This window comes from Salibacterium lacus (assembly GCF_042684865.1).
Lineage (GTDB): Bacteria > Bacillota > Bacilli > Bacillales > Marinococcaceae > Salibacterium > Salibacterium lacus.
The window spans coordinates 1,780,309-1,836,464 of sequence record NZ_JBHUML010000002.1; the positions used below are offsets into that span (position 1 = coordinate 1,780,309).

56 protein-coding genes and 1 riboswitch (1 of these 57 running past the window's edge) are annotated in these 56,156 nt (G+C 49.7%); of the genes, 18 read left to right on the forward strand and 38 right to left on the reverse strand.

What is annotated here, in order from left to right; translation table 11 throughout:
• Nucleotides 1–245 (forward strand): hypothetical protein (locus ACFSUB_RS09920; RefSeq protein WP_380713021.1); only part of this gene is annotated, 245 nt, incomplete at its 5' end.
• 566 nt (nucleotides 246–811) lie between these two features.
• On the opposite strand, the gene ACFSUB_RS09925 is transcribed toward ACFSUB_RS09920, so the two are convergent.
• The 4 genes from ACFSUB_RS09925 to nagA form a co-directional block, all read right to left on the reverse strand.
• Complete coding sequence (locus tag ACFSUB_RS09925; RefSeq protein ID WP_380713233.1) at nucleotides 812–1,531, reverse strand: SIS domain-containing protein; 720 nt, start codon at nucleotides 1,529–1,531, stop codon at nucleotides 812–814.
• Between the two features lie 107 nt (nucleotides 1,532–1,638).
• Nucleotides 1,639–2,361, reverse strand: a complete 723-nt coding sequence (locus ACFSUB_RS09930; protein ID WP_380713022.1) for a GntR family transcriptional regulator — start codon at nucleotides 2,359–2,361, stop codon at nucleotides 1,639–1,641.
• A complete protein-coding gene (nagB, locus tag ACFSUB_RS09935) occupies nucleotides 2,358–3,122 on the reverse strand; it encodes a glucosamine-6-phosphate deaminase (protein WP_380713023.1) in 765 nt (254 codons plus the stop codon). Before nagB ends, ACFSUB_RS09930 begins: the two co-directional genes overlap by 4 nt.
• Nucleotides 3,110–4,303, reverse strand: coding sequence for an N-acetylglucosamine-6-phosphate deacetylase (gene nagA / locus ACFSUB_RS09940; RefSeq protein ID WP_380713024.1), 1,194 nt, complete (start codon nucleotides 4,301–4,303; stop codon nucleotides 3,110–3,112). Before nagA ends, nagB begins: the two co-directional genes overlap by 13 nt.
• 341 nt (nucleotides 4,304–4,644) lie before the next feature.
• Between nagA and ACFSUB_RS09945 the strand changes: the two genes are divergently transcribed.
• A complete protein-coding gene (locus tag ACFSUB_RS09945) occupies nucleotides 4,645–5,568 on the forward strand; it encodes an NERD domain-containing protein (protein ID WP_380713025.1) in 924 nt (307 codons plus the stop codon).
• Nucleotides 5,569–5,713: 145 nt separating this feature from the next.
• On the opposite strand, the gene ACFSUB_RS09950 is transcribed toward ACFSUB_RS09945, so the two are convergent.
• The 6 genes from ACFSUB_RS09950 to aroD all read right to left on the reverse strand — a co-directional run bounded on the left by ACFSUB_RS09950 (nucleotide 5,714) and on the right by aroD (nucleotide 11,006).
• Nucleotides 5,714–6,472, reverse strand: a complete 759-nt coding sequence (locus ACFSUB_RS09950; protein ID WP_380713026.1) for an IclR family transcriptional regulator — start codon at nucleotides 6,470–6,472, stop codon at nucleotides 5,714–5,716.
• A gap of 18 nt (nucleotides 6,473–6,490) precedes the next feature.
• Complete coding sequence (locus tag ACFSUB_RS09955) at nucleotides 6,491–7,837, reverse strand: hypothetical protein (RefSeq protein ID WP_380713027.1); 1,347 nt, start codon at nucleotides 7,835–7,837, stop codon at nucleotides 6,491–6,493.
• Nucleotides 7,838–7,921: 84 nt separating this feature from the next.
• Entirely contained in the window at nucleotides 7,922–8,560 is a 639-nt protein-coding gene (locus ACFSUB_RS09960) for a bifunctional 4-hydroxy-2-oxoglutarate aldolase/2-dehydro-3-deoxy-phosphogluconate aldolase (protein WP_380713028.1), read from the reverse strand.
• Nucleotides 8,561–8,573: 13 nt separating this feature from the next.
• A complete protein-coding gene (locus ACFSUB_RS09965; protein WP_380713029.1) occupies nucleotides 8,574–9,530 on the reverse strand; it encodes a sugar kinase in 957 nt (318 codons plus the stop codon).
• Nucleotides 9,531–9,636: 106 nt separating this feature from the next.
• Entirely contained in the window at nucleotides 9,637–10,215 is a 579-nt protein-coding gene (locus ACFSUB_RS09970) for a shikimate kinase (protein ID WP_380713030.1), read from the reverse strand.
• A 32-nt stretch (nucleotides 10,216–10,247) separates the two neighbouring features.
• Nucleotides 10,248–11,006: a type I 3-dehydroquinate dehydratase gene (gene aroD, locus ACFSUB_RS09975; RefSeq protein WP_380713031.1), complete on the reverse strand. Its 759-nt coding sequence runs from the start codon at nucleotides 11,004–11,006 to the stop codon at nucleotides 10,248–10,250.
• Nucleotides 11,007–11,495: 489 nt separating this feature from the next.
• On the opposite strand from aroD, the gene ACFSUB_RS09980 reads away from it, so the two are divergent.
• The 6 genes from ACFSUB_RS09980 to ACFSUB_RS10005 all read left to right on the forward strand — a co-directional run bounded on the left by ACFSUB_RS09980 (nucleotide 11,496) and on the right by ACFSUB_RS10005 (nucleotide 17,369).
• On the forward strand, nucleotides 11,496–13,112 hold the full coding sequence (locus tag ACFSUB_RS09980; RefSeq protein WP_380713032.1) for a putative bifunctional diguanylate cyclase/phosphodiesterase: 1,617 nt from the start codon (nucleotides 11,496–11,498) through the stop codon (nucleotides 13,110–13,112).
• 87 nt (nucleotides 13,113–13,199) lie between these two features.
• The gene (locus tag ACFSUB_RS09985) at nucleotides 13,200–13,325 is read left to right on the forward strand and encodes a hypothetical protein (protein ID WP_280139702.1); all 126 of its coding nucleotides are present in this window, start codon (nucleotides 13,200–13,202) and stop codon (nucleotides 13,323–13,325) included.
• An 80-nt stretch (nucleotides 13,326–13,405) separates the two neighbouring features.
• A riboswitch (TPP riboswitch) is annotated at nucleotides 13,406–13,513 on the forward strand.
• Nucleotides 13,514–13,637: 124 nt separating this feature from the next.
• The gene (tenA, locus tag ACFSUB_RS09990; RefSeq protein WP_380713234.1) at nucleotides 13,638–14,336 is read left to right on the forward strand and encodes a thiaminase II; all 699 of its coding nucleotides are present in this window, start codon (nucleotides 13,638–13,640) and stop codon (nucleotides 14,334–14,336) included.
• Complete coding sequence (locus ACFSUB_RS09995; RefSeq protein ID WP_380713033.1) at nucleotides 14,333–14,932, forward strand: ECF transporter S component; 600 nt, start codon at nucleotides 14,333–14,335, stop codon at nucleotides 14,930–14,932. The genes tenA and ACFSUB_RS09995 overlap by 4 nt, the downstream gene beginning before the upstream one ends.
• Nucleotides 14,932–16,608 (forward strand): ABC transporter ATP-binding protein, encoded by a 1,677-nt coding sequence (locus ACFSUB_RS10000; protein WP_380713034.1) that lies wholly within the window; start codon nucleotides 14,932–14,934, stop codon nucleotides 16,606–16,608. Before ACFSUB_RS09995 ends, ACFSUB_RS10000 begins: the two co-directional genes overlap by 1 nt.
• Nucleotides 16,602–17,369 carry an energy-coupling factor transporter transmembrane component T family protein gene (locus ACFSUB_RS10005; RefSeq protein WP_380713035.1) on the forward strand — a complete coding sequence of 256 codons (768 nt, stop codon included), beginning with the start codon at nucleotides 16,602–16,604 and terminating at the stop codon, nucleotides 17,367–17,369. The genes ACFSUB_RS10000 and ACFSUB_RS10005 overlap by 7 nt, the downstream gene beginning before the upstream one ends.
• Nucleotides 17,370–17,585: 216 nt before the next feature.
• Here the strand turns inward: ACFSUB_RS10005 and ACFSUB_RS10010 are convergent, their stop codons facing one another.
• The 5 genes from ACFSUB_RS10010 to ACFSUB_RS10030 form a co-directional block, all read right to left on the reverse strand.
• A complete protein-coding gene (locus ACFSUB_RS10010; RefSeq protein ID WP_380713036.1) occupies nucleotides 17,586–20,237 on the reverse strand; it encodes an MMPL family transporter in 2,652 nt (883 codons plus the stop codon).
• Between the two features lie 50 nt (nucleotides 20,238–20,287).
• The gene (locus ACFSUB_RS10015) at nucleotides 20,288–20,731 is read right to left on the reverse strand and encodes a MarR family winged helix-turn-helix transcriptional regulator (RefSeq protein WP_380713037.1); all 444 of its coding nucleotides are present in this window, start codon (nucleotides 20,729–20,731) and stop codon (nucleotides 20,288–20,290) included.
• Nucleotides 20,732–20,973: 242 nt separating this feature from the next.
• Nucleotides 20,974–21,852, reverse strand: coding sequence for an SMP-30/gluconolactonase/LRE family protein (locus tag ACFSUB_RS10020; protein WP_380713038.1), 879 nt, complete (start codon nucleotides 21,850–21,852; stop codon nucleotides 20,974–20,976).
• Between the two features lie 3 nt (nucleotides 21,853–21,855).
• A complete protein-coding gene (locus tag ACFSUB_RS10025; RefSeq protein ID WP_380713039.1) occupies nucleotides 21,856–22,812 on the reverse strand; it encodes a 2-hydroxyacid dehydrogenase in 957 nt (318 codons plus the stop codon).
• 39 nt (nucleotides 22,813–22,851) lie between these two features.
• The gene (locus ACFSUB_RS10030) at nucleotides 22,852–23,937 is read right to left on the reverse strand and encodes a GGDEF domain-containing protein (RefSeq protein ID WP_380713040.1); all 1,086 of its coding nucleotides are present in this window, start codon (nucleotides 23,935–23,937) and stop codon (nucleotides 22,852–22,854) included.
• A gap of 176 nt (nucleotides 23,938–24,113) precedes the next feature.
• Between ACFSUB_RS10030 and ACFSUB_RS10035 the strand changes: the two genes are divergently transcribed.
• Nucleotides 24,114–24,308, forward strand: a complete 195-nt coding sequence (locus ACFSUB_RS10035) for a CsbD family protein (protein WP_380713041.1) — start codon at nucleotides 24,114–24,116, stop codon at nucleotides 24,306–24,308.
• Nucleotides 24,309–24,364: 56 nt separating this feature from the next.
• Here the strand turns inward: ACFSUB_RS10035 and ACFSUB_RS10040 are convergent, their stop codons facing one another.
• From ACFSUB_RS10040 to ACFSUB_RS10055, 4 genes are all read right to left on the reverse strand, one after another.
• The gene (locus ACFSUB_RS10040) at nucleotides 24,365–25,117 is read right to left on the reverse strand and encodes an alpha/beta hydrolase (protein WP_380713042.1); all 753 of its coding nucleotides are present in this window, start codon (nucleotides 25,115–25,117) and stop codon (nucleotides 24,365–24,367) included.
• Nucleotides 25,118–25,222: 105 nt separating this feature from the next.
• Nucleotides 25,223–27,085, reverse strand: coding sequence for a cytochrome c oxidase subunit I (ctaD, locus tag ACFSUB_RS10045; RefSeq protein WP_380713235.1), 1,863 nt, complete (start codon nucleotides 27,083–27,085; stop codon nucleotides 25,223–25,225).
• 287 nt (nucleotides 27,086–27,372) lie between these two features.
• Nucleotides 27,373–27,567, reverse strand: coding sequence for a hypothetical protein (locus tag ACFSUB_RS10050; RefSeq protein WP_380713043.1), 195 nt, complete (start codon nucleotides 27,565–27,567; stop codon nucleotides 27,373–27,375).
• 1 nt (nucleotide 27,568) lies between these two features.
• Nucleotides 27,569–27,976: a hypothetical protein gene (locus ACFSUB_RS10055; protein ID WP_380713044.1), complete on the reverse strand. Its 408-nt coding sequence runs from the start codon at nucleotides 27,974–27,976 to the stop codon at nucleotides 27,569–27,571.
• Nucleotides 27,977–28,203: 227 nt separating this feature from the next.
• On the opposite strand from ACFSUB_RS10055, the gene ACFSUB_RS10060 reads away from it, so the two are divergent.
• The gene (locus tag ACFSUB_RS10060; protein ID WP_380713045.1) at nucleotides 28,204–28,413 is read left to right on the forward strand and encodes a hypothetical protein; all 210 of its coding nucleotides are present in this window, start codon (nucleotides 28,204–28,206) and stop codon (nucleotides 28,411–28,413) included.
• 50 nt (nucleotides 28,414–28,463) lie between these two features.
• On the opposite strand, the gene ACFSUB_RS10065 is transcribed toward ACFSUB_RS10060, so the two are convergent.
• The 4 genes from ACFSUB_RS10065 to ACFSUB_RS10080 form a co-directional block, all read right to left on the reverse strand.
• Nucleotides 28,464–29,360, reverse strand: coding sequence for a cation diffusion facilitator family transporter (locus ACFSUB_RS10065; protein ID WP_380713046.1), 897 nt, complete (start codon nucleotides 29,358–29,360; stop codon nucleotides 28,464–28,466).
• A 5-nt stretch (nucleotides 29,361–29,365) separates the two neighbouring features.
• Nucleotides 29,366–29,758, reverse strand: coding sequence for an ArsR/SmtB family transcription factor (locus ACFSUB_RS10070; RefSeq protein WP_380713047.1), 393 nt, complete (start codon nucleotides 29,756–29,758; stop codon nucleotides 29,366–29,368).
• 81 nt (nucleotides 29,759–29,839) lie between these two features.
• Nucleotides 29,840–30,256, reverse strand: a complete 417-nt coding sequence (locus ACFSUB_RS10075; RefSeq protein ID WP_380713048.1) for a DUF3021 domain-containing protein — start codon at nucleotides 30,254–30,256, stop codon at nucleotides 29,840–29,842.
• Between the two features lie 2 nt (nucleotides 30,257–30,258).
• A complete protein-coding gene (locus ACFSUB_RS10080) occupies nucleotides 30,259–30,792 on the reverse strand; it encodes a LytTR family DNA-binding domain-containing protein (protein ID WP_380713049.1) in 534 nt (177 codons plus the stop codon).
• 105 nt (nucleotides 30,793–30,897) lie between these two features.
• Here ACFSUB_RS10080 and gvpU point away from each other — a divergent pair, with 105 nt between their 5' ends.
• Entirely contained in the window at nucleotides 30,898–31,287 is a 390-nt protein-coding gene (gene gvpU / locus ACFSUB_RS10085) for a gas vesicle accessory protein GvpU (protein ID WP_380713050.1), read from the forward strand.
• Nucleotides 31,288–31,836: 549 nt separating this feature from the next.
• Here the strand turns inward: gvpU and nadA are convergent.
• Genes nadA through nadB form a run of 3 tightly spaced genes read right to left on the reverse strand, consistent with a single transcriptional unit; the run spans nucleotide 31,837 to nucleotide 35,340 of the window.
• Nucleotides 31,837–32,934 carry a quinolinate synthase NadA gene (gene nadA, locus ACFSUB_RS10090; protein WP_380713051.1) on the reverse strand — a complete coding sequence of 366 codons (1,098 nt, stop codon included), beginning with the start codon at nucleotides 32,932–32,934 and terminating at the stop codon, nucleotides 31,837–31,839.
• Nucleotides 32,931–33,788 carry a carboxylating nicotinate-nucleotide diphosphorylase gene (gene nadC / locus ACFSUB_RS10095; RefSeq protein ID WP_380713052.1) on the reverse strand — a complete coding sequence of 286 codons (858 nt, stop codon included), beginning with the start codon at nucleotides 33,786–33,788 and terminating at the stop codon, nucleotides 32,931–32,933. The genes nadA and nadC overlap by 4 nt, the downstream gene beginning before the upstream one ends.
• Nucleotides 33,769–35,340 (reverse strand): L-aspartate oxidase, encoded by a 1,572-nt coding sequence (gene nadB / locus ACFSUB_RS10100; protein ID WP_380713053.1) that lies wholly within the window; start codon nucleotides 35,338–35,340, stop codon nucleotides 33,769–33,771. Before nadB ends, nadC begins: the two co-directional genes overlap by 20 nt.
• A gap of 105 nt (nucleotides 35,341–35,445) precedes the next feature.
• On the opposite strand from nadB, the gene ACFSUB_RS10105 reads away from it, so the two are divergent.
• The 3 genes from ACFSUB_RS10105 to ACFSUB_RS10115 all read left to right on the forward strand — a co-directional run bounded on the left by ACFSUB_RS10105 (nucleotide 35,446) and on the right by ACFSUB_RS10115 (nucleotide 38,093).
• Nucleotides 35,446–36,564 carry an IscS subfamily cysteine desulfurase gene (locus ACFSUB_RS10105; protein ID WP_380713054.1) on the forward strand — a complete coding sequence of 373 codons (1,119 nt, stop codon included), beginning with the start codon at nucleotides 35,446–35,448 and terminating at the stop codon, nucleotides 36,562–36,564.
• Nucleotides 36,565–36,696: 132 nt separating this feature from the next.
• Nucleotides 36,697–36,900 (forward strand): hypothetical protein, encoded by a 204-nt coding sequence (locus ACFSUB_RS10110; protein WP_090928674.1) that lies wholly within the window; start codon nucleotides 36,697–36,699, stop codon nucleotides 36,898–36,900.
• Between the two features lie 104 nt (nucleotides 36,901–37,004).
• Entirely contained in the window at nucleotides 37,005–38,093 is a 1,089-nt protein-coding gene (locus ACFSUB_RS10115) for a branched-chain amino acid aminotransferase (protein WP_380713055.1), read from the forward strand.
• Between the two features lie 218 nt (nucleotides 38,094–38,311).
• Here ACFSUB_RS10115 and ACFSUB_RS10120 read toward each other — a convergent pair whose 3' ends face one another.
• The 4 genes from ACFSUB_RS10120 to ACFSUB_RS10135 form a co-directional block, all read right to left on the reverse strand.
• Nucleotides 38,312–38,476: a hypothetical protein gene (locus ACFSUB_RS10120; protein ID WP_380713056.1), complete on the reverse strand. Its 165-nt coding sequence runs from the start codon at nucleotides 38,474–38,476 to the stop codon at nucleotides 38,312–38,314.
• A 73-nt stretch (nucleotides 38,477–38,549) separates the two neighbouring features.
• Nucleotides 38,550–39,545, reverse strand: coding sequence for a 2-hydroxyacid dehydrogenase (locus ACFSUB_RS10125; RefSeq protein ID WP_380713057.1), 996 nt, complete (start codon nucleotides 39,543–39,545; stop codon nucleotides 38,550–38,552).
• A 15-nt stretch (nucleotides 39,546–39,560) separates the two neighbouring features.
• Nucleotides 39,561–41,603, reverse strand: a complete 2,043-nt coding sequence (locus ACFSUB_RS10130) for a thioredoxin domain-containing protein (RefSeq protein WP_380713058.1) — start codon at nucleotides 41,601–41,603, stop codon at nucleotides 39,561–39,563.
• 372 nt (nucleotides 41,604–41,975) lie between these two features.
• Nucleotides 41,976–42,998: a hypothetical protein gene (locus tag ACFSUB_RS10135; protein ID WP_380713059.1), complete on the reverse strand. Its 1,023-nt coding sequence runs from the start codon at nucleotides 42,996–42,998 to the stop codon at nucleotides 41,976–41,978.
• A 307-nt stretch (nucleotides 42,999–43,305) separates the two neighbouring features.
• Between ACFSUB_RS10135 and ACFSUB_RS10140 the strand changes: the two genes are divergently transcribed.
• Genes ACFSUB_RS10140 through ACFSUB_RS10150 form a run of 3 tightly spaced genes read left to right on the forward strand, consistent with a single transcriptional unit; the run spans nucleotide 43,306 to nucleotide 45,061 of the window.
• On the forward strand, nucleotides 43,306–44,178 hold the full coding sequence (locus tag ACFSUB_RS10140; RefSeq protein WP_380713060.1) for a PIN domain-containing protein: 873 nt from the start codon (nucleotides 43,306–43,308) through the stop codon (nucleotides 44,176–44,178).
• A gap of 27 nt (nucleotides 44,179–44,205) precedes the next feature.
• Nucleotides 44,206–44,679: a hypothetical protein gene (locus ACFSUB_RS10145; RefSeq protein WP_380713061.1), complete on the forward strand. Its 474-nt coding sequence runs from the start codon at nucleotides 44,206–44,208 to the stop codon at nucleotides 44,677–44,679.
• Between the two features lie 58 nt (nucleotides 44,680–44,737).
• Complete coding sequence (locus ACFSUB_RS10150) at nucleotides 44,738–45,061, forward strand: hypothetical protein (RefSeq protein ID WP_380713062.1); 324 nt, start codon at nucleotides 44,738–44,740, stop codon at nucleotides 45,059–45,061.
• A gap of 36 nt (nucleotides 45,062–45,097) precedes the next feature.
• On the opposite strand, the gene ACFSUB_RS10155 is transcribed toward ACFSUB_RS10150, so the two are convergent.
• From ACFSUB_RS10155 to nagZ, 8 genes are all read right to left on the reverse strand, one after another.
• Nucleotides 45,098–45,445, reverse strand: a complete 348-nt coding sequence (locus ACFSUB_RS10155) for an AbrB/MazE/SpoVT family DNA-binding domain-containing protein (RefSeq protein WP_380713063.1) — start codon at nucleotides 45,443–45,445, stop codon at nucleotides 45,098–45,100.
• A gap of 326 nt (nucleotides 45,446–45,771) precedes the next feature.
• Entirely contained in the window at nucleotides 45,772–46,263 is a 492-nt protein-coding gene (locus tag ACFSUB_RS10160) for a glycosyl-4,4'-diaponeurosporenoate acyltransferase CrtO family protein (RefSeq protein ID WP_380713064.1), read from the reverse strand.
• 15 nt (nucleotides 46,264–46,278) lie between these two features.
• Entirely contained in the window at nucleotides 46,279–47,409 is a 1,131-nt protein-coding gene (locus ACFSUB_RS10165) for a glycosyltransferase family A protein (RefSeq protein WP_380713065.1), read from the reverse strand.
• A complete protein-coding gene (locus tag ACFSUB_RS10170) occupies nucleotides 47,409–48,917 on the reverse strand; it encodes a phytoene desaturase family protein (RefSeq protein WP_380713066.1) in 1,509 nt (502 codons plus the stop codon). Before ACFSUB_RS10170 ends, ACFSUB_RS10165 begins: the two co-directional genes overlap by 1 nt.
• Before the next feature lie 22 nt (nucleotides 48,918–48,939).
• On the reverse strand, nucleotides 48,940–49,749 hold the full coding sequence (locus ACFSUB_RS10175; RefSeq protein ID WP_380713067.1) for a phytoene/squalene synthase family protein: 810 nt from the start codon (nucleotides 49,747–49,749) through the stop codon (nucleotides 48,940–48,942).
• Complete coding sequence (locus ACFSUB_RS10180) at nucleotides 49,733–51,286, reverse strand: phytoene desaturase family protein (RefSeq protein WP_380713068.1); 1,554 nt, start codon at nucleotides 51,284–51,286, stop codon at nucleotides 49,733–49,735. Before ACFSUB_RS10180 ends, ACFSUB_RS10175 begins: the two co-directional genes overlap by 17 nt.
• 376 nt (nucleotides 51,287–51,662) lie before the next feature.
• Nucleotides 51,663–53,354: a putative bifunctional diguanylate cyclase/phosphodiesterase gene (locus ACFSUB_RS10185; RefSeq protein ID WP_380713069.1), complete on the reverse strand. Its 1,692-nt coding sequence runs from the start codon at nucleotides 53,352–53,354 to the stop codon at nucleotides 51,663–51,665.
• Between the two features lie 83 nt (nucleotides 53,355–53,437).
• Nucleotides 53,438–54,664 carry a beta-N-acetylhexosaminidase gene (nagZ, locus tag ACFSUB_RS10190; RefSeq protein ID WP_380713070.1) on the reverse strand — a complete coding sequence of 409 codons (1,227 nt, stop codon included), beginning with the start codon at nucleotides 54,662–54,664 and terminating at the stop codon, nucleotides 53,438–53,440.
• A gap of 120 nt (nucleotides 54,665–54,784) precedes the next feature.
• On the opposite strand from nagZ, the gene aldA reads away from it, so the two are divergent.
• On the forward strand, nucleotides 54,785–56,156 hold the 5' portion of the coding sequence (gene aldA / locus ACFSUB_RS10195) for an aldehyde dehydrogenase (RefSeq protein WP_380713071.1). It continues 77 nt past the right edge of the window; only the first 1,372 of its 1,449 coding nucleotides appear in the window; the start codon lies at nucleotides 54,785–54,787; its stop codon lies off the right edge, out of view.

Here is a 56,156-nt window from a genome sequence, read left to right on the forward strand (position 1 = left end):
TCGGCATTCTTTATTTTGGAGAGGTACCGCTGCGCCAACATACTTCGCTTTTACTCCAGAGCACAAGGGAGGCATCGATTCGCCGGGGCTCATCGTGTCTTCTTTGCACCCGGCCGTTTCAGGACCCGTTGGCCGGCATCGAAACAACACCTGAACGGATCCGGCCGTACGGACGCAGAAAATGCGGGCGTTTGTTTGCTGTGTTCAGATTGGGGGGACGGACATTCGTTGCAAATGGGTTCTAAGGCACTTTAGGGGGAAAAGGGCCCCCTAAAACGTCGTTGGGTACATCGCCGAAGGCACTTTATAGTATCCGGTGCCCTTCAAAACGTCACTATGAATGATTCCGAAGGCACTTTAGAGGGGTTTGGTGCCCCGGTAAACGTCATTATGAACGAATCGAGACTGCGTGCAGCGGAAAATGAACGGGTCGACGCAGCAAAGAGCCCGCGTCATTGCAGGAAAAGGGAGAGAAATAGTCCCGAAGGCACTTTAGGGGGAAAAGGACCCCTTAAAACGTCGTTGGGTATATCGCCGAAGGCACTTTATAGTATCCGGTGCCCTTCAAAACGTCACTATGAATGATTCCGAAGGCACTTTAGAGGGTTCCGCGCCCCGGTAAACGTCATTATCCTGTGGAAGTACGTCACGTGCGGGCGCTGACCTGACCGCACATCCTGCGGGGACCCGCGACTCGTGCTGTTTGGAGCAGGAGTCAAAGCATGTAGGCTCCGCTGCTGGACGATGGTTGAACAACGTCGCCGGACATTCGTGTTTTTCCTCCACCTATTTTACTTTTGTCCCAGACTCTTTATTTTAACAGTGGAATCCGCTCTTTATATTTTTCTACGAGGTGTTGATTATGTTCATCGGCCCCGTCCACATTTCCAGATAGAAAAACCGGAGGCTTCTCTCCATTTTCAGCAAGGTGTTCAATCACACCGGCAAACACGGTCTGAAGAATGACGGCTCCTATTACCGTAGACGTTGCTGCATACGGCTCCGGAACGTTGGGGTGTGTGAGCAGCGCGTCCCCTTTTCGACACAAGTTGTCGAGTACCATATCGACCGATTCATACAGCCGCTTCCCGCTTTCATGCCGGGAAGGCTGGCTTTTAGAATAGTCTATCGACGTAATCGCCACCACTGTCAGTCCTTTTTCTTTTCCGTACTCCGCAGCATCAATAGGTACAGGATTGCGTCCGGATGTAGAAATAACAATAAGAGCATCCCCGGTTTCAAGCGAATGCTGCTCCAGAAAGTCCCGGATATAATGATGTTTCCGCTCATTACGCGACGCCTGGACCGCTCCTTCATGAAGCATCAATGATTCCTCCAGCAGAGGATTCACAGGTACCAGCCCTCCCGAACGATAAAACACTTCTTCGCTTAGCAAGTGGGAATGGCCGGCGCCGAAAACATGAATAACACCATCTTTTCTTATCGTTTCCGCCAGGTATTCCACCGCTTTTTTCAATGATTCCGCCTGGTTTTTCTGCAGCTGCTCAAGGTCTTTTTGAACCTCCTCCATGTAACGAAACACAGGTACCGTCCCCTTTGATAAACAAGCTTGGTATTGTATACAGGTTATCACAACAAGCATGTAAAAAAGAACCGGTATAACATTACCGGTTCCTCTCATCTCGGCATATTAATGGTGAACTTATATCTGTCTCCCCGGTAGGCGGATTTCACGTATTCCAGCGGGGTGCCATCTTCAAGATATGTAGCACGTTGAATAAGCAGTACCGGAGCCCCTTCTTCTATCGCCAGGTTTTCTGCTTCTTCTGTATTGGCAAGCGACGCTTCGAAGGTCTGCTCGCCGCCGCCGATTTTCAGATTCTTCTCTTGTTCCAGAAAGGAGTAAATGGACCGGTTTTCCACGTCTTCCGGAAGGTCGCCGGCGATTTCCTTATTAATAAAGGTCGTTTCATACGCCATCGGAACATCATCGGCCATCCGGACCCGTTTAATTTCATAAACCTGGGTGTCCGTACTGGTCTGCAGGGCTTCCGCCACTTTCTTCGGTGCTTTGCGCAGCTGGTATTGCACCAATGCACTGCCGGGTTTGAGCCCCCGTGCTTTCATATCTTCTGTGAAACTCGTGAGCCCCTGCAGCGGCTGTTCTATTTTGGGTTCGGCGACAAAGGTGCCTTTTCCTTTTTCCCTCTGAAGCACACCTTCCTTGGCAAGCTCTGTCACTGCCTGACGGACGGTCATCCGGCTCACGTCGAAATCTTCAGAGAAAATTCGTTCGGAGGGAAGCATATCCCCCGGCTGCCACTGGCCGGTATCTATCTTTTTTCGTATCATTTCCTGAATTTGATAGTATATCGGCAGAGGTGAATTTTTATCAATCATTTCGTTTCCCTCTCCCTTCCTTCAGAAACACTCTTATGTGTTGAAACACCTGATAGAGCGGATTCATCCGCAATTATTGTAACATATGGATGATTCTGAAGGACGGATGCAGGAAAATTTTCGGTTTGTTTTCCCTCGAGCAGGGCGGTGAGGGCTTCTTTTTTACGGGATCCGGAAGCAAGCAGTAGAATGCGCCGGCTTTCCATAATGGTTGCGATTCCCATTGTCACAGCTTGATGCGGCACGTCTTCTTCCGATTCGAAAAACCGCGCATTTGCTTCTCTTGTGGAAGGTTTCAATTCCACAACGTGTGTCCGTGAATGAAAAGAACTTCCGGGCTCGTTAAACCCGATATGACCATTTTCTCCTATGCCAAGCAATTGTAAGTCGATGCCCCCGCTTTGCTGAATCTGCTTTTCATACCTTCGGGCTTCTTCCTGAAGATCTTTGGCATCCCCTCTTGGAAGGTGGGTCTGCCCCGGACGGAGCTGCAGCGGCTGAAAGAGCCTTTCTTTCATATAGCGGTGATAACTATTTGGATGATCCGGGGAAAGTCCTGCGTATTCATCCAGGTTGAACGTCTGCAGCTGCGACAGGGGAAGACTGCCGGCCTGGTTAATCCATTCCCGGTACGTTCCTTCCGGTGTTCCCCCGGTAGCAAGACCGAGCACAATCCCGGGCCTGTCCTTTATTTCCGCTCCAATCAGAGAAGCCGCTTTTTCGCTCATTTCCTGATCGTCTTTTACCGCTATGACTTCCATGTCATTCCCTCCTGTTCATAAGCGAGTATGCCCCGGCACCACGTCCGGCTCACACCGCCGCTTCGCGTGAGCAGCACCAAATCCGCATCCATTCCCGGAGCCACTCTGCCTTTGCGTGTCAGTCCCAGTTTATCCGCTGCATTTTTCGAGGTCATCGCCACTGCTTCTTCCAGGGAGCAGCCTGTAAATGCCATCACGTTCTTTAATGCTTCATTCATCCTAAGCATGCTTCCGGCGATTGTTCCGTCCTCAAGATACGGCCTGTTTCCCTCTACGGTTACGGTCTGGCCGCCGAGGTCATAGACACCGTTCTGGAGACATTTGGCCCGCAGGGAATCTGTGACTAAGAGGAGCCCGGACGCCCCTTTCATCCGAAAGGCGAAGCTCACCATCGCAGGGTGGACGTGCACCCCATCGGCGATGATTTCATTGGTAAGAGCGTCGTTTAACAGCGCGGCAGAAGCAAGACCGGGGTCCCGGTGATGCAGACCGCTCATGCCGTTAAAAAGGTGCGTCACATGGGAAATCCCATCTGCCGCCGCCTGATCGACCTCTTCCAGGCCTGCACTGGAGTGCGCAGCCGACGTTACGATGTCCTGCTGGGACAAATAACGGATAAGTGCGTGGTCCGGATCCTGCTCCGGCGCGAGCGACACCCATTTGATAAGCCCCTGGGCAGCCTCCTGCCACTGCTTGAATAAGGCAGTATCTGCCTGCTGCAGATGCTCTTTCGGCTGTGCCCCTGCTTTTTCCGCCGTGAAAAAAGGACCTTCCAGGTGAACGCCCAGCATCTTTGCACCTGCTTCAGGCTGATCCACCGGGAATGCCGCCGCATTTTCCAGTGCGTTTGTGATGGCGTCCTTCTGCTGCGTAATCGTTGTCGCCAGAAACGATGTCGTTCCTTCCGAGGGAAGGGTTTCGGATATGATCTGAAGGGCTTCCGGGGTCCCGTCCATCACATCGGCGTTATTGGTGCCGTGAATATGTACATCGATCATGCCGGGAACAAGTACTTCCTCCGGTCCGGCTTCGATTTCCACGGTTCTTTCTGACTTCACTGTACCAGCATCCCGGTCTTCCCCAACTGAGGAAACAACCCCGTTTTTCACGTGTACATACGCATGTTTCCGGGTTTGATCCGGGTTAACAACGGTAACATTCCGAAGGATAAAATCTTCCATTCCACGCCCTCCCCATCATGTCTATTGATTTTATTTTAACAGCAGGAAATATAGTTGTCTATACCATTTGTGTTATATAATCTAACTTCAGCATCACCGTGGAGAGGTTTTACGGACATTTTGCTTCGAGAAATGTCTGTAAAACTATGGTTAGAACCAAAATCATCAAGAAAATTGATGAAAGTGTCTCTAATATTAATTTTACAGCCATCTCCCTATTCAAAGTGTCCAGTAAACTATAATACTGGACACTTCCCCCCCTTAAACTGTCCAGTACATTGCTGACAACAATACTTGTATTATACAGAGGTTTTGATAATATAAAGAAAAAGGAGGACAAGATGATAAAGAAACCATGCAAGCCATCCAAAGAGCTTCAGGCCCTCCGTATTTTAAATAAACGGATGAATCTGAATGTTCATGACCAGCAATATTATTATGGACTTGAAAAAGGGCATGAAGGAGAAAAAATAATGAATCAATGGCTGCTTCAATTACAGCAGGATGCCATCATCATTAATGATCTGATGATTGAGCAGCAGCACAGTTTTTTTCAAATCGATATATTGGTACTCACCCATGGGCAGGCCCATCTATTCGAAGTAAAACACTTTGAAGGAGATTATTATGTCAAGGATAATCGCTTTTATCTCATGAATGACCGGGAAGTGAAAAATCCATTCCACCAGCTGCAGCGAAGCGAGGCTCTTATCCGCGATACTTTTCAGAAAATACATCTCTCTCTTCCAATCAAAGCACAAGTAGCCTATACTAACCCGTCTTTTTCCCTCTATCACGCTTGTCCTGATTTTCCTTTATTATTACCCGGACAGATCAAACGATTTATTCAGAAATGGAATAACGAGCCTTTTGCTCCTCTTCCCGATTATTATCATTCTGCCGCTGAAAAACTGCTGAAGCTGAACTGGGAATATTCTCCTTATACCCGCCTGCCGGATTACGACTACCACTCTCTTAAAAAAGGGATTACCTGTCCTGCATGCAGCAGTTGGATGCTTGAAAGAAAAAACAAACTCGTGTGCTCCAAATGCGGCTGTACAGAGGACCGGCGAAATGGCATCCTGAGATCCGCTGAAGAATTCAACGTGCTTTTCCCGAGAGAAAAGATAACAACCAACGGTATACATCATTGGTGTGGACTTCAAAGCAGCACGAAAAATGTCAGCCGGGTTCTACTTTCCCATTATCAGCGTTTCGGGAAAGGGAAGGGCTCTTATTATCAGGCGCCGCCAGTGGGGTTATAGACTTTTTTACATTAAAAATGTCCAATAAAAAAATGTTAGGGACATTTTGTGAGAAGATGACCTCCAAATTGTCCAGTAAAATTAAATTAGAGACATTTCGCTTTTCAAAATGTCTCTAATCAACCACCCCAATCAATAACTCCAATCAATACCCATACCCGAGCTTCCGCGACACGTCCATGGCGGTTTCTTTAAGCTTTTCAATACAGCCGCCCATCGTGTCTTCGTCGGTGCGCATGGTGAGGGTGGACATGCTGATGGCGGCGGTGACACGGCCGGTGTGGTCCCGGATCGGCACCGCTGCACAGCGTACGCCGGGTTCGTTTTCTTCCTTATCCTCAGCGTATCCCTGTTCCCGGACGTTCTGAATCTCTTTACGGAAGGCGGAGGAGCTTGTGATCGTGCGCTCGGTCCGGCGGGTGAATACGTAATCCTCAAGCAGAGCGTCAATCTCATCGTCAGGACAAAAAGCGATCAGTGCTTTACCGACACCGCTGCAGTGCAGAGGCACACGGCGCCCGACCCGGGAATAAAAAACAACCGCCGACGGCTGCTCCACTTTATCAATATAGACTCCTTCATGTCCGTCCTGAATCACAAGATGAACCGTTTGGCGCACGGCACGGGAAAGCTCATATAAAGAGTCCTGCGCCGCGCTTCGAAGATCACGGCTGCGGATCACATGGTTGCCGCGTTCAAATAATTTCATGCCGAGGGCGTACCGGCCGGATTCACCCGCCTGTTCTATGTACTGATGTTTTTCCAGTGTTTTTAACAGCGAATGGACGGTGCTTTTATGAAGATGGAGCCGTTCGCTGATATCGGTGATTTTAAGCTCCGTTTCATCATCATCAAATAAATCAAGAATCTGCAGGGCGCGGTCGACGGATTGAATAATCGGCATCCAACCACCACCTCCTTTCTAAAACACGTATTGAATAAGCAGCGCGAGCGCCGTCCCGCCACTGCTGAATAACAGGGCGGCAGGAAGATTCCAGAGCGAGATGCGGTATGGATTCTGGTGAAGAAGCATACCGGTCAGCGAGACGGTGATATTAAATGGTCCTGCCATGACCGTGGACAATCCGGACGTAATCAGAACCACCGCTGCCCCGGCCGGCGCGATATCTCCAAGCAGCGGCTGCAGCATCTCCCCGGCCAGGGTTATGGTAACAATCGGATGAAAACCTATCATCGCAAGCGCCAGAAACATAACCTGAATGGATACGAATAATAGTACCGGACTATTCTCCAGAAATAAAAACGGGTACTGCAGCCAATTCATCCACACCGTTTCCTCGAGCACACTGATGAAAAAACCGACGGATAAAAACAGCACAATGTAATTCTGCATAGACGATGTCCGGTTTTTCCAGTTTCTCCCGGCATAGAGCATAAAGGAGCGTATTCTCCCTATGACAAGCGCCCACCCAAAAGAAAAAGGAACAATCACGAGCGCAACGGTTTCAAGAAAGGATACCGGCATCAGCCGCTGCAGGAGAACCACAGATGCAATAAATAAGATCAAAAAGAAGGACAACCCCGCAATTTTGCGGTACACCTTATTCATGTCCACAGGGCGGGTTTCGATGGACGTTTTAATATGCCGGTATTTCCGTCCGCTGAACAGCGTGATCAACAAGAACACAGCGGCAAAGAGGAGCAGAAGCGGCAGCAGCTCCAGATATCCAGCCCCTGTTATGTCCACCGATATGGCAACAAGCAGCTCCATCGGGCTCCACACAAGACACAACGCGTAGCCGCGCAGCATGGCCGAGCTGATAAAGTGGGCAGATAGCCGGGTCCTCTGTTCACGCAGATTGCGTCGTAGGACATGAACCACGAGCGGGAGTGTGCTGACATTCAAAAATGTGCCGATTAAGAAGGATACTCCTGCCGCACGCCGGTACAACTGACCAAGGTGAGTGACGTTTGTTTTCAATAATTTATTAACTTTTTGGTCATAACGGCCGACCACGATCACACTGTTAATAAAGGGCAGTACATAAAATACCATTATCAGCATAACCATGGACGTCATATAGTACGGAAATTCACGCACCGGGAGTCCTTCCGCCCAGGAAGCCGCAAGTGCTGTGACGAGAAATACCGCAGCCGTTCCTTTGTACAGGCGCCCCGCCTTTGGAAAAGAAACGACAACAGACCCTGCGGCAGCCAGGCCTGTCAGATAGGACAGCCATTCTGCATCTGTGAAAAGGGAAACAGCGTAAGACCCGACCAGTACGCTGTATAACAATATATACATCATAGCAAACGTTCCTTTAAAACCAGAGCTTAAAAAACAAAGCAGCGCGTCCTCCTTTTTCGAAAACGCCCTGCTGTATTTTCCGGCTTATTTTACGGCTTGATGGAAGGCGTCGGTGAAAGCCTGGGCCCGTTTGGTGAGAGCCGCTTTTTCCCCGCTGTTCCAAGGATTCTTCGTATTAACAAGAGCACTTCCCACTCCGACGGCAACAGCTCCCTGATCCATGTAATCCTTCAGGTTTTCCGTGGTGATCCCGCCGGTCGGCATCAATGGAATATGAGGAAGGGGCCCCTTGATGTCTTTCAGGTAGGACGGGCCGAACTGGTTGGCCGGAAAGACTTTAATAACGTCTGCCCCGTTTTCATAGGCATTCAGTATTTCCGTCGGGGTCATGGCACCCGGAATGCTGATCACCCCGTACCGCTTGGACATCCGGATCGTTTCCGGATTCACGGTAGGGGAAAAGATGAACTGGGCTCCTGCCATAATCGCCGAACGTGCCGTCTCAGGGTCGAGTACCGTGCCGGCTCCTGTAATTAATTCATTTCCATAGGATTTGCGCAGCTTCTCAATAGCAGCCAGTACGTTCGGTGTTTCCATCGTGATCTCAAGCGTCCGCACGCCGCCTGCCAGAAGCGCTTCCGCCATATCTTCAATATTGTCCGGGTCTGCTCCACGGATGATCGCCACAACGCCGTTTTCTTTAATGTCCTGAATAGATGTCATATCCGTATCCTCCTTAACGCCGCACATCTTCTGTGCCGCTGTCTTTGTTCACTAATGCTTCCACATCTTCGCGTTCCGGCAGGCCTTCCACGTCCCCTTCGGCCTGGGTGACAAGCGCACCCACCGCATTACCGCGGCGTACGGCGTCTCCCGGGGAAAGCCGGTCGAGCAGACCGGAGAGATAACCGGCGGCGAAGCCATCACCCGCTCCGACCGGATCAACGACTGTCTCCACATCAAAAGCCGGAATAAATTCCGATCCGTTCTTATTGAAATAATACGTTCCTTTGCTGCCGGCTTTCAGTACCACTTCAGCAGCTCCCTGCTGTAAAAAGAGACGTCCGAGTTCGTCGGGATCTTCGGTGCCGAATAGAAAAGCGCCCTCATCAATTCCCGGCATGATAATATCCGCCTGCGATGCGATATCAAGCAGGGTGCGGCGCGCTTCTTCTTCGCTCCATAAAGAGCGGCGCAGGTTGGGATCGAAGACAACGACGGCACCGTGCTGTTTCGCCATTCTGACGGCCTCCGGCAGCATATCCCGGCAGCTGCTGCTCAGCGCCGGTGTGATGCCGCTGATATGTAAGTAATCCGCCTGTTTTATATACTCTTCCTCGAGGTCAGCTGTACTCAGGCGGCTTGCTGCCGAGCCTTTCCGGTAATACTGCACCCGTATATCCCCGGCTTTTCGGAATTCCTTGAAATACAGGCCTGTCGGGGCTTCTGTATCGAATGTAACGCAGTCGGTATTCACTCCTTCGCCCCGGATAAAGTGAAGCATCGCTTTCCCAAGTTCATCGTCGCCGACACGGCTGATCCAGCCCGCCTGATGACCAAGCCTTGCCAGCCCTATGGCCATATTTGATTCCGCTCCTCCGAATTTCCGGGAATAGGAATGAGCGTACCTCATTAACCCGTTTTGATCCGGGGTGAACAGAGCCATCGTCTCCCCTATCGTTACAACATTCATTCCCGCACCTCCGTTTGTTTTATAATATAAAACATCGTTCTGTTATGATAATTCTATCGTATACCACCGCAAAAGAATCGTCAATTTCTATACAAAAGAACTCCCCCTAATGGGAGCTCTCTTCATCCGGCATGTGCGCGGGATACCAGTCCCAGCCGAGCTTGAGCAGATGCACGATTTCATCGGCAGCCGCTTCTTCGCTTTTTCCGTCTGTGTCAATCTCTAATGTGTTCAAGGAATAGATCTGCTTCCGCTCATAGAACAGAGTTTCCATTTCCTCCATCGTTTTATTCAGCAGAACAGGGCGGTTCTCCTGAATGAGGGGGAGACGTTCTTTCCATGTCTCAAAGCTTAGGTTTAACAGTATCACAATACCGTATTTCATACAGACTTCTCTTATTTCAGACTGGCTGTATGCTCCTCCGCCAAGGGCCAGAATCTTCAACCGTTCTTTTTCACAAAGGTGGACCGTTGCTTCCTTTTCCATTTCCCGAAACATTTCTTCTCCTTTTTCACGGAAAATATCCGGAACACTCATGCCCTGCTGCTTTTCAATATATGTATCAACATCGATAAAATCCCTGTACAATTTTTTTGACATCAGGTTTCCGATCGTGGATTTACCTGACCCCATAAATCCTATTAAAATAATATTTCTTTCCCGTAAAGCCGGCAGCTGTTCCATTTTCCTCCCCGCTTTCTATCATCATTTATCCATTATATCAAGTACGTTTCCAGCTCTCTCATGACTTCAATCGGTATCTGGCCGGGCGCGGAACTGTTCCCTCCCACTGCAAATGCGAACAGGGAACCGAACTGCCATCCGGCTATCCTTGAGACGGCTCCCAGCTTCCCCATCGACATCGTAATGACAGGAATGTTCAGCTGTGCTTCTGCGTCACGTGTTACCTTCAGAAGGGACAGCACATCATCCATCGTTTCAGGCATCACAGCAAGCTTGGCAGCATCCGCCCCGGCCTGTTCCATTTCTCTCAGCTGATTCATCATGTCCTCTTCGGAGGGGGTGGCAGAAAAATCGTGATAGGAAACAATAAAAACCACACCATTTTCTCTGCAGATCGTTTGAACTTCCTTCCGTTCCGCTTCGTCATGCTGCAGTTCATAATCCAGCATATCCACGTATCCGCTGGAACACAACTGTTGATACAACTCGATTTTGTCCTGTTCTTCCATATATGATTTCTGTCCGCCCTCCTTTTCAGAACGGATGGTGAATAGAAGAGGAATCCCCTGCAGCGCTGTCTGCAGACGCGAAGCGGTGTGCACCACCTGCTTTGGATCAGAAAGACTTTCATAAAAGTCTGCCCTCCATTCCAGGAGATCCGGCTTTTTCTCCTGCGCAGATGCTGCTTCTTCCAAGAGCCCGGTTTCTGTTCTCCCTGTCAGTGGCAGGCAGAGAGAAGGTTGCCCGGTTAAAAACGTGCGGGTGCTGGTTTGAATTTCTTTTGCCTGCATCTCAACCTCCTGATCTATTTTTATCCCCATACCTAAAAATTTCGTCGATATATGTTACATTTCTTGTGAAATATAAGCTATAATAGAACTATTATACTACATTTACTACTCTGAATGGCAGGTGTGCACTTTGGCAAAAGGGGAGTATGTTAACGCAAACCGGTTAGAAAAATCTCCGCTGCTTGTTTTTCTGATGGTTTTTCTGTTCACAACAGTCGGATGTCTCTTATTCATATTCGTGCCGCCCGCTGCAGAACCAGGTCTGCTTTTCACCCTTATAGGATCCTTTGTTTTATTTGGCGGAGTCCATTTATACCTGCCATGGAATGGGAACTATTATATTTCGCTTGCTCCTGTCATTTTCTTTGGTTCTTATTTCGCCGCAGGACCGCCGCGGCTTATTTTGTGCTGGCTGTAAGCTCTATCGTATTAAGCATATGGTTTCACCGCAAATCCTTTGCGCTTCTGGGCTTGATACGGATGAATATCATGCTTTCATTAAGCACACCCCTGCTCATGGTGTTTCAGCACTACAGCATGGCCCTGTCTTTTGACAACCCTTCTAGTCTTATCATAACAGCTTTTCATTTGATTCTCACCACTACTATATGCCTGGCTGTATTTTTACTCTGGCAAAAATTTTATTCCAAAACAAGAGTGACCATATCGATAGTATGGATAAGCACCGGTATCATCGTATTTCTCCCCAGCTTTGTAACCGCTATGATTTTATTTCATGCAGCACTCGGCTGGATGGGAGTGCTGTTCTTTGACATTCTTCTTTTTCTCGTTAACCTGTTTTTACAGATTCAATACCGGATATACAGCGAATATTATGAAGCAGCCTACTATGACAATCTAACCGGACTTCCCAACGCCCGTAGTTTCGAAAAACATCAAAAGGACAGAACAATCTGCAGTCCCGGATATTATTTATTTCTTATTAACATAGACGATTTCAAGCGGATTAACAGCTTTTTCGGTAATGAGGGGGCTTCCTATATTTTAGTATCCTATGCCAACCGGCTTCTGTCACTGTGCGGACCCGGCGGAAAGGTGTACCGTATGAATGGGGATGAATTTGCTCTATTAGCGCCTCCTGGTACGTATAAGGATCTTAAGGAGGAGATTCCGGCTGATGTCGAGGAACCCTTTTTGTACCATCATGAACCTGTTTACCTGGAAATCAGCATTGGTGTGAGCGCACAGACAGTCACGGCGGAAAAACAGCCTGCGCAGCTGTTGCAGGAAGCGGATCTCGCCATGCAGAAAGCAAAAGAAACCGCGGGCACCGCGCTTCACTTCTATAATAAAGCGTTGGCCGATGCTTCTTTGAATGAAGTTAAACTGCGTCAGGATCTTCATCACGCACTGGATTCAGAAGAAATGTACCTGATTTTTCAACCGCAGCTGTTTCTGACAAATGGCAGGATATATGGTTTTGAAGCTCTCCTTCGGTGGGAGCACCCGAAACAGGGCTATATTTCTCCAGGCCGCTTTATCCCGGCTGCTGAGGATTCAAGCATGATTCACCCAATCGGCCGCTGGGTTTTCAAAGAGACATGCCGCCTCTTAAAAGAAAGACAGGACCAGGGAGAGACCATGTACGGCGTTAGTGTGAATGTATCGTTTCGTCAATTTCATGACCCGGGCTTTGGACCATATGTTAGTCATACGCTGACCTATTACGGCATTGATCCAGGCCTGATCACACTCGAACTGACAGAGTCTGCGACCATCGACAACCTTCATGATCTTGTCCCGACCCTGACCAGATGGAAGGAGGCCGGCATCAAACTGGCGCTGGATGACTTTGGTTCGGGCTATTCTTCGATGAATTATATCGGAACGCTCCCGTTTGATTTGATTAAGATTGACCGTTCCTTTATTCAGGACCTTCCTGCCTCCTACTCCAAAGGATCCATCGTGCGGGCAGTACTGGGCCTTGCTCACGACCTGGATATGACAGTCGTTGCTGAGGGCGTGGAAACAGAGGAACAATGGGACTGGCTCCGTGCTCACTCCTGTGATGCCGCCCAGGGCTTTCTCATTGGAAAAGGCAGTCCTTCCATCAACGCCTGTATACAGGAAGCCTTTTCTTCCTGAAAACGAATCGTTTTTTCCGCGTTTATGCTTGATGATGCCGGGGAAAAATATTTACACCGAATACGATTAATAGAAAGGAGCATACCAATGAGTCTGAAAAAGAAACTCTTCAGTACCGCCAAAGAGTATTTAAAAGACGAGAAAAACCGGGAAAAAGCAAAGCAGATGGCCAACACTGCTGTAAATAAAGCAAAGCAGATGAAGAAAAAATAAGCCTGTCTCCCGTATGTATTTCACAAAACTATTTTGACAATACATCATCTTCATGATACGTTAAAAGCAATCGCATACAAAGAGGCCGCTGGGGGCGCTGTAAAGCTGAGATAAGGAATGCCGTATTCCTTGGTCCCTTAGAACCTGCTCTGGTTAGCACCAGCGAAGGGAAGTGGAGCCGGCATATCTGTCTGTGGATGAAAGACGGTCTTTGCGCCGTCTCAACCATAATATCTCCTACCAAGCAGAGCCGCTCCATTTCCGGAGTGGCTCTTTTTATGTGAAAAATCACAGAAAGGCAGGAGTTGAATGATGAGATTTTCAGAGAAATTGAGACAGAACACGGATCATATTTTTGAGGCCTGCTATGACCACCCGTTCATTCAGGGTATCGGCAAAGGACACCTGGAAAAGGAGCAGCTCATCCATTATGTGAAGCAGGACTATGAATATTTGAATGCCATGATTCAGGCACGCGCCCTCGCCATAGCCAAAAGCAGAACCCGGGAGGAAATGGAATTATTCCATTCCGGAATCGGATTTATTTTAAACAGTGAAATTCACCCCCACCACAATTTGTGTGACCAGGCCGGGGTCGGATACGATGAACTGCACGGATATCCGCTCGCTCCCACCGCCCAACACTATGCTAAACATATGCTTCACACAGCCTACGAGGGCAATATCGGGGATATCATCGCAGCTACCCTGCCATGCCCGTGGATTTATCTGGATGTCGGCCGCCGGCTTATTGAGGACTATCAACCGGATGAAACCCACCCTTTCTACGACTGGATTACATTTTACGGACAGCAGGAAGAACCCCGCATGCAGGAATACCTGGATAAACTCGATCAGATGGCAGAAACCGCATCCGACGAGGAAGTAAAACGCTGGGAAGAGCACTTCCTGGACGGCTGCCAGCTGGAATATATGTTTTTTGATATGGCTTATAAAGCCCATGACTGGCCGTTTGCCGAAGATAAAAAACCGGGGCATGCAGCCCAATGAGACAGAACCATACAATGAATCTCCGCGAAATCGTGGTGATGGCGTTTATTTCTGCTGTCTTCGGGGTCCTTTATTTAGTCTGGATATTTCTCGGACAGCTTGTGACAGGCATCCTGGGTCCGGTAGGCGGCGGCTTGATGGCGGGCTTTTGGATTATGGCCCCCATTGTCTGTGCCCTGATCATTCAAAAACCCGGGGTGGCCCTGTTTGCTGAGCTTATCGCAGCCGGCACCGAAATTATGGTTGGATCGGTCAACGCCGGATCGGTGCTGATCCTCGGTTTCACCCAGGGACTTGGCGCAGAGCTTGTGTTTGCTGTGTTCCGGTACCGCAGTTTCAAGCTGCCTGTGCTGATGCTTGCAGGAATGGCCGGTACAGCCGCCAGTTTTCTGACCGAGTTTGCCATGTTCGGATACAGTCAGTTTGCAGCAGGCGTCGTCTGGTTCATGCTTGGTACAATGCTGCTGAGCGGTCTGCTGCTTGCCGGCTGGGGAAGCCATTACCTGACGTGGGCACTGGTGCGGACCGGTGTTCTTCATAACTTTGCCATCGGCCGCAGCATCCGCCAAAGGAAACAGGAGAGGGGGGCATCATAATGAGTGGTGCATCCATCCACGGGTTGAGCATTACTTATCCTGCAGATAACCAGCCTGCCCTTCCACCTCTCGATCTTGAAATAAACACCGGCGAAAATATTCTTATTACCGGGCCGAGCGGCTGCGGCAAAAGTACACTCGCTCTTGCGCTGCAGGGCTTGATTCCAAGAGCCATCGAGGCTGAAAAAACAGGAATTCTCACCGTAAACGAAACAGAACCGGAACACTGGACAATAGCACAAGCCTGCCATCACGTCGGCATATTGTTTCAGGATCCGGAAACGCAGTTCTGCATGGAGACCGTGGAAGACGAAATTATTTTCGGCATGGAAAACATCGGCCTCCCTGCCGCCGAGATAAACAGCAGACTGGAACACGCCCTTCAAGTGACCGGATTAAAAGAACGGCGCTCCAGCCGGCTCACAAGCCTCTCCGGCGGTCTGAAACAAAAAGCAGCGGCGGCCTGCCTGCTGGCCCTGGCGCCGGATATGTTTATCCTGGATGAACCGACCGCCAACCTGGATCCAAAGAGCAGTGAAGATATTGTTTCGTTGTGGATTGACACTGCCGCCCGCGGCAGCAAGACCCTTCTGTTTATCGAGCACAACATGGAGACCGGTCTGGAGCATATCGACCGGGTGATTGCGCTCCAAAAAGAAGGAGGGGTCCTGCTCGACGGTTCTCCCCGCTTTCTTTTCCGGGAAAAAGCACACGTACTGGAACAGGAAGGAATCCGGGTCCCGGAAGTATGCCGGACAGCACGCCACGTGGAACAGGAAGGGCATATGACCTGGGATCTGTTTCCGCTCAGTATGAACGAATGGGAGACACAATGCGCGCAGCATGGCATTCGAAAAACGGAAGAACCAGTGCCGAACCTTTCGCAGAACACTCCAGCTGCGCCTCCTTTGATAGAAGCCGAAAACCTGACTTTTTCCTACGGAGCGGAGCGTATTCTGGAGAACGTCTCCTTCACACTGCATGCAGGAGAATTCGCCGCCCTCTGCGGTTCCAACGGAGCAGGCAAAAGTACGCTGGCCCACCTTCTGACCGGCCTTGAGCAGCCAGGTGGAGGAACATTGTTTCGAAATGGAAAGGAAGCAAGGCGTTACAAAACAGAGGAAATCATGAAGCAGACCGGGTTTGTGTTTCAAAATCCCGAGCATCAATTCATCTGTGACTCGGTGGAAGATGAATTAACCTACGGCTGGCGGATGGCAGGCATTAATCCAGCGTCCCGTCGTGCAGAACTTGAAGAAATGCTCCACTTCTTTCAACTGCAGGAGAAGCGGGCGGCCAACCCTTTTTCCCTGAGCCAGGGACAGAAACGCCGTCTATCGGCTGCTGTCATGCTGGCGGGGGAGCAGGATCTGTTGATTCTCGATGAGCCGACATTCGGTCAGGATGAAACCGGCACGAACGCGTTGATGGAGATGCTGAAGAAATGGCAGCAGCGGGGCGGCACGATTCTGATGATTACCCATGATATGGAACTGGTGGATCGTTACGCCGGCAAAGTACTCCTTCTTCATGAAAAAAGTACCGCCTTTGAAGGCGGTACGGACGCATTCTTTCAGCAGAATGATCTGCTTGAGAAAGCTTCAGTGAAAGTTCCGGTTTCCCGAAAATTGAAACCCTGGGTTCATTCCCTCGAAAGGCAGGAAGCACCATGTTAGAACAGTATCAGCAAAAAGACCGTTTCCTGCAGAAGGTCAATCCTTCCCTGAAACTGGGCGCTGTCCTGGTCATCATTATCATGATGGTACCCGTGTTTGACCCTTGGACCCCGCTGTTTTTATTCGGGTGCACGATAACGATGATCATCGCCCTCGGCGGGGTATCGTTTCGTTTTCTCGGGCTGCTTTTGCTTCCTTTTCTGTTATTTGCATTCAGCTTCGTCTGGATTCAGGTTGTGTTTCCGGATGAACGCGGAAGCACGATTTTATTTACCATCGGCAGCCTTCCGGTATCCCTTGAAAACGTATCGACCGGCGTCTCGCTCGGCATGCGTGCGCTTGTTTTCGGATCCTGGTCGCTGCTTTTCGTTCTTACGACAGAACCGTCCCGGTTTATGCTCAGTCTCATCCAGCAGTGCAAACTGCCGCCCCGGTTCGGGTACGGGATGATGGCGGCTTATCGTTTCCTTCCTTTGTTCCGGGATGAACTGCGGCAGATCCGTACCGCCCACCGCATCCGCGGCCTCGGCGAAAAGCGGGGGCTCGGTCAGATGAAACGGTATTTTATCCCGTTAATGGCAGGAGCCATCCGCAAAGCCGAACGAACCGCTGTCGCGATGGAGTCCAAAGGATTCGACGGAAGCCGGAACCGCACGTTTTACCACCGTATACACTGGAACCGTTATGATGCGTATTTCACCGGATTATTCCTTCTATTGCTGACAGCGGTCTGGTTTGTCAGCAGCCCCTGGTCCGCTTGACCAGGGGCTTTTTTCTTTGTCTCCGTTATGCTTGGAAACCTGCGGAACGCGCCTCGTTTTCAGGGAGACCGTGCTGCACGCGGTGTACGTAGCCGCTGCATAACTTAAGGATGTCTTTAGTGTCCATAAAAGCTGGATGCGTAGACACTTACCGGGCCGCCAGGAACAAATTGGAATTCCCGGAGAGACTCTTTTGACACTTCCTCCGGTTTGCCTTTATTTTTCCTTACGCTTTGACAAAGAAGGAGGAGAGTCATGGAGACTCACTACTGTCGGTATGAAGAGCGGCAGTATGATAAGGCCGAAGAGCAGCAGCCCGGTTACAACGACAGTGCCGACCTGCATGAGCGTCAGGACGCCGGACGGAATCATCGCGCCGAATGTGCCGGATAGAATAATAGCTGCCGTAATAATGACAGTCCCCATTTTCTTCATGGCCTTCAGCAGACCTTCCTGAACGCCGAGTTCGGCCTCTTCACGGTAACGATCAAACAGAAAGATTGAATAGTCAACCCCGAGTGCTACGAGCATGACAAACCCGAAGAACGGAACCGGCCACATCATACCTGGGTAATCCAGCCCTTGAACGAAAATCATTTCCGCCGCTCCCATAGCAGTGTAATACGCCAGCATCAGTCCGCCCAGAATGAAGACAGGCTTCACAAGGGAACGGAGAAGAACAGCCAGAATCAAAAACAATCCAATCAATATGATAATGATGGTGTTCGTAAAATCTTCGGTGGAAATGTTCTCAAGATCCGCATTGGTTCCAGGAACACCGCTGTAGGTGATCGTATCCTCCTCAAGTGGTGTCCCGGCAGTCTCCATCGAAACAAGCTGTTTCACCTGATCCACTGCCTCAATCGCTTCGACCGAGTACGGATCCTCTTTCAGGCTCACTTCCATCGTCATGCCGGTTTGATCTTCAAATGCATACTGACGGACACCTTCCTGAAAATCTTCATTTTCAAGAAGATCATCCGGTACAAATACGCCGCTTCCGCGGATATAGGAAGCTCCGGAAGCCTCTGCTGTGTAGGTTTGGGCACTTTCCAGTCCTGATTCAATATCCTCAAGACCATTGATGGCTTCCTGTACCCCGTTGGTCAGCTCATCAAGGCTGGATGCCAGGTCGTTTGCCTGCGCCTGCTGTTGATTGCTCATCTGCTGACTGCCCTGCTGCAGCCCGTTCTGCACTTCCGTCAGTCCCTGCTGCACCCCACCGAGTTGCTGGGCCGCTGCCTGGGTATTACCTGTCTGCTGCAGCTGGGTGGAAATAGTGCCGACCTGGCTGTTGATGTCCTGGATGCCGGAGACTGCTTCATTCAAGGATCCTCCGCTGCCGGAGGCGCTTCCCTGAACCTGACTGTTCATATCCTGCAGGCCGTTACGCACTTCGCTTAGACCGTTTTGGACTTCCCCCAGGCCGTCACGGGCATCTGAAATACCGGTTGATACATCTTCCAGCTGGTTGTCGACATACATTTCATCCAGCACAGAGCCGGTCGGCCGGGTTACCCCGCGCACTTCATCCACTGCACTCGACTGTTCCAGCGTACGGGCCAGTGACTCAACGGCCGCAAGTTTTTCTTTTGTTATCATGTCATTTTCCGAATCAATAACCATTTCAAGAGGCAGTGCATCCCCCATACCAAAGGCACTTTCAATAACGTGCAGACCTTCAACCGACTGCGCATCGGATCCTATTTCATCGGTATTATTGTAGGAGATGTCATTGTCATAGGTTAATAGAAAAGGAAGCGTTACAACAGCGGCAATCAAAATGGAGAGGACCGGCCGGAACACGGACAGCCGTCCCATTGCTTTCCAAAGTTTATTATCCTGATGCTCGGCTCCTTTTTTCGAAGGCCAGAATAGTTTATCTTTCAGCACCGCCATGAAAAACGGCATCAGCGTGTACAACACAAGGAGCAGCACGGCAATACCGACCGCCACACCTACAGCCGACTGGAAAATCGCAAAGTCTGCAAAGCCTATCGCCGCAAAACCAACAAGTACGGCAATACCGCTGTACAACAGTGTTTTACCAGCTGTGCTGTACGTGTTTACAATAGCATCCTTGACTTCCTGTCCATTAGACAGCTCTTCTTTATACCGGCTGAGAAGGAGAATACAGTAATCCGTCCCTATGCCAAACAATACCGCGACGAGAAAGATCTGCGTGTACGTCGACAATGGAAAACCAAAACCTTCCGCCAGCAGCGCAATGATGGACTGGCTCAGCAGATAGGTCACCGCGACCGAAATAAGCGGTACAAACGGAGTGACCACAGCCCGGAATACAACAAGCAGCAGCACAAAAATAAGAACGACAGTAATTCCTTCTGTACGCTCAAGTCCGTCCTGTGTCGTTTCGTCCACGTCATCGCTGATGATCGCGTCTCCTGTCACATACTGCGTCATTCCATCTGGAACAGACAGAGACTGCAGTGCTTCTCCGGCCTGGACCGCCGCTTCCTGTCCTCCATTAACCGAAACGGGCACAAGCACCACGCCACTCTCTTCAGACACCAGTTGATTCCGTACCTCCTCCCGTTCAAACGGGGAAGTCACTTCTTCAATATTTTCATCAGCTGATCTGACGTCTTCTATATATCCTGTGATATTCTGTTCTTTCTCTTCCGTCAGTGATCCATCAAGTTCCAGCACCAGACTGAGGGACTCCGCTCCTTCTCCGGCATCTTCGAGTATAGTATCTGCCTGCTGGGAAGACATCTCTTCAGGAAGCTGAAAACTCTCTTCCTCCCCGGCCAGGCGGGATAAATCCGGCGACAGGAAAAAGAGCAGCACTGTTACAGCCAGCAGCGCCGCAGCAATCACCCACCGGAATCTAAGTATCGTACGCATGTTTCTTTCCTCCTTTTTTCTGTAAAACAGATGAAAAACAGAGGCGGCTTTTATGCCTCGCTTCTCAGCAGTGATTTGACCTTCTGGAAAATATAAATGAATTCATCCACTTCTTCTTCATTGATTCCGGATAGTATGGAACTTAAGTATTCATTTACCTGCTGATTGGCCTGTTTGTATGCCGTCTCTCCTGCCTCCGTGAGCTGCACGTATTTCACCCGTTTATCGTTCTCATCCGGAATGACGCGGACATACTCTTTTTCCACCAGTTTCTTCAAACGACTCGATGTGGCACTCTTATGCCCTCCCTGCAGTTCCGTTAACTGCTTGGAAGTCATCGGGCCGTGTCGTTCGAGCAGATTCAGCATTTTGATCTGTTCCATCGAGAACTCTTTATGGAGTTCGTTTCCCACTTTGCGGAACACTTCGTTCTGACCGTCAATCATCACATCTGTGAACAGACGGATCGCTTCCTCCATTCTACTTTCACCCATATGAAGTTCACCCCCTAAACTATAATATAGTTTACCCCTTGAACTTTTAACTTGTCAATCGATATGCTATGTATTCTAAGCCTCACATTCTCCTTTCCGGTGCTGAAATGTGAGGTTTACATTACTTCTACCCGTCACTTTTTCCCTCCCTGCCGGTAAAAGTGACGCTGAAAGCGCCACACCCATCCCTGCAGGCAAAAAAGGAGCTGCCCCGCGGGACAGCTCCTGGTACTATTCATCTTTCAGGCTCCAAAGCGGTGGGAGGGTGTTCCTTCCACTCCCGGATTCACAGCAAACAGCCCGCCGGCGTGCGGCTCTTTATCAAGCTGTTCTTTTTCCAGTTTATTGCGGGCGGTGGTAATATACAGCGTCTTCAGATCTTCCCCGCCGAACACGCAGGATGTCACCTGGCTGGCGGGTACATCTATTTCTTCCAGACACTGTCCCGTTTCAGGATTCCAGCGGCTTACTTTCCAGCCTCTGAAATGCGCAATCCAAAGCATTCCTTCCGCATCAATCGTCATGCCGTCCGGCCGGCCGTCGTCTCCTGAAAAAGTGATAATCGGCCGGCGGTTTGAAATTTTGCCTGTGGCAATATCGTAATCAAACGCACTCACTTCAAGCGTGGGAGTGTCAATGAAATACATCGTTTTGCAGTCCGCACTCCATGCCAGGCCGTTGGAAATCCCTATATGACTGACTTTTTGGCTGCAGGTGAAATCAGGAGTCAGACAATACAGCGCTGCCTGATCTTTCTGTTTGCTGTACGCCATCGTCCCAGCCCAGAACCGCCCCGCCGGATCCACTTTTCCATCATTAAACCGATTGCCGGGCAGATGCTCTTCCGGATCCACAACCAAATCAAATGTTTCCCGGTCAAAATCAATCCTGTAAAAACCATGCTGCATAGCACCGATCAGCTCGGCGTCTTTATGTACCACAACAGCTCCTGGTTCCTGCCCGGCATGCAGCGTTTGATTGCTTTGCTGTTTTGGATCAAAGCGATGGATATTCTCCCCCATGATATCCACCCAGTATAATACGTTTTGATGTCCGTCCCAGGTCGGCCCTTCGCCGAGCAGGGCTTTTTCATCGACAATAAGTTCTGCTTTTTTATTCATTATTCATCCTCCCGGTATGACGTGTTCGGGTGTCCGGCCTTTCACTCCATCTACACACTGCCGTGCTGCATCCATTGCCATCGCATGCCTTGTCTCATAGGTAGCGGTCCCGATATGCGGAAGTGCGACAACGTTTTCCATGCCCAGTAATGAATGATTGGGATCCACCGGCTCCTGCTCAAACACATCCAGGCCGGCAGCAGCGATCTCTCCTTCTTCCAGGGCCTGGATCAGGTCTTCTTCCACAACGACTTTCCCGCGGCTGCCGTTTAGAAACACAGCGTGCTGCTGCATGCTGCCAAACGCTTCGGCATCAATGAGCCCGTGCGTTTCATTTGTAAGCGGCGTGAGCACCATGACAAAATCCGAGGATTGGAGCAATTCTTTCAGCTCCGCGTAGGCAGCGCCGGTATTCGTTTCTGCTTCGGGCTTCCGGCGGCGGTTGTAATACATCACTTCCATATGAAAACCAAAAGCCGCGCGTCGAGCCACTTCTTCTCCAATCCGGCCCATGCCGATAATCCCCAGCGTCTTATGGTGCACATTGGCACCAAAATGCTCTGAGGTCAGCGGCTTTTTCCAGTTCCCGTTTTTCACCATGTTGTTCAGCTCCGGCATACGGCGGGCGGTGGCGATCATCAAACCTGTCATCGTGTCAGCCATCGTATCAATCAAAACGGTCGGAGTGTGGGTAGCAGTAATGCCTCTTTTTGAAATCGCTTCCATATCAAGATTGTCGTAACCGACCGACACATTGCTGATAACCTTCAGTTTCGGTGCATGCTTTAAAAGGTCTTCATCCATGCGCAGGCCGGCTCCATACAAGGCATCTGCTTTTGAAAGCTCCTCATAAAACCTGTCTTCTTCTTTCTTTGGACGGACAACACTCACTTCTGCATGTTCCTTCATAAATGCGAGAACGTCTTCAGGCGGCTCTACATAAGACAGAATCTTCGGCATTCTATTCATCCCTCCCCTGTAAACTATGCTTTCATTTTATCATAATTCCGCTTTCACAGGGTGGGAGTAGACCGCTTTGTTCTTCCCGGATTTTTTCGCTTCAAACATCAGCGCATCCGCTCGTTCCACCACCGCTTCAGGCGTCTCACCCCAGTCAGCGGACAGAGCAGTTCCGATAGAGACCGTCATATTCCAGCTCTGATCCCCTTCCAGACACGTGAACGGAACCTGCATCCGCGAAAGAAGGGATTCTGTCAGTTCATAGGCAGCAGTGTTCGTCTGGTCTTCCAGAATAACGACAAATTCTTCTCCGCCGTAACGGTACACCGACCCCTGCTCGCGGATGGTTTCGTTGATGCGTCCGGCCGTTTCAATCAGTACTTTATCCCCAATATGGTGTCCAAAGTCATCATTAAATGATTTAAAATTATCCACATCAATCATCATGACAGTAAACCTGCGTCCGGACACACCCAGATACTCCAGATACTGCTCCAGTTCATGGCGGTTGTATACCCCCGTCAGCCCGTCAATTTTCGACCGTTCTTTATACTGCCTGTTCATCACAAAGAACTGGATGATTTTTTGAAGAACATAGTAAAATAACAACGAAGCAGCCGTGCAGGCTGTGATATAAAGAAGTCCTTCCCCCCAATCCCAATTGCTCAAGGTAAGAAAAGAAATCACCATGATATTTTGAACAGTGTAGGCTGTGCTCACAATGATGAAAGACAAAAATCGGCGCGGAATGAAAAAAGCAAGGGCTATCAGCACCGTTCCAACAATAAGAATGTCCAACGTTCCAAGCATGGAGCCAATATCCTCTTGATTAAAAAAGTACCTCCCCAGCGCTGCAGTAAGAACCGTGCTTCCGCTGACCAGCGGGGAATAAAAAAGAGCTGTATATGTAATAGGAATATGAAAAAAAGAGAGCAGCACATTCTCACTGATCTGGTAGGCATTCATCATTAAAAGAATGCAGGTTATCCCGGCGGAGATACCAAGAATAACCTGCTTTATTTTTAGAAAACCGGGTTTTCGCAGCACCGGCAGGTACAGCACGTAGTTAATAAGCACTGTACACGTGAACAGTAAACTGAAACTGACTATAAAACTATTAATCAACTGAATCCCTTCTTCAACGAAACCTCTCCGAAATTCTTTGCCGGAGAAAGCAGAGTCTTCACCAAAAGTATCATAATACAGAATGCCGCGGCTGTAAATGATTCGCGTCCTTTTGTTTAAAGGACCGCAGACGCGGGAAAATGAGTACTAACAATTCTTAGAGAGGTGGTAGTAACATGGCAGATCAAGAAAGCTGGAGTAATAAAATTAAAGGCGCTGTCAACAAAGTAAAAGGCGAAGCAAAAGATCAAATCGGCAACGCCAAAGAGGATCCTGAACTTCAGGAAGAAGGCAGAAAAGATAAATCCAAAGGCAATACCCAGCAGGACATCGGCGAAATAAAAAGTGAAAAAGAAAATAAAGAGAAATAAACGATAAAAAACCGTCGCCCTTTTTAACAAAGCGGGACGGTTTTTTTAAGAACATATCATCCAGACGTGGAAGTCAATCCATTAATAAATGCAATACTTTCAATGGCAATCATTTCTTTGTCGTTATCAAGCACGGCTGTATGATAGCTGTCGTGCATCGGAATCATCCGTTTATTTTCAGAAGAGATTGTATGATAAATATCTTCACTGTTGGCAGGCGGAACGACATGATCAACATCCGACACAAAAATCCTCGCCGGAACCGTGATGTCCATCAGGTTGCTGCGGGTTTCAACCATCAGCCCGAAAAGTTCCCCGTAAGCCTTCACAGGCGTCTTTTCGTAAACAGCTTCCTGCTGGATTTCTTTTTTTATATCGGGAGGGGCGGTCTGTACAAATCGTTGATCCGGCAGCTCCTCAGGATTGGCATCCGGAATTTCAATGGCTGCGTTGATTACAATAATCCCTTTCATTTCCGGGATACGTTCTGCCAGGTACAGTGTCAATGTTCCTCCCATGGACAACCCTGCTACATATATATCCTTACAGGTTTCCTTTAAAAATCGAAACCCTTCTTCCACGTTGTCACACCATTCCTGCCAGGAGGTATCTTCCAGATCTTCCGGATGTGTACCATGACCGGCGAGCCGCGGCCCGTACACCGTGAATCCGGCCTCATGAAAACTTTCCCCCAAAGGACGCATACTCTGAGTGCTTCCGGTGAAGCCGTGAATCACCAGTACGCCGGTATCATCCCCTTCAAAATAGAAAGACTCCGCATCTTCCATTACCGGATAACGTTCCGCCATCTTTCTCACCCTCCCGTAAATGGTATAATACTACTTTTCCCACAGGATAGCGTAAAATCAGTATTTTGTCATGTAAAATGTTTTATTTTTCACAATTTCTTTATGTCAACGGCCCTGCTCTATGTTTTTTACTGTCTCTTTTGGAATATGATGACCATGATCTTCTTTTACCGATCTTACGGTCATGGCGCCAAACGTGAGAACGGCCCCTGCTGCTATGACGATAAACGGCGGCAGCCAGGGCTGTTCCATCGGCATCATCGTCATCCCAAGCCCCCACCAGAACAAACCAAATGCCATCATAAACGGCAGGATGGAAGGATTGGGCATGTGTATATCGTCTAGAGGGGCGGCGGCTTTCATACGGCCGTCTCCGTGCACTTTTTCATAAAACCAGGGATCCAGTGCGCGGACCTGAGGCACCTGCGCGAAATTATATTCCGGCACCGGAGAGGGAACAGCCCATTCCAGTGTCCTCGCTCCCCACGGGTCCCCGCTCTGCACCCGCTCTCCTTTCCGGGCGGAGTACACAATATTAATAATCAGGAGGAGCACCGCCGCTGTCATCAAAAACGTTCCCATCGTCGAAATGAAATTATACGTATTCATCCCCTGACCGTCCATATAGGTGAAATACCGTCTCGGCATGCCGATAAGACCGAGAATATGCTGCACGAAAAACGTTATGTGAAAGCCGATGTACATCAGCCAGAACATCCATTTTCCGAGGGTCTCATTCAGCAGGTGCCCGAACATTTTCGGGTACCAGTAATACAGACCGGCAAGCAGCCCGAGAATAATCCCGCCGATAAAAATATAATGAAAATGAGCTACGACAAAGTACGTATCATGATAAAGGTGATCCACCGGGGCCATCGCCACCATGACACCGGTGATACCACCGAGTACAAATGTCGGGACAAACGAGGACGCGCACAGCATGGCTGTAGAAAACGTAATTTTGCCGCCCCACATCGTGAACAGCCAATTGAAGATTTTAATTCCGGTTGGCACGGCGATCGCCATGGAAGACAGAGCAAACACCGAATTGGCAATCGGACCGAGTCCCACCGTAAACATGTGGTGAACCCACACCATGAAACCAAGAAACGCAATTAAAAGCACCGCAAATACCATTGTTGTGTACCCGAACAAGCGCTTCCGCGAAAACGCCGGTACAACTTCAGATATAATGCCAAACGCCGGGAGCACGAGAATATAGACCTCCGGATGCCCGAATACCCAGAAAATATGCTGCCACAAAACCACATTCCCTCCGGCATCCACCTGAAAAAACTGCGCTCCGAAAAGGCGGTCCAGCATCAGCATGGCAAGTCCGGCTGCAAGTGGTGTGAAAGCAAATACGATGAGAATCGATACAATCAAGGTGGTCCAGCAGAACAATGGAAGGCGCATCATCGTCATCCCCGGCGCCCGCATATTAATTATTGTAACAATAAAGTTAATGCCGGAAATCAGTGTGCCGAGGCCGCTTACCTGCAGGCCGAGCACGTAAAAATCAATTCCCGAAGAACCATATTCCCGGGTGGAAAGCGGAGTGTAAGCGAACCACCCCGCATCCGGTGCTCCTCCGAGAAACCAGCTCAAACTGAGAAGAAGTCCTCCAAAAAAGAAAATCCAGAATCCGAGCGCGTTCAAGAACGGAAACGCAACATCACGCGCTCCTATCTGCAACGGAACAATGTAATTCATAAAGGCAAAAATCAGCGGCGTTACCGCAAGAAAAAGCATAATCGTCCCGTGCATCGTTAATAGTTCATTGTATGTCTGTCCGGACAGCAGAGACTGTTCCGGATACATGAGCTGTATCCTCATAAGTACGGCCATCACACCTGCTTTCATAAAAAACAAGGTGCCGCCGATTAAGTATAGAATAGCTATTTTTTTGTGATCCACCGTCGTCAGCCAGTCCCAGATTACACTCTTATTCTGATAAGCGGTCTCCATCATCTATTCAACCTCCCGGGTTCATTGTTTCCAACACGGAAGGCTTCTATACCGGAAAACCGCCACCAGCACACATCGCGCGGCAGCGTTCTGCTCTGGACCATATCATGTGCAGCACCCTGTTGACGGATATAAGGTAGACTTTGACTGATAACAGGTCCCGGTTGACGGATCACACTGCAGCCAACAAAAAATCCGAACGCGGGAACAGACGGCCCAAAAGCGGCCTTCTGCTTCTTCGTTCGGATGATACGCTGCCTTCTATTCTTTCCTATTTATAAGTGCTGTTATGGTTCCTTGATTGTCATCAACTTTACAGAGTGCGGAAACAGTTCTTCTTTTACTTTATCATAAAAGACTCTGGCCTGTTTCTTGCATGCAAATGTTACTTCGTCGTTCTCAATATGTCCTGCGTAAGGCGCAAGACCTATTTCGTACCCCTGTTGATCAACGGCCACAATCAAATATTTTTCATTTTCCATTCTATCCCTCTTCTCTCTCCTTCGTTTCTTCGCATGTTACATGTCCGTTTATAAAGGTTTCGATGTCGGACTGGTCCAGCGATCCTTCATATTTATCACGGAGCTCTGTTCCCTTCATTACATAAAGAGATGGATAGCTGCTGACGCCGAAATATTGAGAGATGTCTTCCTCCTGGGACGAAATAATCCTTATATCCATTTGATCCGTGCTGCAATTATTGCTTTTATTTAATAATGCTCTATAAAAAGGCCGTTCCGCATTCAGATTCTTCTCATCGGAAAATAAAAGCATGGACGTTTCCGCATGAAGTTCCTGGATCATAGCGGGCTGGCTTTGAGCGGTACAGGCGGTCAGCGGAAGAAGCAAACAAATCACCGCTGCCAGAAACCGCTTTGCATAACCCGGCATATTCGTGTTCTCCTTTTCTTTATTACCTTTATAAAGATCAACATGATGATTTCTACAGCATAATACCTTCTTAAAAGAGAAATAAAACATACCGGATAAGACGTCTCTTAAATTTGATTCTTTTTTATCACAAACGCTGCCGTATTACGATATGATGTTTATGAATCAAAGGACATGGGTATATAGGCATCAGAAAAATCAGATGAAGCAGATAAAGGAGAAAGGGTATGATGGAATACATTCACCGACAAACCGTATCCTACTGTAAAGTGGTACAGCGAAACGTGAAAATGGAGTTCTCCATCTTTCTCATGGAAGGCAGCCTCGAAATGTGTACATCATGCACCGGCATTGAAGAAATCTGCCAAAACTGTCCTGTTATACAATTTAACGACCAGTATCCCCCTGCCTCGCAAAAAAGGCTGCCACCAGTGTGACAGCCTTTTTATCATGAGCAGGAAAGTAAAAAGTATTGGCATGCACTTTTTTAATGATGTACCGTTGTTAAGCTGCAGTCATCCGTCGTACATTCGGTTTCGATCGTGATATGCTCGAGCGGATAGGCTCCAAGCGCTTCTTTTATTGAAGCTTTCACCTGCATCATATCCGCTTTGCTGATATCCTCGTTTAGTACCACATGCGTGGAAAGCACGTGCTGCTCGCCATCGAGCGACCAGATGTGCGTGTGATGGGTATCTTCTACACCAGAAATACTGCGGATGCTCTGTTCGATCTGCTCTGTATCCATTTCTTCAGGCACTGCGTCTAGAAAGAGAAACAATGTTTTCTTCAGGTTTTTCAGTACATTCATCAGAATATACAACGTAATCAATACCGACAGAAGCGGATCGAGAATGGCAGCATCCCAGAACATCATAACGACACTGACGACGAAAACGGCAACCCATCCCAGAACATCTTCCAGCAGGTGCCAGGATACCACTTTTTCATTCATGGACGCCCCGGATTTCATTTTCAGCACCGCCGCGCCGTTCACGGCCATGCCAAGAAGCGAAAGCAGGAGCATCCCGCCGGCGTGGGCCGGTTCCGGGTTTAAAAGACGCGGAACGGCTTCGGACAGTATAAATAAGGAACCAGCCACCAGCACGAGACTGTTAATAAGGGCGCCGAGCAGGGAAAACCGGCGGTACCCAAAGGTGAAGGTCTGGTTGCTTTTCTGCTCGGATTTATTCTGGAGAAACCAGGATGTTCCAAGAGACAGGGAATCGCCGAGGTCATGAATCGCATCAGAAATAATCGCCATACTGTTTGTCAGAACACCACCGATTAATTCGATAATGGTGAAGCCGAAATTCAGAAAGAAGGCGGTTTTGATATTGGAAGGACTATGATGGTGATGGTCGTGATGATGATCGTGTCCCATCAGCTTCAGGCCTCCATAACGGACTCTTCCGTTTCCCGGTCCGTGATTTCCTGTTGATGGGCACCTGCGAGCTTAATCATGTCTTCCACATGACTGTCCTCGAGTGAATAATAAACGAGCTTGCCTTCTTTCCGGTATTTCACGAGACCCAGTTTCCGCAGATACCGCAGGTGGTGGGACGTGGAAGCTGTCGAAGCGCCGAGTAGATGGGAGGCATCACAAACACATATCTCGCCTTCCGATGCCAGTGCCTGCAGCACTTTCATCCGGCTTTTATCGGCCAGTCCTTTGAACATGACAGCCATCCGGTCCATCTTGTCATCATCGATAGAAGCTTGCAGCCGCGCTACTTTCTCTTCGTCCACACAGGTGACTTCGCATACCTCTTCCCGCTTCATAGACTCTCACCTCTTTTTACTCGATCGTTTATTCTTTCATTATACTACATTCAAGTATAAATTTGAATGAGTGATACCCTGTCACGAATTTCGATCCGCCAGCGCTTCATTTAATTTTCTCATTTCATTATAAAAGTAAACGAAAAAGCAGATCCATATTACAGCGTAAAGAACCAGATAAAGTGCCATTCCAATCACAAGTCCCCAAATGGTGAAAGGAATCCAGCCGATGACAACAGCGAGGACAAAATACAGCATCGTCATCGTCACAAAATGAATTCCGGTACGTTTTGTCAGACTCCAGCTTTCTTTTGCGAAAATAAGCCCCCCAACGCTGAAAAACCATCCGCAGAACATGCTGCCGAGCGAGTCCGTGACAAATCTTCCGGCATCAAGCTCTTCAATACCACCGAAAAAAATGACACCGTAATAAATGAGTATGCTGACAAGAGCGCCGAAACAAATACCGACAAAACTTTGAAATACCAGCGTTTTCATCTTTATCCCCTTCCTTTCCAGTGGATTTTTTCCTTGATTCTGTTCACGTATTTTCGTGACACATATTCTTTATCTCCGGTACGAAAATAAACACAAAGAGAACCATTAAAGGATGCTTCGAACTGCTTCAGTTCATCCAGGTTGGCAACAGCGGATTTGGACAGCCTCACAAACCGTTCGGGCGGGAGCTGTTCTTCCAATTCATACAGCCGCTCTTTCATCTGAAACGTCCCCTCTTTTGTCTTGGCCATGACGATTTTGTCTACGGTATACAAATATATAATGTCCTGCGGCTGGAAGATATAACGTTGCTCCCCCTCTATTCCGGCAAAGTAGACCCGTTCTTCTTCCTTAAGCCGGTTGAGAAGCCGTTCCACTTCTTCATCCCATACGTTGGAACGGATCAACACTTCCTTCTTTTCAAGCTCTTCATCAATCTCCACATGGATTTTCACCGGTCTTCCCCCTTCCTCTGCTGCTTTCAGTATATAAAAGAAAAAGTCATTCCGTACAGCAGATTCTTCCAAGTGGTTCAAAACGCTTTCCGTCCTGCTTGGATCAAGCACTGGAAAGTTGGATTAATAAGGAGGGGTTTCCGGGTAAAGCATATATAGTATATACAATAAAGGGGTTGGAAGAGGATGAAAGAAGTACAAGAAGACAAGCACAGTGATTATGTCCTTCGGTATCTCGTACGGCTGGCGGATAATGGTGCAGAAATGGATATCACGCTGAATGTCGGCGGGGCCACCATCACCGGAATATTAATCGGCAATGTGAAATATCTCGAAGAACTCGAACGGACCCTGCACAGGGGAGATAATGATCTGGAAGATAAAATGTCCACGTTTTTTGAAAAAATGGCGGATAAGTTCCAGAGCGAAACCGATCAGAACGAGTACGAAAGCGGGTATCTCCACCTGCGCAAAGCAAAGCTTGTTGATTCGCAGGGGAAAGTTCCTATTCACGGAAGTCTCTGGAGAGGAAAAATTTCCGACGTCAACGGTTTCAGTTTCGAGTCCGTGCAGTAAAAAGAGTCTGGGACAGAAGAACATGAGGCGGTAGATAACACGAATGTTCCGGGTCACTGATCAAAAGCCGTATAGAAGCGGAGCTAAAATGCTTCGTCTCCTGCGGGAACAGCACGAGTCTCAAGACCCCGCAGGAAACGGTTTTCTTCCGAGGAGGCTTGAGCCGTGCCCGCGGAAAGCGAAGCATTTTGGCGCAGCGGCTTGTCTCAGCAACGAAAAAAACCGAACGATTTCAAAAAATCGTTCGGTTTTTTTCTATCTTATAGAAGTTTTGTCCCAGACTCTTTTTATGCCGTGGATTATGGACATATGGTAAGGCAAAGTGTCTATAACCCTCAGGTTATGGACAGAATGTGGCATTCTACTGCCGAAAGTAGCTGATACCCGAATATAGGGGAGACCTTTTCCCTCTTTTCATCAAAAACTGTCCACTAACGCGATATAGTGGAGAGTTTTTGATCCATTTGGAATTTTTCTGCTTTATAGTTCCGCTCCTTCGTTAAAGCACCCATGAAAAGCCGCCTCACCGAAAGAGGCGGCTTCGCTTTGTTACTGCTGCAGCATACGCTGAAGGGCGGTGGTAGCTTCACGCGTTGTTTGTTCATCCACTTCGATCCTGTGATGCGGTTCGGCACTGAGGATGCTTTCCAGAGACCAGAGCAGGTGCGGCAGGTCGATACGATTCATCGTTAAACAGGGGCACATATTCGGGTTCAAGGATTTCACCGTCTTATCTGTCTCCTCCTGTGTCAACCGGTTGACCAGGTTCATTTCCGTGCCCACTGCCCACGTACTGCCGGACGGCGCGTTCCGGATGGTGTCGATAATCTTGTTCGTCGATCCGGCCGCATCTGAGGCCTGCACTACATCAAACATGCATTCCGGATGAACGATAATGTTTGCATCCGGTTCTTCTTCTCTTACCTGCCGTACGTTATCCATCGTGAATTTTTCATGAACCGAGCAGTGCCCTTTCCATAAAATCATCCGGAGCTGCTCCGGGTCCCCGTCATATTCCAGCACCTGCCTGACCGGATCCCATACCGCCATCTCCTTAAGCGGGATCCCCAGATCATATGCCGTGTTACGCCCAAGGTGCTGATCGGGCAGAAATAAAATCCGTTCCTTTTGACGGAACGCCCACTCCAGCATCGATGGGGCATTGGAGGACGTCAGCGTCGCTCCTTCATGCCTTCCGCAGAATGCTTTTATCGCGGCTGTGCTGTTTACATACGTAAGCGGGGTGATGGTGTCACAAAAGGTATCCTGCAGTTTCTCCCAGGATTTCTCCAGCTGCCCGATTTCCGCCATGTCCGCCATCGAACAGCCGGCACGCAGATCCGGAAGCAGCACCGTTTGATAATCCTCCGATAAAATGTCCGCCGTTTCCGCCATAAAGTGAACCCCGCAAAACACGATATATTCCGCTTCTTTATTAGCAGCGCCGATTTTGGCAAGCTGGAGGGAATCCCCGGTTTCATCGGCAAATTGAATCACTTCATCTTTTTGATAATAATGCCCGGGCATGAACAGCCGCGGCCCAAGTTCCCGCTTGATCTCACGCACCCGGTTCTCCATCTCTTTCTCACTCATCCCTTGAATAAAATCCGGCAGGGACAGTGCCTGGAACTGTTCCAATACACTCATCGATACCTATCCTCCCTTTTCATAGTATGAAGCTGGAAACTAAGGTCGAGCGGCTGTGCCGAGTGGGTCACAGCCCCGGCAGAAATCACATCCACCCCTGTCTTCCGGTACACACCGATCGTCTCCCGGGTGATATTGCCGGAGACTTCTGTTTGAATCGAGGAGGGAACGAGTCCGCTCCATGCTGCAGCCTCCTCAGGCGTACAGTTATCAAACATAATCACATCAGCTCCGGCCTCCGCCGCTTCTTTCACCTCTTTAGCAGATGTCGTTTCGATCTCTATTTTCACCATATGACCAATCTCCGCTTTCACTTTCGCGGCCGCTTCGGTAATGCCTCCAGCCGCTGCGATGTGGTTATCTTTAATCATCACCGCATCATACAGGCCGTACCGGTGGTTCACACCGCCTCCGCAGCGCACGGCATACTTGTCAAACAGCCGCAGACCCGGCATCGTTTTTCTTGTATCACAGACCTGAATACGCGCGTCATCCAGCGCTTCCACGGTGCGCCGGGTTTCTCCCGCCACCCCGCACATCCGCTGCACCAGGTTCAATAGCACCCGTTCGCCGCTGAGTAACGCCTGCACCCGGCCTTTTACGGTTAGAAGCGTCTGCCCCTGCCGCACTTGTTCCCCTTCTCCGGCATGCACCGTGACTTCCACCGCTTCATCGAGCATCTTCCAGCCTTCTTCAAGCACCACAGCACCGCAGAATATCCCGTCATTTTTTGCTTTGACGATGCCTTCCGCTGTATCTGTTTCAGAAAAAACAGCCTCGGTTGTGATGTCGCCGCTTCCGATATCTTCCTGGTAAAACCGGTGTATGGCATCTCTAACCTGATACCGCTGCATACCCTTCCTCCCTTACTCCGTGGACAACAGTGAACCTGCCGCTTTCGCACCTGATGACTGCGCCGGTCCATTCTTTTCTCTGCTCCGGAATATCGCGGCGGATATGAGCGCCGCGGGATTCCTGCCGCAGCAGGGAAGCACCGGTCATCATCCAGGCTGCGGTCAGCATGTTTTTCACCTCAAGCTGTTCCAGGCTCAGCGAAGCTTCTGCCGGGGTGAAGATATTGCTTTCATACGCTCCCAGCCAGTTCTTCATCCATTCGAGGCTTTCCCTATCCCGGATGATGCCGCACCACGCATCCATCTTTTCCTGAAGTTCTTCCCGCTCAGGGAGCACAGCCTGCCTACCGCCCTGAATAACGGGAAGGCTCAGCGGCCGGGGTGTTGTTACGTCCGGGTCCGCTGCTATCCGTTCGGCAAGCAGAAATGCTCCCGCTGCCGCTTCCAGAAGAGAATTGCCGGCCAGTCTGTTGGCTCCGTGCATCCCGCTGCAGGCTGCCTCCCCGATAGCATACAGTCCTTTTATACTCGTCTGTCCGGCAGCGTCTGCGGCAATGCCGCCCATCATGAAATGAGCGCCGGGCCGAACGGGAAGAAATCCTTTTTCCGGATCGATCCGCTGTCTTTCGGCCTGCTCTGTAATCCTGGGGAATTCTTTTTCAAACCTCGGTATGCTTCGAATATCAAGAAATACTTCCTTCCCGGCTTTCAGTGCTTCCCGGACAACCCGTGCCGTCACCGATCGGGGCGCAAGGTCTTCCAAAGGGTGCCTGCCTTTCATCAGGCGGTTTCCGTGTTCATCCACCAGGACCGCGCCTTCTCCACGTACGGCTTCCGATACAAGACCTCCTCCGGTAAGCATGGTCGGATGAAACTGGAGGAATTCCATGTCCTGAAGGACTGCCCCGGCACGGAAGGCCATGCCAAGTCCATCCCCGGAAGCTTCCGGGGCATTGGAGGTCACCGGAAATAACCGGCCGCAGCCACCGCTTGCCACTACCACAGCCCCGGCGGTCCACACGCAGCATTCTCCGCGGTTGTCTCTGCCTGTCACGCCGGCACAACGCCCATCTTCCATGACGAGATCAAAGGCTGTGAAAAATTCCAGAACCCGAAGATTTGCCGGGATATTCTTTTTCAGCTGTTTCATCATGTAATGACCCGCTGCGTCCCCGCCGGCGCGGAAAATCCGGCGGCAGCTGTGGGCCCCTTCTCTTGCCAGCAGAAACTCCCTCTTTTCATCTCGGTCAAACGGGGTCTGCCAGGACATAAAAGTATTCATCACCGAAGCTGCTTTCTCGATTACTTCCCCTGCTGCGCGCCCGTTCGTGTGCCCGTATCCGGCGGCCAGAGTATCCTGTTTATGCGAAAGAACAGCCTCCCCGTAAGAAGCAGCGATACCACCCTGTGCTCTTTCTGAATTACCAGAACCAAGCGCAGTCTTTGTTACGAGCGTCACATCATGCGTTTCAGCCAGCTGAACGGCTGCCATTAATCCGGACAGGCCGCTTCCGATAATGACTACGTCTGTGTCTTTCCTCTTTATATTCAAACCGACCACCCTTTATATTACATGTGTCTTGACACTTATATTTACATAAAATTATACTGAATACAACCGTTTTTTGTGAAATTTTGAACAAGCGAGGAGAAAAAAATGATTTATCTGGATCACTGCGCCACCACCCCGATGAGTGCAGCGGCGCTGGAGGGGTACCGCAAAACAGCAGAGCGTTTTTACGGAAATGAACAAAGTCTGCATGATTACGGGGAAGAAGCAGCACAGTTGGCTGCCCACTGCCGGAAACAACTGGCTGCCATTATCCACGGCAGCGAAAAGGGGATCTATTTTACAGGCGGAGGTTCTGACAGCAATATCACGACGCTGCTCAGTCTTGCTTACGGCAGAAAAGACCGCGGACATCATATCATCACCTCTCCATTCGAACATCCCTCTGTCGGCCAGGGGCTGGAGAAGTTGAAAACAGAAGGGTTTACGGTCAGTGTAGTGGACGGCCGCCGCAATGGCGAAATCTGCCTGGATTCGCTCGCTTCGCTGCTCCGGGAGGATACGATTCTTGTTACGATCTGTCATGCCTCAAGCGAAACCGGCGTGCTGCAGCCTCTCGAAGACATCGGAGAGCTCCTCCGCAGCCACCAGGCCCTTTTTCACAGTGACTGTGTGCAGAGCTTCACGAAGATACCGATTGATGTCACAGCTGCCGGCCTGGATGCGGTTTCTATGTCTGCTCACAAAGTGCAGGGGCCAAAAAACACCGGTGCCTCCTACATCGCCCCGGGTACGGACTGGGAGGCGGTGTACCCGGGGAGCGCACACCAGCACGGCTTTAAACCGGGTACCCTTGATATACCAGGCATTGCTGCTTTCACAGAGGCTGCTGTGGAAGCTGCCGCTGTTATGAACGAACAGGAAGACCGGTGGCGTGCCATGCAGCAGTGGTTTCTCAGAGAACTTGATCCGGCGGCCTATCAACTATTTGGCGACCGGGATAAAAGGCTTCCCCATCATCTTGCGCTGCGGGTGGTGCACCGGGAAGGGCAGTGGATCATGCTGGAATGCAGCCGGCGCGGCATTGCCGTTTCCTCGGGAAGCGCCTGTAAAACCGGTGCTTCTTCCCCTCCTGCGAGTCTGGCTGCGATGGGGCACACGCCCGAAGAAGCACACGGCCTGTTCCGCATCAGTTTCGGCCGGACTACCACTTACAGAGAACTGTGGGAAACTGCTGATATTTTGAATGAACTCGCCGGCGTGTGAGAAGAGATACAGTGATTTTTGGAAACATAGATTAATCCGGGAGTGTCAACGGGTAAAGGAGAAAGGCAGCTCTTTACAGGCTGCTGCGGCCCGGTTCGTTTCTGTTCATTATGAAAAAGGGGGAAACAGGAATTGAGCATCGTTTGGCACAGCATACAGATGATGATTGTTGTCCTTGTTATCACCAGTGTCACCGGCGTTGTATTGTTTGCATTCATGAAGGAACGTATCAGAAATGACCTCCGGTATGCGGCAGGCTGGACTATCGTTACGGTTCTCGTATTTATCGTGTCGCTCCTTTTCGGACTTCAGTCGCTTCCCTTCTCCTCTTCGTAACGCTGCCCGGAAGTGTAAATTCGATCAGTTCATCTGCTGAAAAACAATAAAAATTAGAGTACACTAAAAGGGTGACGTAATTTCTTAGAAGAGAGGGATGGCACATGGAACACGATATAACGATAAAGCAGGTGACAACGGGAAAAACAAAACCCGACTACAATCATTTAAGCTTCGGCAAATATTTTACAGACCACATGTTTGTGATGGATTACAATGAAGAAGACGGCTGGTTTGATGCGCGCATCACGCCGTACGAACCGCTTCTGATGGACCCTTCCTCCCTCATGTTCCATTACGGCCAGTCCGTATTTGAAGGGCTTAAAGCATATACGTCCAAAAAAGGCGGCATCCAGCTGTTCCGGCCGGAAAAGAATTTCAACCGTATGAATATATCCAGTGAACGGATGAGCATCCCGGAAGTGGATCCGGAGTTTCTGGTGGATGCTCTGAAAAAACTCTTACATATCGACAGAGACTGGGTTCCGGTCGAGGAAGGGCAGTCGTTGTATATCCGGCCGTTCATCATTGCCACCGAACCGGCTCTAAGCGTAAAACCCGCTTCCCAGTATAAACTGATGATCATTTTATCGCCGGTAGGATCCTACTACGCGCAGTCCGATCAAATGAGTCCGGTCAGCATTTACGTGGAAGATGAGTACGTCCGCTCCGTCAAAGGCCTCGTCGGCTTCACGAAAACAGCCGGCAACTATGCAGCCAGCCTTAAAGTCCAGAAAAAGGCAGAAGAACTCGGTTATGACCAGGTACTGTGGCTCGATGCCATTGAGAAAAAATACATCGAAGAAGTCGGAAGCATGAATATCTTTTTCAAAATCAACGGGGAAATTATTACTCCCGCTCTGAACGGAAGCATTCTCGACGGCATCACCCGCGACTCCGTCATCGAACTTCTCCGGTACTGGGGCTGGAACGTGCACGAGCGCCGTATTTCGATTGATGAGGTCAAACAGGCGCACGTGGACGGCGAGCTGGAAGAAGTGTTCGGAACCGGAACGGCCGCCGTCATTTCACCGGTCGGCAGGCTGAAGTGGAAAGACGAAGAGCTTGTTATAAACGGCAATCAGACCGGTCCTGTATCCTATGATCTGTATGATACGATTTCGGGTATTCAGACCGGTGCAAAAGAAGATGTTCTCGGCTGGACCGTGCCGATTCAGGGACAGGAAACGTAAGAAAACGACGCGCCCCGTTCAAAAGGCCCGGACGATTCACGGAAGAATCGATCCGGGCCTTTTTGTGTATCATTCATGTAGGGAGGAAAAGCAAATGAACACGACGCGGCGATTGGTTTGCGGCCCTCGGATTGTAAGTCTGGTTATTTGGATTGTAAATTACCGGATTCGGATTGTAAACGCCTCCGTTTGGACAGTAACGCATGGTTCAGACAGTATTACACTGGATTTGGCATGTAAACAGCAGTATTTGGCTCGTAAATGTCCATGTTTGGCAGGTAAGTATCGTTGCCCTTCTTTTTCACCGCTGTTCTGTACCGGAAATCAACAAAAAATCCGACCGAGGAAGTGGAAGCCTCAAGTGCTGCATTCCAATCCATCATTCGGATAATCTTTTTTCCGAAAGTGCCGGCCATTATATTTATAATACAATATACATGTAGAACATACAGATGTTTATTCTTTCCCGCCGCTCTCCCACACTTCAGGGTTCAGCAGATTCGGCGGACGCTGCCCCTGGAGTGCAGCATCTGCATTCTCGGCAGCAAGAAGCGACATCTTGTCTTCCGTAGCACCGGTGGAGGAGCCGATGTGCGGCGTCGTGACGACATGGGGAAGCTGCAGGAGCGGGTGGTCCGCCGGCAGCGGCTCCTGCTGGTAGACATCCAGGCCGGCGGCAAGAATGTCTCCATGCTTCAGTGCCTCAACAAGCGCATCTTCCTTCACCGCCCCGCCGCGGGATCCATTGATGAAAATGGCGTCCTGTTTCATCTGCTGAAACTCACTGCGCCCCATCAACCCTTCTGTTTCCGGTGTTAACGGCGTCATCAGGCAGACGACATCCGCTTCAGAAAGCAGTTCATCCAGGGTGCAGTACGACGCATCGTACGTCTTTTCCACCTCCGGCTTCCGCGACCGGTTATGATACAGAATCTCCATATCAAAACCGAAATGCGCGCGCTTAGCAATCGCTTCGCCGATCCGACCCATGCCGATGATACCGAGCTTGCGGTGGTGTACGTCGCTGCCGAATTTATCTTCGGGGAGATCCCCTTCCTGCTCCCACTCTCCTTTTTTCACAAACCGGTCCAGTTCCGGAATCCGGCGCGCTGTCGAAAGGATCAGACCGAAAACGGCGTCGGCAGTCGTGTCATTCAACACTTCCGGCGTGTTCGTGGCTGCCACTCCGTGTTCGGTAAGTGCTTCCAGATCGAGATTATCATAACCGACCGACACATTGCTTACGACTTTCAGATTCGGCGCATGACGAAGAAATCCGTCGTCCGCCTGTATTCCGAGTCCAACGATACCCTCTGCCTCTGCCAGGACTCCGGCAAACGTTTCATCCGACACCTCTTCTTTCCCGGAAAAAACATGCAGCTCATAGTTCTCCCGCAGTTTCCGCTTTGCTTTTTCTCTTACACGACCATAGGCGATTACTTTTTTCTTCATGCTTATTTCCTTCCTTTACGCGTTATCCAGCATCCCGAGTGCCTCCACTGCCTCGGTCACCGGCTGCCGGCAGGCAAAATTCCGGCACACGTAGACGGTCGTTTTTCCTTCGACTTTATGATAATGGGAGGCAAACGGCGCTGCTTCCGCCAGGAGATTGGGATCCTGATGAATCAGATACGTCACTTCCGGGTAAAACCGCTGCTGCAAAGCGTTTGTTACAGTACGGGCTTCTTCGTCCTCCCCTGTCAAAACAACCACTTCTTTCATATCGCTGCACAGCAGCAGGTAACTCTGCAGAAAGTGAAAGTGCGCCCCGGGAATCTCCGTCAGTTCACGGGCGAATGCATCCTGGGCGCTGCGCACTTTTTCTTCATATGCGGTATTCCCGGTGAAACGGGCGAGCCGCAGCAGTTCGCGGACAGCGGTACTGTTTCCGGACGGCATCGCGCCGTCAAACGATTCTTTCGGCCGTGCCAGCAGCTCCTCTGCGTCCGAACCGTAGAAGTAAAAACCGCCGTTCTCCTCATCCCAGAACAAGTCAATCATCTGATCTGCGTAATACCGGGCTTTTGTCAGGTACTCCGGCTTCAGCGTGCTTTCATACAGCTCAAGGAGCGCCCAGAGAATATTGGCGTAATCATCAATAAATCCTTTATGCTTCACATCTCCGCCGCGGTACCGGACCATCACGCGGCCATCCTGGATGAGGTGCGATTCGATAAACGCAAACGCACGCTCCGCCGCGTCAACATAACGGTCCGAATCAAAGGCGCGGCCGGCGCGGGCGAGGGCTGCGGTCATGAGCGCATTCCAGGACGTAAGCATTTTGTCATCCGTATGAGGGTGAATCCGTTCTTCGCGCGCTTCGAACAGTAACGGCTTCGCCTGCTCCACCCGCTCCCTTACCTGTGTTGGATCGAGGTCATGGCCGCGGGCGAACGCTTCCGGCGACTGCCCGATCAGGTTCGGAATGTTTACCCCCTCAAAGTTGCCATCTTCTGTGATATCGTACACTTCGCAGAAAAGGGAACCGTTCTCCTCTCCCAGAATCTGTTTGATCTGCCCGGGCATCCAGAGATAGAACTTACCTTCCACCCCTTCGGAATCCGCATCTTCTCCGGAGTAGAAACCGCCTTTGGCGTCCTGCATACCGCGCAGGACGTAGTCCAGCACTTCTTCGGCTGTCTGCCGGAAGCGGGATTCTCCTGTCACCTGCCATCCTTCGGTATACGCGATTGCAAGCAGCGCGTTGTCATACAGCATTTTCTCAAAGTGCGGCACGAGCCATTTCTCATCCACCGAATAACGGGCAAACCCACCGCCGATGTGATCATACATGCCGCCTGCCGCCATGCCGTCCAGTGTTGTCCGCGCCATGTCGAGCGCCTTCTCGTCACCGGACCAGCGGTAATACCGGAAGAGATACATCAGCACGTGCGGCGTCGGGAATTTCGGCGCGTTTCCGAAACCGCCGTACGTGGGATGAAATGTCTGCTGGAGCTCGTGAAAGCCTTTTGCGAGCGCTTCTTCGGACAATACGCTGTCATGGCCGGCGGTTTGGGGCTGCACCACATCCGCCATCTGTTCGCTCACTTCTTTAATTTTCTCCGGATCGTCCTGGTACCGGTCGTAGAGTTGTGTGATGACATCTGTCATGCCCGGCATGCCGCGCATGCTTTCTTTTGGGAAGTAGGTGCCGGCGTAGAATGGCTTTTGGTCCGGGGTGACGAATACGTTCAGCGGCCAGCCGCCGTGTCCGGTCATGGCCTGGCATGCGGTCATGTAGATGGCATCGACGTCCGGTCGTTCTTCGCGGTCGACTTTAATGGCTACAAATCGGTCGTTCATCAGCTTTGCGATATCTTCGTCTTCGAAGCTTTCCCGCTCCATGACGTGACACCAATGACAGGTGCTGTAGCCGATGGAGACCATGACGGGCTTATTTTCTTTCCGTGCTTTCTCAAAGGCCTCTTCGCCCCACGGGTACCAATCCACGGGGTTGTGGGCATGTTGCTGCAGATACGGGGATTGTTCATGAATCAAACGGTTTGCCAATGCCACCACATCCTTTCCAATCACTCTTTCTAAAAGTGTAACCTATATGTTCCAATGAAAAAACCGAACCCTTTTGTGTGGATTCGGTGTGGGGTTTGCTGCATGAAGCAAAAAACGGGCGGTGTGGGACTTTCTAAGGTGCACAATTGCGCCGCGCGGTGGGGATTGTGACGCTTAGCCTGCGTCTAACATTTAAAATCGCAGTCCGATCAGGAAAAAGGGACGCTTAGCTCGATTCTAACGTGCACAATCCAGCAGGCAGCGGTCCATTTTGAGGGTTAGACATACCCGACGTCCTTCCCTCCCGTGTCACCCATGTATCTTAAAACCCTCTTACGTGGATTCGGCTTGGTTTCTTAAAATTTAACAATACTATTCTTTGTTATTCAAGTTTTCCTTTACCTTTTCTGCAAAGTGTGTGGTGTTTGATCGCTCTGAGGTGATTTCTCCTCTGACGTAATAGTTAAGGTCACGGAAGATTTCCGCCAGTCTCTGTATGGATTCGTTCTGGGCATAGTTTTCCATATCTGCCGCATCATCTTTAAGCCCCTGCATCAGCTTTTGCACTTCTTTCAGATCTTTTTTGAGCGTTTTATCCTCCACGACTTTCAGAGCGCGTTCTGTCCGGGGAAGTAAACTTTGCAGTGTCTTGTCCAAATGATTGTAGTAAGATAAATCTTCCCTATCCCCGTACTCTATATAGCCATTCATTCTTATGTGGCCGCGCCTTATAAGCTGGTCCACTTTTTCTGAGACTGTGCCGTTGTTTCCCGTAATCTCGAGAAACTTCGGATGAGGCTGGAGTCGTTTCTCCATACCTGCCTCTTCCAATGCGCTGACACCGCCAAAATAAAACCTGTCATCCAGCAGGTGATGCTGCACCGCTGCATCAATAATGCCATTTTCATAGCCCGAATGTTGATAATGCTGAACTAATATTCGAATATCACCAACAAAATAATATTCACTGACAGGATTCTCTTGTTCGATAATATCTCTCACGATGTCTTCAAACGCAAACCCGGTCTCTTCCGGCGATTCCATGGAATACTTCAGCAGCGCGACGTATTCTTCCAGCCATTGTTGATCTGCCGGACCGGAAAACTGCGTGCGCAGCGGGGTATTTTCTCTGTCCAAAAACATTCGTTCTGTCGTCTGTTTTAGGTGTAAATCATCTGTTATATTCATTTGTATGCTGCCATCTTCCCCGTGGTATTCGGAGATATCTTCTTCCGTGAAACCGCTGTTCTTGAGGAACGTATCAAATCGTTCCTCCATGTCCACCTGAGCAAACGCAGCCTGTCTGATCGGACTTCCGAAAAGTTCCACCACCAGCACAAGCAGCCCGGCGCCTCCAATAAATAGCAAGGTCCGCATCCATCCCGACCGTTTCATCGAATCCCCCTTACGCGTAAAGTGCCTTTTTCTCTGTCTGATTAGTCGGCACGAGTTCCTTATTTGTTACAATATTATTCAACTGCCACACGCAGAAAAATATCACCTTTTATCTGGGTAGTAATACTCGAAACTGTTGAACAACCACTGTTGATATCAAATGAGACACGGGAAATTAGTTTTATATCCCGCTATCTCTAAATAAGTATTAAAAAGTAGAGATCTTTATGGAAATTTTCCACTCTTTCCAGTATACTATTACTTAATTCTTACGACATAATTGAAAACGTTTTGGGAGAGTAGATTCATGCTTGCTAATATCACTAGTACTACTACTTTAGTTTCAATCATTTTTATCTTAATGATGCTTATCGTTATTATACCCTTCCGCAAAAAAACATCACGGTTTTTAAATTTTGTATTATCTGTCGCATTTCCTGGTTTGGGGCAAATCTACAACAGTCAATATATAAAAGGATTTATTATTTTATCAACTTTGTTAGTACCAATGATTATAGGTAACTACATACCAGTCAGTTCATCCAGTGATAGTGCAGAAGATAATCCAAATAATGTATTGGCTGCTATAAACCTTTTAATATTCGCGGCTGTCATTGCTGATGGTCTTATATTCACAAATACTACGAAGAAATTACTGAAAAAGAGAAGACACGTAAAAGAGCTATTGGCAAAGACTCAAAAAAAAGCTTACGCTGATGCAGTGATTGACAATATAAAAACTGATTTTCAACAGGGATTTGCAATTGGTTTAGATACGAATGTGCTCATGCATGAAGAAGATCAAGTCATTAATTCTCTCGCTCAAGGAAAAATAATTATCAGTAGAACAGTCCTCAACGAGCTCGATGGGCTTAAAAAAAACAATGAAAGCCACACGCGGAAATTAGCTCACAAAGCATTTGACCGTATCGAGAAATTACAGACTTCGACTTCGGTAACCATAAAAAAAGTTCCCGACAACAAGTTTCTCGCAGAGCAGGAATTAAATCCCCAGGATAATGACGACAAAATTATAGGAACTTATTTAAATACTGAACATACAGATGAATCCATAAAAATGTTTGCAATAGACAGAAATGTTCGAATCAAGTGCCGAAACCTGCATCTTCCCGTTTTAGATGTATCACTTAATGATAATGACGTAACAGAAACAGCTTAATTACTTAAGAGAAAGGAAGAAGCTTATATGGATTTTGTGTTGTATATCGCCGGTTCTATTTTATTTTTCACATTGGTGAAAAAACGACGAAATGAAAGAAAAGAATTGAATGAAATGAATAAAATCCTTAAGTCATCTTCTCCTGATACGGAAAAAATCAGTAAGCTTAAGTCATTGAAGATGAGTGGGGCAGCTTTCACTGTTTCTTCTAATGGTGCAGCAGCATCTGAAGCAGACATTCTTTTTCAAGATTTTGATGACTTTTTTCCTACGAAGAACCATACTATGATGCGAAATGAAATGCATGGTATGAATCATGGAATGCGTACCGGAGACCCGGATCATCATGGGCCGCGACCTGGGGAAGATATGATAAAAGATGAATCTCATTTCGGCATCGATCATGGGCTGGGTATCGCTAACCCGGAACATAATATGCCGGATCATAATCATGGCATGCCGGACCATAACCACCCTCCCAATCACATGAATGGCATGTGATAATTACCTGTGATAATAAAAATATTGTACTTTTCTTATGTAATGAGGTGAAGATAAGATGGCAGTCCTTTTTCCCATCTTCTTTCTAATCGTTTTTGTGCTCATTATTATTCAAATCACTTACTATATAAAAATTAAGAAAACCGCACAAGATGTTTTGGACAAAGATACATACGACACGTTATATGATGAAGATGCTTGGTTTTATCATAATAAAATATCAAAAGTATGGTATATTCCAAATAACCCCAAAATGTATAATGTTCTTCGTGATAGTTATTATGCTATTTTGAATAGCAAATATGTATCGTCGAAATGGAAGAAAGAAATATTTATTATGTTACGCGAAAAAAAAGTACATGGTTTGAAAAAGCCTTTTTAATTTATATTAACACGACTCTATCAGCGACACCGTTCGTCAGTCGTCTTCAAACTCGTTCAGATACTCATCGAGCAATTCAGTGACGGCTGGCTGCTGCAAAGCTTCCTGTTTGAGAGCGTCCAAAGCTTCAGGTATGTCCGATTTAGCTTTTAAAAACGCCTCAATCAATTGTTCTCCTTCATACCCTCTGCTGATGAGATCTTTTAGAATATCTTCAGAAAAATCCACCGATTCTGGATCGGCTGGTCGAATGATGATTTCTTTCCCTGTAAACTCAAGGAACACTTCATCTTCTAATGGCAAAGCTTCGACGAAGTCTTTCGGAATGCTGATCTGCCGCTGCGGAGACATTTTAACCCGGCGATGTGATTTCCCGCTTTTCATAGTACGTCGTCCTTCTTCCCACATACTTACCATTTATTTTACTATAGTTTACCACACCCCGGTTATTTCTACATGAATTTATTCACTATAATACTTTGAATGCTCCTATTGTAAAAAAACCGAACCCTTTGGTGCGGATTCGGTGTGAGTGAGGTCTGGATGTAGAGCGGTTCGGGACTTTCTAAGGTGCACAATAGCGACAGCACGGGGCAATTGTGACGCTTAGCCTGCGTCTAACATTTAAAATCGCCGTCCGATCAGGAAAAAGGGACGCTTAGCTCGATTCTAACATGTACAATCCGGCAGACATCGATCAATTTTGAAGGTTAGCGGCCTGGTTTCCGCCGCGCAGTGACTCGTTCGAGGCGGGCGCGGTTGGTGCGCTGCAGGATGATGATGGGAATATTCAACGCCAGCGCGTAGAAGACGTTGATCCAGGCGGCCCAGAGCGGGTTCCATAGAAAAAACAAAGCACCGGGCAGGATGGTGAGCCAGTGGGTCAATTCAGCGCGGCGCGACTCCAGTACAAATACGCCGAGATAATCGGCGTCCTGCTGCTGGAGGTGTTTCTTGGCGAACCCGTTCTGGAACATGGCGGCGCCGTCCGGTACAAGATGCTTCCAGCTCTTTACCCGCAGGTATTTCTGCCAGAAGCGCCCTCCGCGCTCCCAGTTCCGGATGCGGTACAGACCGGCAGGCTCACTGAACCAGCGCGCGGGCATATAGTAACATGCGGCTGATGCGGCCATATGGAACACACCCCAGGCGGCGATATCGAGAATAGCAATCCAGTACAGCGGAAGCTCAACAAACGGCATAGCAGGAGCCCTTCCTTACACGTTAATTTTACGTCCGCGCCATGTGACGGTGCCGCGGACATTCGTCAGATACAGCGACCAGAGAAACAGCCCAAGGAAGAAGAGTAGCAGCACCGGAAAGAATGGAAAAATCCAGCGCGGGAACGTTCCGGTACGCCGCGCCAGCCAGGCCGTGTGCATTACATACACGCCGTAAGCGGCGGCTGCTGCGAAGGCGGTCCATCCCGGAAGCGGAAAAAGAAGCGCAGCGAGAGGGAGAAGCATCCCCGCCATGCCTCCGCTGATCCACAGGCTGATAAGCACGGTTACAAAAGGATGCGTCGCCTGCGAGGCGGTGCCGAAGTTCTTCGTCCATCCTTCGACGAGGGAACGAAAGCCTTCCGGATACATTCGAAAATCAATGATGCCCCGCCCCCCATAACAGAAAACGGGGAATCCCGCGCGGCGGAACGCGGCGCCAAGCTCCAGATCATCCATGACGGCTTCACGCACCCCTTTATGTCCGCCGGCGTCGAAGTAATCGTTGCGTGAGCAGATGATGCACGGCCCGAAAGACCCGGCTTCACGGATCGCGGTCCCGCGCGGCGTGAATACGTTCATCCCCGCCATGACAATCACGTTAAACCAGGCGGACAAATACTCATAGCCCTCATGCATGACGTGATACGGCTGTACGGACAGAAGACCGCGGCCGCCGTTCCCATCAAATGCCGACCGGATCCGGTGCAGGCTGTCTTTCTCTCTTAGAACGGTATCCGCATCGAGAAACAGCAGCCTGTCCCCGGCGGCCCGCTGCGCGCCGAGCCAGCACGCGGCCGATTTTCCGGTCCAGCCTTCTTCGAGTTCTTTATTCGGCAGCACCTCCGCCCCGTAAGAAGCCGCGATTGCCGCTGTATCATCAGTGGACGCATCATCCACGACGAGAATCTCAAGCGGCTGCACTGTCTGCCGCCGCATCGATTCCAGCAGCGGCCGGATCCTGCGTGCTTCATTGCGCGCCGGAATAATAACGGTGACATCCGTTACACCTTTTCCCGGCACAGCGGCGTTCGCTGCCGGAACCGGTATCCGCCAAAGCATCCATGCGCCGGCTGCCGTGCCAACTGCAGCCAGTACCACCGCCGCTCCAAAAAGAAATGTAAGCATTATCTGCTCCTTCCTCCGCGGTCCCGTTCCACAATCAAATCACGAACCTGCTGGCCGCTTTTGGTCACCATCGGCATGCCGCCGCCCGGATTCACTGTGCCGCCGGCAAAATACAGATTGTCATAGCGCTCACTCTGCTTTGGGTGCTTGAATCCTTTATTTTTCTTCTTGTCCGACAAGGTGCCATAAATCGATCCGCGGTGCGACCCGTACATGCGCTCTATGTCATGCGGCGTCCAGCGGTCTTCGGTGACAATGTGATCCCGGAGACCCTCAAGCCCCATGTTCTCCAGTTTATCCAGCACGCGCCCGCGGAACCACTCATAATCCCGGTCCGAAAAAGGCTCATCCTGAATATACGGGATGTGGGGGAGTACCTTTATATTTTCATGACCCTCGGGCGCCTGGGACGGATCTGTTTTGTTCACATTCACAAGATAAATCGTCGGATCATCCGGAAGCTCGTGCCGGTGGAACACTTTATTCATCTGCTCCTTTAGATCATTGGAGAAGAAAAAATTATGATGCGACAGCTGGGGATACAACTTATCCACCCCGAGGTGAAGCACGAGACCGGAGCTCGACGGTTCGTATTTTTTCTCGAGTTTTTTCAGATAAGATACGTCTTCACCCAGCAGCATTTCATATGTAGGAATGACTTCCCGGTTCGAAATGAAATAGTCAGCGCGGCGCTGGGTGCCGTCTTCCAGTTCCACCGCCGCAATCCGACCGCCTTTTTCTTTCACAAAACGACGCACCCCGGTCCCGGTGTGAATCTCCACGCCGATTTCTTTGGCAAGTGCTGTGATGCCCTGTGCGATTTTGTGCATGCCGCCGGGCACGTACCATGCCCCCTCGGTGTGCTGCATGTATACCATCATATTGAGCACAGCCGGGGCGTCGTACGGCGAAGAGCCGACGTACTTGATAAAGTAAGAAACCATATCGCGCAGCTTTGGATGGCTGATGCGTTTGGCAATGGCCTCATGCATGGTAGAGAAGAAATCAAATCCGTACCACGATTCCTTCAGACCGTGAAAACGGAGAATCTCCGGCAGCGTGTCCAGGCCGCGGCCGAGATACCCTTTCTCCGTCGCATCATAAATGGTCCGGGCGTAGGAAAGAAAGGTTCTGTATTCTTCGATATCCTTTTCTCCCAGTGCCTCATTTTCTTCCAGCATTTTCGTCAGATCGCCGTACAGATCAAGTACTGTGCCGTCCGGGAAAAACGACCGCCATTCCCGCTCGAGCCGAACCGCCTGGATATAGTCTTCCATCCGGCGGTTACTGCCGGTAAATAATGCTTCAAAGATACGGGGCATCGTCAAAAGGGACGGTCCGAGGTCAAACCCGAACCCGTCCTGTTCCAGGCGGTTCAGTTTGCCGCCGAGATGGTCATTCTGTTCATAAAGGGTAACGTTATACCCGCTCTGCGCGAGAGACACAGCCGCGGAAAGACCACCCAGACCGCCTCCTGTCACGATAATCGTTTTGCCATCGTCCTTCATGCCGGTTCACCTCTTCCCTTCCTCACTGAAAACAGTTGTAATGCCGGCTGCGTACCCGGTCGAGAATCCCCCGGTACAATCCGGCGGAAAGAAGAACCTGGTTCCGGCTGTCTTCATCAAACCAGTCAATATACTGTTCAAACCCGTCGTAGAGCGTTTCCGCACGCCGGGCCATCGTTTCCCACAGCGCAATGAAGCTCTCATTAATCACACCCTGCTCCAGGTCGGTCGTTTCGTACGATACCCGCTTCATTTCCTGCCGCGGCAGATAAATCCGATTATTCTGCGTGAGATCTTCGCCCACGTCCCGCAGAATATTTGTAATCTGCATCGCAATGCCAAGGTCGATGGCCGTTTTTTTCAAGGAGCGGACGTTGTCCACCGCGAGAATGGGAAGCAGCATGAGCCCTACTGTTCCGGCAACGTAATAGCTGTACTCTTCCACGTCCTCCATCGTCTCCGGCATTGTGAAGTCGATATCCATGCGCTGCCCGGACAACTGGTCAAAAAAGGGCTGCAGTTCCATATCAAAGCGTTCGAATACATCCCCAAGCGCATTCCAGATTGGGTGGTCCACCGGTGTTCCTTTCGAAAACCATACCAGCTCGTGGTGAAGCTGTTTCAACTGCCGGACCTGTTCAGACCGGGAACCTGCCGTATCGATACAGTCATCAGCCCGGCGGCAGAAGGCATATACCGCATAAACCGCCTCCGCCTTCTCTTTCGGGAGCTGGGAAAAAGCATAGTAAAAACTGTTGGAATGCTGCCTGATAATATCTTTGCAGTATTTATAATCCATCTCCAGGCTGCTTACTTTATTTTTCTCCGGCATGTGCACCACCCCTCCGCTTCTGAACTTGATCTGCCTGATCGTCTGCGATCAACTCTTCCGATGCGATCCGGGCCGACAGCAGAACAATCGGTACGCCGGCTCCCGGATGCGTGCTGCTTCCGGCAAAATACAGATTTTCACATTTAGGCGCCTTGCTCTGCGGCCTCATATGATTACTCTGCTTCAAGTTGGGACGAAGGCCGAAGCAGGCTCCGTTGTGAGCATGGAACTTCGATTCAAAATCGGGAGGTGTCATATGCGTTTCCGATACAATATGGTCTTCCATATTCTCGAAACCTTCCATTTTCTCAAGCTCTTCAAACACACGCGAGCGGTAGTACGCAACCGTATCTTCATTCCACTTGTAATCCGCGGTCGACAGATCTGATACCGGCATCAGAATATACAATCCATCTTTTCCTTCCGGTGCCATGGACGGATCCATTTTCGAACCGATATGCACGTAGAACGAAGGATTTTCGAGTTTCCGGCCGGCGAAAATGTCTTCAATGTTTTCTTTCAGGTCTCCCCCGAAGATAAAGTTATGGACATTCACGCGTCCTTCATACTTTTTATCCATACCAAGATACATAATGAAGCAGGAGCAGGAATATTTCATGCGGTCGATTTTTTTGTCGGTATACTTTCCTTTTGCCTTTTCATCTGTCACCAAATGCTTCATGGCATAGGGGAAATCGGCGTTGCATACCACATAATCGGCATGAACATCCTGTCCGCCGGCGCGGATGCCATACGCCTGCCGATTCTCAATCAGAATCTCTTCCACCGGGCTGTTGTAGTGAACTTCCCCTCCCAGTTCCAGAAACAACCGCTCCATCGAAGCTGCCATCGTATACATGCCGCCTTTGATGAACCAGACGCCGTACAAGTGTTCAATCATTGGGATCATCGTATAAAGGGAAGGACCGTTATACGGCGACACGCCGATATACAGCGTCTGAAAACTGATCATTTCCTTCAGCCGCTTATTTTTGATGAATTTCCCGACAAACGTATCCGCGCTCCCGAGTGTCCGCAGTTTCGCGGCCTGGCGCAGTACAGAAGGGTGAAGCACTTCCCACGGGCTGCGGAACGGCCGCTGGATGAAATGATGTTTCGCGGTGAGAAAGCGTTCATGAATCGTCTGCAGGTACTTCAAAAAGCCGGAAGCATCTTCGTCCCCAAAGGACTCCAGTGTCTTCATCAGCTCCGCGTTATCTGATGACATATTATAGCTGTCTTCCTTGTTCTCCCCGAAAAAGGCTGTGTACATCGGTTCCAGTTTGTCCATCGGAATGTAATCATCCGGATCTCTGCCGGCAAGCTCAAACACTTCCCGGTACAGCTCCGGCATCATTACAATGCTGGGACCGAGGTCAAACTGGTATCCGTCTTTTTCTATGCGGTGCATTTTGCCGCCGGGCATGGACTCCTTCTCATACAGAGACACCTGATACCCCGCGTGCTGCAGGCGGATGGCCGAAGCCAGTCCTGCCACACCCGCACCAATAACAATGATGCTTTGGTTTTTATGCATAATCCCGCCTCTTCTCCTAATCGAATCCGTCCGCCTGAGGCGGTCCGTTATTCGATACTACCGCCGGGAAGAGCATCTGCCTTTATCCTACATGATACCGCATCTTATAGAAGATGTGTAACTAACTATCCCATACCCTGAAACGGATATGGGCAAGCGCCTTTTTACTTGGAAATAAGTGAGGGGGAAGGTGTGTATCAAAAAATTCACTGGAAGAGAACGTGCAGATTCGGACATTGGTTCCATTACTCAGTCTTATTTTTATCGAAACCAGTTAAGAAAGAACAGCGTACGGGCTCCCCTCTCTATCGGTGAAAAAGGGAATATAGCGAACCCTGTGTCTACATAGCTGAACCCCTGATTCGTCTCTGACGCATCAGGGGAAAGTAGTTCCCGGATTCATCCGCTGAAGATAGGCTGGTACCTCAAATGCCGGCAGCGGCCGGCTGAAGTAATAGCCCTGCAGTCCTTGGCATTGTTTTTCTTTCAGCACCGCAGCTTCTTCGGCTGTTTCCACTCCTTCGGCTATGGAGCAGAGGTCAAGCTGTCCGGCCAGAGTCACGAGGGAGGAAACAATCGCCTTGTTGTTTTCCTGATGGGAAAGATTGTGAATAAACGATTTATCTATTTTTAACGTATGAACCGGGAAGGTATTCAGATGCGTCAGGGAGGAATAGCCGGTTCCAAAGTCATCGATTGCCAGACGGACACCGAGTTTCTCCAACTGCTCCAGCGTTTTTTTAATATCCCCTTCCTTACTCATCAGCACCGTTTCCGTGATTTCCAGTTCCAGCAGTGACGGTGGAAGTGCAGTCTCCTCAAGAATTTCTTTCACCGTCTGGACAAACGCTTTGCCTTCCAGGAGCTGTTTGACGGATACGTTCACCGAAACAATGAGATTCTGATGTCCTGCTTCTTTCCAGGACGCCGCCATTCTGCAGGATTCCATCAACACCCATCTGCCCAGCGCGACAATGGACCCCAATTCTTCGGCGAGCGGGATAAAGCGTCCGGGTGAGATCGTGCCGAGCGTCGGATGCTCCCACCGGATCAGCGCTTCCATCAGCAGCGGGCGCCCCGATGCTGCATCTACAATGGGCTGGTATTCCAGATAAAATTCATTCTTGGTTAATCCCGTTGTGATATGATAACCAAGCTTCCGCTTCCAGTACCTGGTTTCTTCCATCTTTGTTTCATAATACTGCCAGGCTTTTTCATACCCGAATTCACAGGTCTGTGCCGCTGTCCGGGCCTGCTCCAGAAGCTCCCCTGCGGTTGTTCCTTCCGTGCCGTCAAAAACGGCGATGCCCAGCCGCCCCTTTAAACGGACACTTGTGCCGGACACAAGAAAAGAATGATCAAAAATACTCAATATATCCTCTGCGGTGTACTCCATCTCCCCTGCTTCCAAGACGGCAGGAAGCAGACAGAAAAACTGATCTTTTGCCCCGCGGGCCATTGAATCTTCAGGGCGCAGGTGTTTCATCAGCCTATTAATCACAGCTTGAAACAGTTCGTGTTCATCCGGCGTTCCAAGAGTTTCCGCTTGTTCAGACAGCTGATCAATGTGCAGACAGAGAACATGAAGTTTCCGCTCTTCATGTCTGCTCTGCTGGATAGTCTGTTCAAGCCGGTCCAGAAACAGCACTTCATTTGGAAGATTCGTTATCGTATCATAGAAAGCCATCCGGTGCATTCGTGCCGTTTCCTGTTTTTTGCCGGTGATATCTATTGCCATACCGATTACCCGGACAACCCGGTCGTTTTCTATTAATGGAAAATTCGAAACGTGCAGCGTGGCCGGCGTCCCGTCTTTTTTTACAATATCCACCTCGTAATGCTGCGTCTCCCCGCGGGCCGCCAGCCGGAAATGGTGTTTCGTTTTGTTGATTTCATCCACAAGTACCACCGCATGAAACGACAGCTCTTCGAATTCATGACGAGCGTATCCTGTGATTTCTTCCATTTTTTTATTGGCATCTAAATAAAAACCATGCAGGTCCATTTCGTATACCGCATAGCCGCTTCGTTCCCAGATTGCCTGCAACCTGGACTGTGCCCTATCCATACACAGGTTCTCCTTTCGCTTTCCGACAAAGGAAGCGCTTTTCAAAACATTCTTCCTTTAACAGTTTTTACCCTTTTACCTCGTTAGTCTAAACGGTTTACAACGTTTCTTATCGACGTATTGAGCGCTTCCTTATCCACTGTGGCAGGGCTTGGGCTGTCCAGTGAAAAATCCTCTTTCAGACGGAGTATCCTTGTCATGCTTTTATTAATCCGCTCTTCAGTCAGCTCTCCGTTTTCTACAGCCTGCAGCATAGCGTTTTGTATCTCTTCAAACGTCCCGCCTCCGGCATCGGCGGTCATCACCATATCCGCGCCGGCCTTCACCGACTGAACAGCTGCTTCCGCCATGCCGTATTGGTTGGCAATGGCTCCCATCGTCATATCATCGGTGACAACAACGCCATCAAAATTCATATCTTCGCGCAGCATTCCGGTAATCACCTCTTCAGACATGGAGGCCGGATACTCTTCATCCACCGCCGGAAACAGAAGGTGCCCGGTCATGACCATATCCGCGCCCTCTTCCACTGCCTGCTGAAATGGAAGAAGTTCCATGTTCTCCACTTCCTCTTTGGTTTTATCCACGACCGGAAGCTGGACGTGCGAATCGGTAGACGTATCCCCGTGACCCGGGAAATGCTTCACGACCGGAATGATGTTCTCTTCCTTCATGCCCTGCATAACCGCTGTCCCCAGACGGGATACTGTTTCAGGAGACGAACCGAAGGAACGATCCCCGATCACCGGGTTGTCAGGGTTGCTGTTTACATCAAGCACCGGGGCAAAATCCATATTGAATCCAAACCGTTTCACTTTTTCCGCCAGCAGCCGCCCGACTTCCCCGGCCGTTCCCTCATCTGCGGAACGTCCGACAATTGCTGCAGCCGGAATGTTTTCTATCGTATCCGGAATCCGGCTGACCCTGCCCCCTTCTTCATCCACTCCAAGAAACAGAGGAATCTCTGTCTCCGCATCCGCCTCTTTAATATCGGTCATGTACTGTTCAAGTTGTGTTTCGTTTTCGATATTGCCGCCAAGAAGAAAAATACCACCCGCTCCCGCCTGGATCATGGATTTTTCATCTGTGGATAACGAGGTTCCCTGCAATCCGATATAGAGCATCTGGGACACTTTTTCCTCTATCGTCATGTTCTTCACTTTTCTTTCGACCGGATCAGGCTTTTCTTTCTGAACGTTTTGCTCCGTACCTGTTTTGGAAGGCTGCTCTTCAGAGGGGGGATGTGATTCCTGATTACATCCTGCAAGAACAGCCGCTGCCAGGAACGTGAGACACAACCATCGTTTCATATAAGCCTCCTTATGTTTTTACGTGGACTCTTAGTGGAATACAGGTAGCGCCGGCATTATTCCGGCCTTCTATTAAAGTGTACCCATTCTATCATGATAATCGTTTCAGGAGGTATACCAATGACAACCTTTACCCATTATATAAACGGAAATTGGATGACATCTAACCATCATGACACTATTACCGTCGAAAACCCTGCAACGAAAGAAACGATTGCGACCACCCCGTCCGGCACGGCGGAGGAAACCAGGCAGGCGGTGCAGGCCGCGCGCAGCGCCTTTGGCAGCTGGAGTCAGACCCCTGCGTCCGAACGCGCCGGGTATTTAAGCCGTATCGCCGATCTGTTTGAGCAGAATAAAGATCACCTCGCCCGGACCTTGACCGAAGAAAACGGCAAAGTCCCCGCCCTCTCCGAAGCCGAAGTAGACACCGCCGTCGACTACTTCCGCTACATGGCCGGCTGGGCCAGAAAATATGAAGGAGAAATTCTAAACAGTGACCGTTCGAATGAAAATATATTCGTCATGAAAAAACCGATCGGCGTGATCGGCGGAATCATTCCCTGGAACTTCCCGATCTTTATTTTCGCCCGTAAAGTCGCACCGGCGCTCTTGACCGGGTGCACCGCCGTCATTAAACCCGCGCAGGCCACACCGGTCACAGCCGGGGAAATGATGAAGCTTATTCATAGTATCGGCCTGCCGGAGGGTGTTCTGAACATTGTTTACGGCAAAGGTTCCACTGTCGGAAACACCCTTGCCAAGCACGAAAGCATCGGCATGGTCTCCATGACCGGAAGCAAACCGGCCGGTACCGCTGTGATGGAAGCAGCCGCTCAGACAATGACCAAAGTGAACCTCGAACTCGGCGGCAAGGCACCGGCGATTGTGACGAAACATGCTGATCTTGATACCGCGGTGGAAAACATCTACCAGTCCCGCACGATCAATAACGGACAGGCCTGCACCAACGCAGAACGTGTCTACGTGCATGAAGATGTGGCCGAAGCATTCACGAAACGTATCACAGAGAAAATGAAACAGGCCACATACGGCAACCCGCTGCAGGACAGCGATGCCGATATCGGTCCGCTGGTTGGGCAGGAACAGCTCGACAGCGTCACAAATATGGTGAACGAAGCAGTAAAAGCAGGTGCCTTCGTCGAAACCGGCGGAACACCCGCTGAAAACACAGACGGCTATTACTTCGAACCGACCGTGCTCAGCAATGTAACCCAGGACATGAACGTCATCCAGCAGGAAATCTTCGGTCCGGTTCTCCCGATTGTGACGTTCCAGACGATGGACGAAGTCATCGAAAAATCCAACGACACCGAATACGGACTGTCGTCCTCCATCTTCAGCGAAAACATGCACGAAATCATGAAAGCCGTCAACGGCCTCGAATTCGGCGAAACCTTCGTGAACCGCGAAAACTTCGAAGCCATCCAAGGCTTCCACGCCGGCCGCAAACAATCCGGCATCGGTGGCG

Excerpts from the sequence above, each read along its gene's own strand:
- ACFSUB_RS10070 (WP_380713047.1), bottom strand. The coding sequence starts at position 29,758 with ATGAAGCGGGAAGAGGTATGCGAAGTCACCTGTGTGGACGAAGAGAAA.
- aroD (WP_380713031.1), bottom strand. The coding sequence starts at position 11,006 with ATGCAGGCAAAAGAAATTCAAACCAGCACCCGCACGTTTTTAACCGGG.
- ACFSUB_RS10040 (WP_380713042.1), bottom strand. The coding sequence starts at position 25,117 with ATGGCGGAACGTTATCCGGTAATGGAAGATGCGGAGTCTTTCTATTTT.
- ACFSUB_RS10050 (WP_380713043.1), bottom strand. The coding sequence starts at position 27,567 with ATGGAAAATGAAAAATATTTGATTGTGGCCGTTGATCAACAGGGGTAC.
- ACFSUB_RS10155 (WP_380713063.1), bottom strand. The coding sequence starts at position 45,445 with ATGAAAAGCGGGAAATCACATCGCCGGGTTAAAATGTCTCCGCAGCGG.
- ACFSUB_RS10025 (WP_380713039.1), bottom strand. The coding sequence starts at position 22,812 with ATGCCGAAGATTCTGTCTTATGTAGAGCCGCCTGAAGACGTTCTCGCA.
- ACFSUB_RS10145 (WP_380713061.1), top strand. The coding sequence starts at position 44,206 with ATGGATTTTGTGTTGTATATCGCCGGTTCTATTTTATTTTTCACATTG.
- ACFSUB_RS09960 (WP_380713028.1), bottom strand. The coding sequence starts at position 8,560 with ATGACATCTATTCAGGACATTAAAGAAAACGGCGTTGTGGCGATCATC.
- ACFSUB_RS10170 (WP_380713066.1), bottom strand. The coding sequence starts at position 48,917 with ATGAAGGACGATGGCAAAACGATTATCGTGACAGGAGGCGGTCTGGGT.
- ACFSUB_RS10175 (WP_380713067.1), bottom strand. The coding sequence starts at position 49,749 with ATGCCGGAGAAAAATAAAGTAAGCAGCCTGGAGATGGATTATAAATAC.
- ACFSUB_RS09930 (WP_380713022.1), bottom strand. The coding sequence starts at position 2,361 with ATGATTGATAAAAATTCACCTCTGCCGATATACTATCAAATTCAGGAA.
- ACFSUB_RS10105 (WP_380713054.1), top strand. The coding sequence starts at position 35,446 with ATGATTTATCTGGATCACTGCGCCACCACCCCGATGAGTGCAGCGGCG.
- tenA (WP_380713234.1), top strand. The coding sequence starts at position 13,638 with ATGAGATTTTCAGAGAAATTGAGACAGAACACGGATCATATTTTTGAG.
- ACFSUB_RS10010 (WP_380713036.1), bottom strand. The coding sequence starts at position 20,237 with ATGCGTACGATACTTAGATTCCGGTGGGTGATTGCTGCGGCGCTGCTG.
- ACFSUB_RS10150 (WP_380713062.1), top strand. The coding sequence starts at position 44,738 with ATGGCAGTCCTTTTTCCCATCTTCTTTCTAATCGTTTTTGTGCTCATT.
- ctaD (WP_380713235.1), bottom strand. The coding sequence starts at position 27,085 with ATGGAGACCGCTTATCAGAATAAGAGTGTAATCTGGGACTGGCTGACG.
- ACFSUB_RS09995 (WP_380713033.1), top strand. The coding sequence starts at position 14,333 with ATGAGACAGAACCATACAATGAATCTCCGCGAAATCGTGGTGATGGCG.
- nadA (WP_380713051.1), bottom strand. The coding sequence starts at position 32,934 with ATGAGTGTATTGGAACAGTTCCAGGCACTGTCCCTGCCGGATTTTATT.
- ACFSUB_RS09980 (WP_380713032.1), top strand. The coding sequence starts at position 11,496 with ATGCTTTCATTAAGCACACCCCTGCTCATGGTGTTTCAGCACTACAGC.
- ACFSUB_RS10020 (WP_380713038.1), bottom strand. The coding sequence starts at position 21,852 with ATGAATAAAAAAGCAGAACTTATTGTCGATGAAAAAGCCCTGCTCGGC.
- ACFSUB_RS10135 (WP_380713059.1), bottom strand. The coding sequence starts at position 42,998 with ATGAAACGGTCGGGATGGATGCGGACCTTGCTATTTATTGGAGGCGCC.
- ACFSUB_RS10060 (WP_380713045.1), top strand. The coding sequence starts at position 28,204 with ATGATGGAATACATTCACCGACAAACCGTATCCTACTGTAAAGTGGTA.
- ACFSUB_RS10160 (WP_380713064.1), bottom strand. The coding sequence starts at position 46,263 with ATGCCGTTTGTTGAGCTTCCGCTGTACTGGATTGCTATTCTCGATATC.
- ACFSUB_RS10065 (WP_380713046.1), bottom strand. The coding sequence starts at position 29,360 with ATGGGACACGATCATCATCACGACCATCACCATCATAGTCCTTCCAAT.
- ACFSUB_RS10015 (WP_380713037.1), bottom strand. The coding sequence starts at position 20,731 with ATGGGTGAAAGTAGAATGGAGGAAGCGATCCGTCTGTTCACAGATGTG.
- ACFSUB_RS09965 (WP_380713029.1), bottom strand. The coding sequence starts at position 9,530 with ATGAATGTTGTAACGATAGGGGAGACGATGGCTCTGTTCACCCCGGAT.
- ACFSUB_RS10125 (WP_380713057.1), bottom strand. The coding sequence starts at position 39,545 with ATGAAGAAAAAAGTAATCGCCTATGGTCGTGTAAGAGAAAAAGCAAAG.
- ACFSUB_RS09985 (WP_280139702.1), top strand. The coding sequence starts at position 13,200 with ATGAGTCTGAAAAAGAAACTCTTCAGTACCGCCAAAGAGTATTTAAAA.
- ACFSUB_RS09925 (WP_380713233.1), bottom strand. The coding sequence starts at position 1,531 with ATGGAGGAGGTTCAAAAAGACCTTGAGCAGCTGCAGAAAAACCAGGCG.
- ACFSUB_RS10055 (WP_380713044.1), bottom strand. The coding sequence starts at position 27,976 with ATGCCGGGTTATGCAAAGCGGTTTCTGGCAGCGGTGATTTGTTTGCTT.
- nagZ (WP_380713070.1), bottom strand. The coding sequence starts at position 54,664 with ATGAAACGATGGTTGTGTCTCACGTTCCTGGCAGCGGCTGTTCTTGCA.
- ACFSUB_RS09955 (WP_380713027.1), bottom strand. The coding sequence starts at position 7,837 with ATGATGTATATATTGTTATACAGCGTACTGGTCGGGTCTTACGCTGTT.
- ACFSUB_RS10120 (WP_380713056.1), bottom strand. The coding sequence starts at position 38,476 with ATGATGGATTGGAATGCAGCACTTGAGGCTTCCACTTCCTCGGTCGGA.
- ACFSUB_RS09970 (WP_380713030.1), bottom strand. The coding sequence starts at position 10,215 with ATGGAACAGCTGCCGGCTTTACGGGAAAGAAATATTATTTTAATAGGA.
- ACFSUB_RS09945 (WP_380713025.1), top strand. The coding sequence starts at position 4,645 with ATGATAAAGAAACCATGCAAGCCATCCAAAGAGCTTCAGGCCCTCCGT.
- ACFSUB_RS10165 (WP_380713065.1), bottom strand. The coding sequence starts at position 47,409 with ATGCTTACATTTCTTTTTGGAGCGGCGGTGGTACTGGCTGCAGTTGGC.
- ACFSUB_RS10000 (WP_380713034.1), top strand. The coding sequence starts at position 14,932 with ATGAGTGGTGCATCCATCCACGGGTTGAGCATTACTTATCCTGCAGAT.
- gvpU (WP_380713050.1), top strand. The coding sequence starts at position 30,898 with ATGAAAGAAGTACAAGAAGACAAGCACAGTGATTATGTCCTTCGGTAT.
- ACFSUB_RS10035 (WP_380713041.1), top strand. The coding sequence starts at position 24,114 with ATGGCAGATCAAGAAAGCTGGAGTAATAAAATTAAAGGCGCTGTCAAC.
- ACFSUB_RS10005 (WP_380713035.1), top strand. The coding sequence starts at position 16,602 with ATGTTAGAACAGTATCAGCAAAAAGACCGTTTCCTGCAGAAGGTCAAT.
- ACFSUB_RS10115 (WP_380713055.1), top strand. The coding sequence starts at position 37,005 with ATGGAACACGATATAACGATAAAGCAGGTGACAACGGGAAAAACAAAA.
- nagB (WP_380713023.1), bottom strand. The coding sequence starts at position 3,122 with ATGGAAGTCATAGCGGTAAAAGACGATCAGGAAATGAGCGAAAAAGCG.
- ACFSUB_RS10185 (WP_380713069.1), bottom strand. The coding sequence starts at position 53,354 with ATGGATAGGGCACAGTCCAGGTTGCAGGCAATCTGGGAACGAAGCGGC.
- ACFSUB_RS10180 (WP_380713068.1), bottom strand. The coding sequence starts at position 51,286 with ATGCATAAAAACCAAAGCATCATTGTTATTGGTGCGGGTGTGGCAGGA.
- nadC (WP_380713052.1), bottom strand. The coding sequence starts at position 33,788 with ATGCAGCGGTATCAGGTTAGAGATGCCATACACCGGTTTTACCAGGAA.
- ACFSUB_RS10140 (WP_380713060.1), top strand. The coding sequence starts at position 43,306 with ATGCTTGCTAATATCACTAGTACTACTACTTTAGTTTCAATCATTTTT.
- ACFSUB_RS09950 (WP_380713026.1), bottom strand. The coding sequence starts at position 6,472 with ATGCCGATTATTCAATCCGTCGACCGCGCCCTGCAGATTCTTGATTTA.
- ACFSUB_RS10075 (WP_380713048.1), bottom strand. The coding sequence starts at position 30,256 with ATGAAAACGCTGGTATTTCAAAGTTTTGTCGGTATTTGTTTCGGCGCT.
- nagA (WP_380713024.1), bottom strand. The coding sequence starts at position 4,303 with ATGGAAGATTTTATCCTTCGGAATGTTACCGTTGTTAACCCGGATCAA.